This window comes from Amycolatopsis sp. NPDC059657 (assembly GCF_042734395.1).
GTDB lineage: Bacteria > Actinomycetota > Actinomycetes > Mycobacteriales > Pseudonocardiaceae > Amycolatopsis.
The window spans coordinates 1-57,362 of sequence record NZ_JBHWEB010000059.1 but is presented as its reverse complement, the minus strand read 5'-3'; the positions used below and the strand labels follow the sequence as shown (position 1 = coordinate 57,362).

The 57,362-nt window shown below is 68.9% G+C and carries 47 protein-coding genes (1 of these 47 running past the window's edge); 32 read left to right on the top strand and 15 right to left on the bottom strand.

Translation table 11 applies throughout. The features are described 5' to 3' along the window. Window positions 1-877, bottom strand: the 5' end (the start) of a protein-coding gene (locus ACFV15_RS28380; RefSeq protein WP_378353818.1) for a M1 family metallopeptidase. 935 nt of this gene lie to the left of the window's left edge; the window shows 877 of its 1,812 coding nt (coding positions 1-877); it begins with the start codon at window positions 875-877; the stop codon falls past the left edge of the window. Between the two features lie 105 nt (window positions 878-982). After that, entirely contained in the window at window positions 983-1,573 is a 591-nt protein-coding gene (locus tag ACFV15_RS28375) for a TetR/AcrR family transcriptional regulator (RefSeq protein ID WP_378353816.1), read from the bottom strand. A gap of 74 nt (window positions 1,574-1,647) precedes the next feature. Here ACFV15_RS28375 and ACFV15_RS28370 point away from each other — a divergent pair, with 74 nt between their 5' ends. The 3 genes from ACFV15_RS28370 (at window position 1,648) to ACFV15_RS28360 (ending at window position 4,924) form a co-directional block, all read left to right on the top strand. Then, window positions 1,648-2,538 carry an oxygenase MpaB family protein gene (locus ACFV15_RS28370; RefSeq protein WP_378353814.1) on the top strand — a complete coding sequence of 297 codons (891 nt, stop codon included), beginning with the start codon at window positions 1,648-1,650 and terminating at the stop codon, window positions 2,536-2,538. Between the two features lie 223 nt (window positions 2,539-2,761). Beyond that, a complete protein-coding gene (locus ACFV15_RS28365; RefSeq protein ID WP_378353813.1) occupies window positions 2,762-3,946 on the top strand; it encodes a hypothetical protein in 1,185 nt (394 codons plus the stop codon). Between the two features lie 147 nt (window positions 3,947-4,093). Further along, window positions 4,094-4,924: a cyclase family protein gene (locus ACFV15_RS28360; protein ID WP_378353811.1), complete on the top strand. Its 831-nt coding sequence runs from the start codon at window positions 4,094-4,096 to the stop codon at window positions 4,922-4,924. Between the two features lie 144 nt (window positions 4,925-5,068). Here ACFV15_RS28360 and ACFV15_RS28355 read toward each other — a convergent pair whose 3' ends face one another. Then, window positions 5,069-7,378 carry a putative bifunctional diguanylate cyclase/phosphodiesterase gene (locus ACFV15_RS28355; protein ID WP_378353809.1) on the bottom strand — a complete coding sequence of 770 codons (2,310 nt, stop codon included), beginning with the start codon at window positions 7,376-7,378 and terminating at the stop codon, window positions 5,069-5,071. Between the two features lie 122 nt (window positions 7,379-7,500). Then, the gene (locus tag ACFV15_RS28350) at window positions 7,501-8,664 is read right to left on the bottom strand and encodes a monodechloroaminopyrrolnitrin synthase PrnB family protein (protein ID WP_378353807.1); all 1,164 of its coding nucleotides are present in this window, start codon (window positions 8,662-8,664) and stop codon (window positions 7,501-7,503) included. Window positions 8,665-8,751: 87 nt separating this feature from the next. Between ACFV15_RS28350 and ACFV15_RS28345 the strand changes: the two genes are divergently transcribed. From ACFV15_RS28345 to ACFV15_RS28315, 7 genes are all read left to right on the top strand, one after another. Then, on the top strand, window positions 8,752-9,150 hold the full coding sequence (locus ACFV15_RS28345; protein WP_378353805.1) for a DUF4440 domain-containing protein: 399 nt from the start codon (window positions 8,752-8,754) through the stop codon (window positions 9,148-9,150). Between the two features lie 15 nt (window positions 9,151-9,165). After that, window positions 9,166-9,906: an EI24 domain-containing protein gene (locus ACFV15_RS28340; RefSeq protein WP_378353804.1), complete on the top strand. Its 741-nt coding sequence runs from the start codon at window positions 9,166-9,168 to the stop codon at window positions 9,904-9,906. Between the two features lie 143 nt (window positions 9,907-10,049). Further along, a complete protein-coding gene (locus ACFV15_RS28335; protein ID WP_378353802.1) occupies window positions 10,050-10,547 on the top strand; it encodes a hypothetical protein in 498 nt (165 codons plus the stop codon). Further along, window positions 10,547-11,920, top strand: a complete 1,374-nt coding sequence (locus ACFV15_RS28330; RefSeq protein WP_378353800.1) for a hypothetical protein — start codon at window positions 10,547-10,549, stop codon at window positions 11,918-11,920. Before ACFV15_RS28335 ends, ACFV15_RS28330 begins: the two co-directional genes overlap by 1 nt. Further along, on the top strand, window positions 11,917-13,254 hold the full coding sequence (locus tag ACFV15_RS28325; protein WP_378353799.1) for a VWA domain-containing protein: 1,338 nt from the start codon (window positions 11,917-11,919) through the stop codon (window positions 13,252-13,254). The genes ACFV15_RS28330 and ACFV15_RS28325 overlap by 4 nt, the downstream gene beginning before the upstream one ends. A 10-nt stretch (window positions 13,255-13,264) precedes the next feature. Then, on the top strand, window positions 13,265-14,377 hold the full coding sequence (locus ACFV15_RS28320; RefSeq protein WP_378353797.1) for an AAA family ATPase: 1,113 nt from the start codon (window positions 13,265-13,267) through the stop codon (window positions 14,375-14,377). After that, on the top strand, window positions 14,374-17,121 hold the full coding sequence (locus ACFV15_RS28315; RefSeq protein ID WP_378353796.1) for a DUF5682 family protein: 2,748 nt from the start codon (window positions 14,374-14,376) through the stop codon (window positions 17,119-17,121). The genes ACFV15_RS28320 and ACFV15_RS28315 overlap by 4 nt, the downstream gene beginning before the upstream one ends. A gap of 2 nt (window positions 17,122-17,123) precedes the next feature. On the opposite strand, the gene ACFV15_RS28310 is transcribed toward ACFV15_RS28315, so the two are convergent. Next, window positions 17,124-17,699 carry a dihydrofolate reductase family protein gene (locus ACFV15_RS28310; RefSeq protein WP_378353794.1) on the bottom strand — a complete coding sequence of 192 codons (576 nt, stop codon included), beginning with the start codon at window positions 17,697-17,699 and terminating at the stop codon, window positions 17,124-17,126. 122 nt (window positions 17,700-17,821) lie between these two features. Here ACFV15_RS28310 and ACFV15_RS28305 point away from each other — a divergent pair, with 122 nt between their 5' ends. Next, a complete protein-coding gene (locus tag ACFV15_RS28305; protein WP_378353792.1) occupies window positions 17,822-18,412 on the top strand; it encodes a hypothetical protein in 591 nt (196 codons plus the stop codon). An 18-nt stretch (window positions 18,413-18,430) separates the two neighbouring features. On the opposite strand, the gene ACFV15_RS28300 is transcribed toward ACFV15_RS28305, so the two are convergent. Next, the gene (locus ACFV15_RS28300) at window positions 18,431-19,438 is read right to left on the bottom strand and encodes an isopenicillin N synthase family dioxygenase (protein WP_378353791.1); all 1,008 of its coding nucleotides are present in this window, start codon (window positions 19,436-19,438) and stop codon (window positions 18,431-18,433) included. An 88-nt stretch (window positions 19,439-19,526) separates the two neighbouring features. Continuing rightward, window positions 19,527-20,579: an LLM class flavin-dependent oxidoreductase gene (locus tag ACFV15_RS28295; RefSeq protein WP_378353789.1), complete on the bottom strand. Its 1,053-nt coding sequence runs from the start codon at window positions 20,577-20,579 to the stop codon at window positions 19,527-19,529. Between the two features lie 169 nt (window positions 20,580-20,748). Here ACFV15_RS28295 and ACFV15_RS28290 point away from each other — a divergent pair, with 169 nt between their 5' ends. The 5 genes from ACFV15_RS28290 to ACFV15_RS28270 all read left to right on the top strand — a co-directional run bounded on the left by ACFV15_RS28290 (window position 20,749) and on the right by ACFV15_RS28270 (window position 26,297). Continuing rightward, a complete protein-coding gene (locus ACFV15_RS28290; RefSeq protein ID WP_378353788.1) occupies window positions 20,749-22,317 on the top strand; it encodes a sigma-70 family RNA polymerase sigma factor in 1,569 nt (522 codons plus the stop codon). A gap of 292 nt (window positions 22,318-22,609) precedes the next feature. Then, window positions 22,610-23,143, top strand: coding sequence for a MarR family winged helix-turn-helix transcriptional regulator (locus ACFV15_RS28285; RefSeq protein WP_378353786.1), 534 nt, complete (start codon window positions 22,610-22,612; stop codon window positions 23,141-23,143). Window positions 23,144-23,202: 59 nt separating this feature from the next. Next, complete coding sequence (locus ACFV15_RS28280) at window positions 23,203-24,006, top strand: hypothetical protein (protein ID WP_378353784.1); 804 nt, start codon at window positions 23,203-23,205, stop codon at window positions 24,004-24,006. After that, window positions 24,003-25,175: a fumarylacetoacetase gene (gene fahA / locus ACFV15_RS28275; RefSeq protein ID WP_378353782.1), complete on the top strand. Its 1,173-nt coding sequence runs from the start codon at window positions 24,003-24,005 to the stop codon at window positions 25,173-25,175. Before ACFV15_RS28280 ends, fahA begins: the two co-directional genes overlap by 4 nt. A gap of 36 nt (window positions 25,176-25,211) precedes the next feature. Further along, window positions 25,212-26,297, top strand: coding sequence for an ADP-ribosylglycohydrolase family protein (locus ACFV15_RS28270; RefSeq protein ID WP_378353780.1), 1,086 nt, complete (start codon window positions 25,212-25,214; stop codon window positions 26,295-26,297). Window positions 26,298-26,349: 52 nt separating this feature from the next. Here the strand turns inward: ACFV15_RS28270 and ACFV15_RS28265 are convergent, their stop codons facing one another. Then, window positions 26,350-27,012 carry a polysaccharide lyase family 7 protein gene (locus ACFV15_RS28265; protein WP_378353779.1) on the bottom strand — a complete coding sequence of 221 codons (663 nt, stop codon included), beginning with the start codon at window positions 27,010-27,012 and terminating at the stop codon, window positions 26,350-26,352. A 99-nt stretch (window positions 27,013-27,111) separates the two neighbouring features. On the opposite strand from ACFV15_RS28265, the gene ACFV15_RS28260 reads away from it, so the two are divergent. From ACFV15_RS28260 to yicI, 6 genes are all read left to right on the top strand, one after another. Beyond that, window positions 27,112-27,597, top strand: coding sequence for a MarR family winged helix-turn-helix transcriptional regulator (locus ACFV15_RS28260; RefSeq protein ID WP_378353777.1), 486 nt, complete (start codon window positions 27,112-27,114; stop codon window positions 27,595-27,597). 3 nt (window positions 27,598-27,600) lie between these two features. Then, complete coding sequence (locus tag ACFV15_RS28255; protein WP_378353775.1) at window positions 27,601-28,053, top strand: hypothetical protein; 453 nt, start codon at window positions 27,601-27,603, stop codon at window positions 28,051-28,053. Window positions 28,054-28,271: 218 nt separating this feature from the next. Further along, window positions 28,272-29,552 (top strand): ABC transporter substrate-binding protein, encoded by a 1,281-nt coding sequence (locus tag ACFV15_RS28250; protein ID WP_378353774.1) that lies wholly within the window; start codon window positions 28,272-28,274, stop codon window positions 29,550-29,552. Beyond that, on the top strand, window positions 29,549-30,433 hold the full coding sequence (locus tag ACFV15_RS28245; RefSeq protein WP_378353772.1) for a carbohydrate ABC transporter permease: 885 nt from the start codon (window positions 29,549-29,551) through the stop codon (window positions 30,431-30,433). Before ACFV15_RS28250 ends, ACFV15_RS28245 begins: the two co-directional genes overlap by 4 nt. After that, window positions 30,430-31,242: a carbohydrate ABC transporter permease gene (locus ACFV15_RS28240; protein ID WP_378353770.1), complete on the top strand. Its 813-nt coding sequence runs from the start codon at window positions 30,430-30,432 to the stop codon at window positions 31,240-31,242. The genes ACFV15_RS28245 and ACFV15_RS28240 overlap by 4 nt, the downstream gene beginning before the upstream one ends. Beyond that, window positions 31,239-33,479: an alpha-xylosidase gene (gene yicI / locus ACFV15_RS28235; protein WP_378353768.1), complete on the top strand. Its 2,241-nt coding sequence runs from the start codon at window positions 31,239-31,241 to the stop codon at window positions 33,477-33,479. The genes ACFV15_RS28240 and yicI overlap by 4 nt, the downstream gene beginning before the upstream one ends. 42 nt (window positions 33,480-33,521) lie before the next feature. Here the strand turns inward: yicI and ACFV15_RS28230 are convergent, their stop codons facing one another. Further along, entirely contained in the window at window positions 33,522-34,532 is a 1,011-nt protein-coding gene (locus tag ACFV15_RS28230; protein WP_378353766.1) for a LacI family DNA-binding transcriptional regulator, read from the bottom strand. 110 nt (window positions 34,533-34,642) lie between these two features. Between ACFV15_RS28230 and ACFV15_RS28225 the strand changes: the two genes are divergently transcribed. From ACFV15_RS28225 to ACFV15_RS28215, 3 genes are read left to right on the top strand one after another with little or no spacing between them, the layout of a single operon-like run. Further along, the gene (locus ACFV15_RS28225; protein WP_378353764.1) at window positions 34,643-35,839 is read left to right on the top strand and encodes an MDR family MFS transporter; all 1,197 of its coding nucleotides are present in this window, start codon (window positions 34,643-34,645) and stop codon (window positions 35,837-35,839) included. 14 nt (window positions 35,840-35,853) lie between these two features. Then, window positions 35,854-37,329, top strand: a complete 1,476-nt coding sequence (locus ACFV15_RS28220) for an ABC transporter substrate-binding protein (RefSeq protein WP_378353762.1) — start codon at window positions 35,854-35,856, stop codon at window positions 37,327-37,329. Then, a complete protein-coding gene (locus ACFV15_RS28215; RefSeq protein WP_378353760.1) occupies window positions 37,326-38,975 on the top strand; it encodes an ABC transporter permease subunit in 1,650 nt (549 codons plus the stop codon). The genes ACFV15_RS28220 and ACFV15_RS28215 overlap by 4 nt, the downstream gene beginning before the upstream one ends. 14 nt (window positions 38,976-38,989) lie before the next feature. Here the strand turns inward: ACFV15_RS28215 and ACFV15_RS28210 are convergent, their stop codons facing one another. Both ACFV15_RS28210 and ACFV15_RS28205 read right to left on the bottom strand, forming a co-directional pair. Beyond that, window positions 38,990-41,269: a beta-glucosidase gene (locus tag ACFV15_RS28210; protein WP_378353758.1), complete on the bottom strand. Its 2,280-nt coding sequence runs from the start codon at window positions 41,267-41,269 to the stop codon at window positions 38,990-38,992. Further along, a complete protein-coding gene (locus ACFV15_RS28205; RefSeq protein WP_378353756.1) occupies window positions 41,266-42,297 on the bottom strand; it encodes a LacI family DNA-binding transcriptional regulator in 1,032 nt (343 codons plus the stop codon). The genes ACFV15_RS28210 and ACFV15_RS28205 overlap by 4 nt, the downstream gene beginning before the upstream one ends. Window positions 42,298-42,430: 133 nt before the next feature. Here ACFV15_RS28205 and ACFV15_RS28200 point away from each other — a divergent pair, with 133 nt between their 5' ends. Genes ACFV15_RS28200 through ACFV15_RS28190 form a run of 3 tightly spaced genes read left to right on the top strand, consistent with a single transcriptional unit; the run spans window position 42,431 to window position 45,512 of the window. Next, entirely contained in the window at window positions 42,431-43,723 is a 1,293-nt protein-coding gene (locus ACFV15_RS28200) for an ABC transporter substrate-binding protein (RefSeq protein ID WP_378353754.1), read from the top strand. Continuing rightward, the gene (locus tag ACFV15_RS28195; protein WP_378353752.1) at window positions 43,720-44,685 is read left to right on the top strand and encodes a carbohydrate ABC transporter permease; all 966 of its coding nucleotides are present in this window, start codon (window positions 43,720-43,722) and stop codon (window positions 44,683-44,685) included. The genes ACFV15_RS28200 and ACFV15_RS28195 overlap by 4 nt, the downstream gene beginning before the upstream one ends. Beyond that, window positions 44,685-45,512, top strand: coding sequence for a carbohydrate ABC transporter permease (locus ACFV15_RS28190; RefSeq protein WP_378353751.1), 828 nt, complete (start codon window positions 44,685-44,687; stop codon window positions 45,510-45,512). The genes ACFV15_RS28195 and ACFV15_RS28190 overlap by 1 nt, the downstream gene beginning before the upstream one ends. 49 nt (window positions 45,513-45,561) lie before the next feature. On the opposite strand, the gene ACFV15_RS28185 is transcribed toward ACFV15_RS28190, so the two are convergent. Continuing rightward, window positions 45,562-46,092, bottom strand: coding sequence for a hypothetical protein (locus ACFV15_RS28185; protein ID WP_378353749.1), 531 nt, complete (start codon window positions 46,090-46,092; stop codon window positions 45,562-45,564). Between the two features lie 132 nt (window positions 46,093-46,224). Here ACFV15_RS28185 and ACFV15_RS28180 point away from each other — a divergent pair, with 132 nt between their 5' ends. The 3 genes from ACFV15_RS28180 to ACFV15_RS28170 all read left to right on the top strand — a co-directional run bounded on the left by ACFV15_RS28180 (window position 46,225) and on the right by ACFV15_RS28170 (window position 52,089). Then, the gene (locus tag ACFV15_RS28180; protein WP_378353747.1) at window positions 46,225-47,262 is read left to right on the top strand and encodes a lytic polysaccharide monooxygenase; all 1,038 of its coding nucleotides are present in this window, start codon (window positions 46,225-46,227) and stop codon (window positions 47,260-47,262) included. A gap of 274 nt (window positions 47,263-47,536) precedes the next feature. Further along, complete coding sequence (locus ACFV15_RS28175; RefSeq protein WP_378353745.1) at window positions 47,537-50,161, top strand: glycoside hydrolase family 2 TIM barrel-domain containing protein; 2,625 nt, start codon at window positions 47,537-47,539, stop codon at window positions 50,159-50,161. A 506-nt stretch (window positions 50,162-50,667) separates the two neighbouring features. Then, window positions 50,668-52,089, top strand: a complete 1,422-nt coding sequence (locus tag ACFV15_RS28170) for an RICIN domain-containing protein (protein WP_378353743.1) — start codon at window positions 50,668-50,670, stop codon at window positions 52,087-52,089. An 80-nt stretch (window positions 52,090-52,169) separates the two neighbouring features. Here ACFV15_RS28170 and ACFV15_RS28165 read toward each other — a convergent pair whose 3' ends face one another. The 3 genes from ACFV15_RS28165 to ACFV15_RS28155 all read right to left on the bottom strand — a co-directional run bounded on the left by ACFV15_RS28165 (window position 52,170) and on the right by ACFV15_RS28155 (window position 55,859). Then, window positions 52,170-53,198: a LacI family DNA-binding transcriptional regulator gene (locus ACFV15_RS28165; protein WP_378353742.1), complete on the bottom strand. Its 1,029-nt coding sequence runs from the start codon at window positions 53,196-53,198 to the stop codon at window positions 52,170-52,172. A gap of 231 nt (window positions 53,199-53,429) precedes the next feature. Continuing rightward, complete coding sequence (locus ACFV15_RS28160) at window positions 53,430-54,809, bottom strand: glycoside hydrolase family 43 protein (RefSeq protein ID WP_378353740.1); 1,380 nt, start codon at window positions 54,807-54,809, stop codon at window positions 53,430-53,432. A 12-nt stretch (window positions 54,810-54,821) separates the two neighbouring features. Further along, on the bottom strand, window positions 54,822-55,859 hold the full coding sequence (locus ACFV15_RS28155; protein WP_378353738.1) for an endo-1,4-beta-xylanase: 1,038 nt from the start codon (window positions 55,857-55,859) through the stop codon (window positions 54,822-54,824). A gap of 272 nt (window positions 55,860-56,131) precedes the next feature. Here ACFV15_RS28155 and ACFV15_RS28150 point away from each other — a divergent pair, with 272 nt between their 5' ends. After that, a complete protein-coding gene (locus ACFV15_RS28150) occupies window positions 56,132-57,232 on the top strand; it encodes a non-reducing end alpha-L-arabinofuranosidase family hydrolase (protein ID WP_378353737.1) in 1,101 nt (366 codons plus the stop codon). The last annotated feature ends 130 nt before the right edge of the window (window positions 57,233-57,362 follow it).

The window sequence follows — 57,362 nt, the reverse complement described above, 5'->3', positions numbered from 1 at the left end:
CGCTGGGCACCACGATGCCCAGGTCGAAGCCGATCGTGGCGGACTGGTTCTGCGCCAGCGGAGCGGGCAGCGTGATCTTCAAGGCGGTGCAGTCGACGCTCAGCGGGGACGCCGTGCCGCCGGTGACGTTGGTGACCGTGATCGGCGTCGCCGGGCAGCTGCCGTGGTAGTTGTCCCACAGCCGGAGGTAGACCTCGGGCAGTGGCGTCGCGGAACCGTTGGTGAAGCTCGCCGTCTGGTGCCCGGTCCAGGTGTCGCCCGCGGTGTTCGAGGTCAGATTCACCGTGTACGCCGGATTGATCGGGGTGCGCGTGGTGTCAGGGGGAGTGCCGGTGCCGGTGGTGAGCGAGAAGTCGTCGAGTACGAAGTTGGTCACCAGGCTGGAATCTTCGGAGCCGGTGACCTTCAGCGTCACGGTCTGCCCGAGGTAGCGCGTCATGTCGACGGTGCGCAGCGCGTAGCCGGTGTTCTTGTCCAGATTGGAGTAACTGGCCAGAGTGTCCGATCCGGCCTGTACGACCAAAGTGTCGTATTTGGTGCTGGTGGTCGTTTCCTTGGTGTCGATATGCGCCCAATAGGTGAGCGTCGCCGAGGAACATCCGGTCGGCAGCGTGACCGACTGCGAGAGGGTGTCGGTGTGCGTGGTGCCACGGCCGCCGAGTTTCGCTTCCATGGTGCCGCCATGGGCCGGTTCGGCCGTCGTACCAGCGGTGATGACACCGGTGGTCTGCGTCCACGGCGCTGTGCCGCTTTCGAATCCGCCATTGCCGACGAGCTGGTCACCGCAGGCCGCCGCGTGGGCCGATGGCGTCAAGGCCGCTGCTCCCACCAGGCTCATGGCCAGTGTGAGCGCAGCAGAAAGTACCCTCGATCTCATGGGGTTGTCCTTCCTGGGCCCCGCGCCTCGGAGCCACGGACAGCGTCCCCTTTGCACGGGGGCCCAACAACCCGCCATGAGTATTGTTCCGGCGGCGCACCGTCCTCAGTGGACTCGCGGAGCGGTCAGCGCGGTCAGCGCGGCGACGAACCGGTCCGGCCGGAACCGGGCAGGGTCGGTGAGGACGAGCCGCGCGGCCATTTCGGCGAGTGTGACCATCGTGTGCGCGGCGATTTCGGGATCGAGCCAGTGCAACGTCGCGCGGGCGAAGTCTTCCGCGCGCGCGAGGGTGAGCGCGCGTGCCGACTCGCGCGCGGCGTGGAACTGCGCGGGCAGATCCGGCATCGGCATCACGACACAACGCCAGCGGTCGGGCGATTTCGCGACCACGTCGAGGAAATCGCGCAACAGCTGCGGCAGCAGGTTCGGCGCGGCGAGGTCACTCGGCATTATTTCGAGCACTTGGCGTAACGCCTGTTCCTGCTCTCGGCGCAATAGCGCGCTCAGTAAGGCGGCCCGGTTCTCGAAAACGCCGTAGACGACCGGCTTCGTGACGCCCGCGCGTTCGGCGACGGCCTCCATCGTCGCCGCGCTGTGCCCGGCCGTGACCACCAGTGCCAGCGCGGCGTCGAGCAGCTCGGTCCGGCGTTGCCCGGCCGGGATCCGAGCGGCGTAGGCCCGTCTTTTCGCGGTCAATCTCGCCTCCCTCTGGACAAAGCTACTCCACCGTAGCATATTACTACTCCTCGGTAGTAATTAGAGGAGACGCGATGACGCGCCAGGACTACGGCTTCTTCGGACCGGACTCGCCGACATGGAAGGTATGGACGGCACCCACCGCGCTGATCGGCTTCCAGCGGGCGGTGGTGCTCGAGCACTTCGACCCGTTCCTCACCGCCGCCGTCGCCGACCTGCGCGGGATCTACACCGACCCGGTCGGGCGGCTCGACCGCACACTCGCTTATTTCCTCACCGTCGCGGTCGCCGACAGCCCCACCGCGCTCGCGCTGTCCGAGCACCTGATGAAGGTGCACGCGGAAGCGACCGGCGTCGAACCGATCACCGGCAAGCGCTACAGCGCCAACAACCCGAAATCCCAGCTGTGGATCCATGTGACCGGCTGGCACTCGGTCCTCAAGTGCTACGAGCTGTACGGCCCCGGCCCGCTGTCACCCGAGGAGGAGGCCCGCTACTGGGCGGACTGCGTCCTCGCCGCGGAACTCCAGACCTGCAAGCCGCCGGACGTCCCGGCGTCCCGCGAAGCGGTGCGCGAGTACTTCGCGGCCGTCCGCCCGACGCTGTGCGTGACCGAACGCGCCCACGAGGGCATGCACTACCTGCTGCGCACCCCGCGTGCGCGGGGCAAGCTGCGGTTGTGGGCGATGAGCAGGCTGATGGCCCCGCTCACGATCGCCAGCCTGCCGAAGTGGATGCGCGTGCTCGGCGGCTTCGACCAGTTCGGTGTGGTCGACGTGGCCGTCCGTCCGGCCGCGCGTCTCGCGGTGTTCGCCGCCGGCCCGCCACGGGCCAGGCTCGCCGTCATCTCGGGCACTCTCCCGATGACCCATCGGGCACTACGCGAACACCTGCGTGACGAAACACCGGTGCGGCCCGAGGTCGTGACACCCTCGCAGGCCCGTTACCTCACCGAGGCGAGCTGAGCACACGCAGGCCGCTGCGGAGCACCGGGTGCTCGTCGGCCGGCACGACGGTCACGGTGTCGCGGGCAGGGCTCTGGATCATGTTCAGCACTTGAACACCATGCACCGGCGGGTGCCGGTCGCCGCGGCGTCACTCACACGACGTACATGCCGCGCAGTGGCCCCGCGGTGCGGGTAATAGTCGACCTTGATCGAATAGCCCCGCGTCGAGGGAGGTCCGGCCGTGACCAGGTCGGCAAGGAAGCTCGTGGTCATCGGCCTGTCCTGTCTGCTGTGGACGGTCGCGCCGCCTGCGCACGCCGGCGGGACCGCCCTGCTGCGGTTGAGCACGGCGCAGCGCGAGGTGCACGGCACCGGCGTGGACACGGTCGTCGACCTGAGCCTGCGCAACGACGGGCCCGCGACGGCCACCGACGTCCAGGTGACCGGGACGGTCAACGGCGAGCTGGCCTCGCTGGCCGCCGCGTCGGATCGATGGACCTGCACCGCCGAACTCACCCTGCAGGGCGGCAAGTTCTCCTGCCAGATCAAGGAGATCCCCGCCGACGTGACCGAAAACCTGGCCGTGCGCCTGCGGCCTGGCTCGCCGCGGCTGCCCAGGATCACGCTGGAGCCGGCACTCACCGCCACGAACCTCGACCCCGCCTCGGTGGTGCCGCCCGGCCGGATCCCGGTGCCGGTCCGCGGCACGCCCGGCGGGCTCGCCGGCACACAGAGCTCGCTGGTCAGCACGGCGACCCCGCAGGTGGCAGGCTGGCGGTCGATGACGCTGCCGATCACGCTGACCCAGTTCCCGGCGGCCGGCGGCTACCGGTTCGCGAGGCACTTCGGCTTCCTCGCCCGTGACGACTGGGCGTACCTGGCGGTGCAGCCGTACCCGGACGGCACGATGCACGCGCTGTTCTCCATTTTCGGTCCCGGCGTGGAACCGGCCGCTCCGGAGACCTGCCGGACCGGCACCGACGGTGTGGAAGGCGCGACCTGCGAGCTCGCCGGGTTACCCGCCGAGCGCGGGCATCGCTACGAGCTGACCGTCTCGCGCGGCGAGCCCGTCGACGGCAAGACGACCTGGCGTGGCTCCTTCCGTGACGCTTCGGCCGAGCCGGTGCGGGATCCGATCGCGATCGGCGCGTGGACGATCGACGCGGCGTCCGGCGATCTCAACAACACGCCAGGCTCGTTCATCGGGTACTACACCGACGGCGTGCTCTGCGCCGACCTGCCGCCGATCGACGTCACCTTCGGTGCGCCGCAAGCGGAATCGGCCACCGCGCGGACCATCGCGTCGGACGCGGGCGGCGCCTGCGAGCGGGACGACCGGTTCTGGGCGGAGACCTACGAAGACGGCGGCGCCCGCGTCAAACTCGGTCACGCGGCACCGGAGGTGGTCCCGGTTCCGGCCCGGTAGGAGGCCCCTTCGCAGATGGGGCAGTGCGCTACTCCGAATCGCCGCGTCTCGCCGTGTGATCCCCCGCAAAGCCTTGGGCAAGAGGGCAGCCGGGTGATATCACCGTCCAAGCCCGCCGCGCGGCGGGCTTGCTTGAAAGGTGATCGCATGCCGATGAGGCGAAGAGTGCTGGCCGCCGGGGTGGCGGGGTTGTTCGGCGCGTTGACGACCGGGCGTACCGCCGAGGCCACGGAGACCACGGCCCCGCCCGTCCGGCTTGACCAGCTCAACCTGGTCAACCTGTCGCACGTCAACGACCCGGCCACGACGAACGTGTTCCCAGGGGACCCGGCGTTCACGCTGGAGACCATCGCCACGATCCCGCGTGATGGCTACTACCTGCAGTTCGTCCGCGAAGGCGAGCACACCGGGACGCACTGGGGCGCGCCGGGCCACTTCAACACCGGCGAGCCGCTCGCCGACGAGATGGACCCCGCCGACCTGTTCCTGCCGGCCGTCAAGATCGACATCCGCGCCAAGGCCGCGCAGAACGCCGACTACGCGGTGACCATCGACGACCTGAAGGCATGGGAACGCAGCCACGGCCGCATCCCGGACGGCTCGATGGTCATCCTGTGGACCGGCTGGGACGCCAAGTGGGGCACGCCCGCGTTCCCCAACCTCGACGCGGACGGCGGCATCCACCAGCCCGGCTTCTCGATCCCGGCGGTCAAGTGGCTCATCGACACCGGCCGCATCGGCCGCCGCGGCGGCACGGGCACGGACACGTTCAGCCCTGACGTCGGCACCGACGAGACGTACACGGTGTCCAAGCTCGTCTACCAGCGGCACCGGATCAGCTTGGAGATACTGGCGAACCTGCGCGCGCTGCCGACCACCGGCGCCTGGGTACTCGCGGGCGGCCCGATCCATCGCCGCGGTGCCGGCTCGACCGCGACCATCTTCGGCGTGCTCCCACCCGGCCTCCAAGCCGAATGACCAGAGCTTTGTGAAGGCTCCCTTCACAAACCCAGGTTGTGAAGGGAGCCTTCATCCACTCAGGTTGGGTGAAGGCTCCCTTCACAGGGACCGGGCTGTGTGAAGGGAGCCTTCACACAGCCAGGGTCGGGTGAGAGGAGCCCTTTACCCAGGAAGGCTCGCCCGGGAAAGCCCCAGGTCGGCCAAGGGCGCCGGCCTCCCGAAGCGATACCCCTGCGCCATCGTGCAACCCGCGCGCGCGATCAGCTCGGCCTGCTCGGCCGTCTCGATGCCCTCCGCGACCACGGCGAGCTCCAGGTCCGCGCACAGCTCGACCAGCGAGCGGCACAAAGCCGCGTCGCGGGCCGGCTGGATGCCCGTCGTCAGCGCCCGGTCCAGCTTGATCAGGTCGACGGGCAGCGCGTGCAGCCAGGTCAGCGAGCTGTAGCCGGCTCCGAAATCGTCCAGCGCGACGCGGACGCCGAGTGCGCGCAGGCGCCGGATCGCTTCGGCGGCCGAGGTCAGGTCGAGGATCGGGATCGTCTCGGTGATCTCGACGACGAGCCGATACGCCGGGAGCCGGTAGCGGTGCAACGTGTCGCGGATGCTCTGTTCGAGCGAGGCCGTGCCGAGCCTGCTCGCGCCGACGTTGACGTGCACCGACAGGCCTGGTTCGAGTGCGGTGATCTCGCGGCAGGCGAGGTCGAGGACGAGTGTGTCCAGCTCGGCGCCGAGACCGGCGGCTTCGGCGGCGCGGACGAAGGTTTCCGGCGAGATCTCGGTGCCGTCAGGGGCGGTCCAGCGCGCGAGTGCCTCGACGGCCACCGGTGCCTCGTCCGCCAGCAGCACGATCGGCTGGAACGCGAGGCTGAAGCCCGCCGGGGTGCCGCCGCGTGCCTGCCGCAGCGCGGACGGGAAGTCGGGGGGACCGTCGTGGGAGGGGCGGTAGACGACGGTCGTGTCCTTGCCGAGCCGCTTGCCCGCGTACATCGAGGTGTCCGCGCGGCCGAGCAGCACGTCGGAGGTGATCAGCGGCTCGCCGGGGTCGGGCACGACCAGTCCCATGCTCGCGCGGACCGCGACCAGGGTTCCGTGCACCGCGAACGGACGGCGCAGCGCACCGCGGATCCGCTCCCCGACGGCCTCCGGCGCGTCGACCTCGCCTTCGAGCAGTATCGCGAACTCGTCGCCGCCGAGCCGGGCCACCGTGTCGGTCGACCGGACGCAGCCGAGCAGCCGCTGGCCGACCTCATGCAGCAGGATGTCGCCGCCCGCGTGCCCGAACCGGTCGTTGACCTCCTTGAAGTCGTCGAGGTCGACGAAGATCAGCACCAGTGCGCCTTCGCTGCGCGGCTCCTCGGCGACGGCCCGGTCGAGGCGGTCGGCGAACAGCGCCCGGTTGGCGAGCCCGGTCAACGGGTCGTGGAACGCCTGGTGCGCGAGCTGGCGCTGGCCTTCGTAAACGCGCACGAGCAATAGCCGGTTATCAAGCAGTGAAAGCAGCTGCCGGGCCAGCACCAGGAAGACGATCAGGAGCCCGACGCACACCTCGACCGCGTCCGGCCCGTCGCCGAACACCAGCTGCCCGGTGATCAGCAGCGCGACCGCCGTCACCGGCAGATAGGGCAGCGCGACCTGCCACCAGTCGACGCCGCTCTCCCCGTCCTCCTCACCGCGACGGCGGCCTGGCGACGCGAGCACCGCGTACGCGATGAACAGCGGTCCGAGCACGAACCCCGCGTCCGACCACGGCTTCATGCTCTGCGCGCCGATGCTGACGAGATACGCGAAGACGGCGTCCGAGCACGCCAGCGCGACGATGCCCGCCGCGAGCAGCAGCAGGTTCGCGCGGTAGGGCCGGTCCACCCGGTCGAACACCACCAGCAGCACCGCGATGACGACCACGACCAGGTCGGAGAGCGGGTACGAGATGGCCACCGCCCACGCCAGCGCGTCCGGCCCGGTGGAATGGACCAGCTGGCCGAGCGCCGCCGTCCAGATCAGCACGAACAGCGAGCCGGTCACCACGAGCCCGTCGAGCACCACGGTCATCCCGAAATGCGCGGTCCACTGTGACAGCTGACGGCGTTCGGAATGCGGCCGTTCCTTCGATCTCGCGAGCACGAACAGCGCCGCGATGGCGAACACCGGGAAGGTCAGATAGCCGACGTCGGCCGCCGACGGCGACGGCAGGCCCCGGCCGTCGACGAGCTGGTACCACGACCAGATGAACTGGCCGACCGACCAGCCCGCCATGCCGAACACGATCAGCAGCCGCCACCACCGCTGCGTCCCGCCGACCCGCCGTGCCACGATCCAGCCGCAGACCACCGCGGACAGCCCGGTGCCCAGCTGCAGCGCGTCGTCGACCCACTGCGCGAAGGTGTCGCCCCAGAACGCGAACCCGTTCAGGACCACCAGGCACGCCAAGACCACGATCAGCCCGATCGCCACCCGATACCGCCGGACAGTCATGGCACCTCACGTGGTCAAATTCGCCGGTCGGACTGAGGCACATTACCCCAAGCGGCGTTCGGCAACGTGAACGAAGCGAGCCGGTTCACCGGCTTCGGTGGCGGGTGTGGGTATAAGTACGGTCAGCTCGCGGACTGGAGCAGGGCTCGGACGCGGTCGAGCGTGGGCCGGGCCGTCGCGACGCCGGGGCGTTCGTGCGCCGCGCGCAGGTCACGCAGCCGCGCGAGCGTCTCGATGACCGCTTCCAGTGGTGGTCCGCTGGTCGTCATGTCGGCCTGGTGTTCCGGTGGGGCGTAGCCGGCGGGCTCCCGTAAGAACGGGGCGACGAGCTGGTTGTGGTGGAACACGGTCGCGGCGGCGTGTCCTCGGCAGGCGTCGAGCAGCAGCTCGGCGTTCTCCCGCAGCGGTGCCGATGGCGGACCGGCTTCGAGTTCTCGCACGACCATGTCCAATAAGGACTCGGTGGTCGCCAGGGAACGCAGGAGTTTCTGGTCTTTCGGTGCGACGTAAGGGTATTTCTCGGTGATCACCCCTTGATAGAAGGGATCGTGCGGTGAACACAGGCCGAGCAGCACGTCGATGGCGTTGATCGCGGCGAAGTCGCCCGCGTTCACGCCGCGGAACTCCCGCGAGCCGACACGATGGCTCTTGAAGTAAGGCCGGATGTTGTAGAAGAACCGGTCGCGGTCGAGTTCGCCCGCGAGTGCCTGGCTGAAGCGCAGTACATCGCGTAGCGCGGCCACGGCGTCCGTGAGGTGATAGGTCGCGAGCGGGCTCGACACACCCAGCGCGGGCACGCTGAGCAGCGCGTGCGCGGCGCGGCGGTACGCCATCACGGAAAGTCCGTTGTACAGCAGGAAAACGCGTTCGCTGTCCAGGGTGGTGAAGGTGGTGAGCGAGCCGCCGACGGACCGGTTGTGGATGTTCTGATGGGATGAGGCGAACCGCGGCGCCACCCCGAGCGGCGCGGCCAACGCCAGCGCGAGCGATGCGAACTGAGCCTGGTCGGGCTCGACCTCGTGGCGGCGGCAGGCGGCGAGGTAGAAGCCGACCATGCCCAGCAGCTCGTAGCGCGCGTCAGCGTTCTCGGGCAGCACCTTGCGCTCGGACACCTTGCTGATCAGCGATCCGCCGTCGCGCACGAGCACGGCGGTCAGCTCGTCCACCTCCGCACTGCCGCGCAGCACGAGTGCCTTCTCGGCGAAGTAGATCTCCTCGAGCTTGGTGTTGAGGTCGGTGAACTCGCCGCGGATCCACCGGTCCAGATCGTCGATCGCCTGTGTCATGGCTCCAGCTTGGGCCACCTATGGTCCACTCGCCAGTACCATTGGTGCCCCGCTTCGTTGGACCAAATGGTGGCCTAATCTCGGGGTATGGATGATCCGATCGCGGCCGAGGTGGTCCGCCAGCACGACCTGCTCGCCGCCTGGCTCGGCTCGCGAGCCGAGGAGACCGTGCTGGCCGACCTGCGCGCCGCCCACACGGACGACTTCACGCTGGTCACTGTCTCCGGTGAGGTGCTCGACCGCGAAACGCTGCTGACGGCGTTGGCGGGCGCGGCCTGCGCTCAGCCTGGACTGCGCATCGAGATCACCGAAGTCACCGTCGTCGCCCGGCTCGACGACGCCGTGCTGGTGCGCTTCCTCGAGTCGCACGTGCTGGGGGAGCAGCGGACGGCACGCCGGGTCAGCGCCTTGCTGCGCCCCGACGGCGACGCGCTGCGGTGGGCGTTTGTGCACGAGACCGCGGTGGGCCGAGTCCCGGAGCGCTGAGATAGAAATAGCCGCATGCGCGACTTCGCCAAGGGCCTGCGGATGTTCGGTCAAGGCCTGGGCATTCTGCTGCGGTCACCCCGGTTGCTGCTGATCGGCGCGCTGCCCGCGGTGCTGACGACGCTGCTCCTGCTCGGCGGCCTGGTCGCGCTGGCCTATTCGATCGACGACCTGGCCGCTTGGGCCACCCCGTTCGCGGACAGCTGGTCGGTGGGCTGGCAGACGACGATGAGGGTCGCGGTCGGTGTCGCGGTCTTCGCGGCGGCGCTCGCCATCGGCGTGATCGGCTTCTCCGCCCTCACCCTCGCCGTCGGCGGGCCGTTCTACGAGCACATCGCGGAGCGGGTCGAGGACGACCTCGGCGGCGTGCCCGGCGCGGTGGAGCTGTCCTGGTGGCGGCTGCTGGGGATGGGCCTGCGCGACGGCCTGCTCCTGGTGCTGCGGTCGCTGCTGTTCACCATCCCGCTCCTGCTCGCCGGGTTCATCCCGGTGGTGGGCCAGACCGTCGTCCCGGTGCTGCTCGCGCTGGTGACCTCCTGGTTCCTGGCACTGGAATTGATCGCCGTGCCGTTCTACCGGCGCGGGATGGACCTGAAGCAGCGCACGGCCCTGCTGCGCGAACGCCGCGCGCTCGCACTCGGCCTCGGCCTGCCCGCTTCGCTGCTGTGCGCGATCCCGCTCGCGGCGATCATCGTGATGCCGGTGGCGTTCGTCGGCGGAGTGCTCGTCGCCCGCGAAACCCTCGCCGACTCGTGAGTGGTACGGCCGGTTAGAACCGGCCGTACCACTCACGACCCCCTTTCCGGCGGCGTCCGACGTGCGGTGATCCGAAACTGTCGGTGGTTGCCGATAGGTTCTGTGGTGTCCCCGCCGAGGTGTCGCCGCAAGGAGAAAGTACGTTGTCTGACTGGGAAAGTTCGAGCTTGGCACGGGTGCTGCCGCCCGCGTGCCCGCGCAAGCTCGCCAAGGTCCCGTTCGTCGAGCTGGCCGACGGGCGGGTGCAGGGTGTGGTGTCCAGCGGGTCCGACATCGGGCGGGTGTACGTCTCGTCGGTCTTGGCAGGAACGTACGAGTTCGCCTGTAGTACCAACAACAATCGGCCGTGCGGTGGCGCGCGCGGTTCGTTCTGCAACCATATTCTCGCGCTGATCACCGAGGCGGTGCTGCAATACGGCGCCGAGCGGGTCGCGCGCTATCTGCGCGTGGAGCCGGATGAGCCGAGTGCGCAGGCCATCGCCGACGCCATGATCGGCACGCGTCCATCCCAAGGGGACAGAGGTGCCGCCGCGGCCGTGTTCAGCCGTTTTCTCCGGCACCTGGCCTATTTGGAACTGGCTCCGTCGACGGCGCCGGTGCCGGAAATGCAGTGGTTCCCGCCGACCAGGGCGGTGGTCTGATGCTGGCCGATCTCTTCACCGAACCCGTTGCGGGGATCGACGAGGCGCTGGCCGCCGTCGACGCCGTCGACCGCGCGCTGGTGTCCGGGCTGCTCCGGCCTCAGCCCGCGCAGGTCGCCTGCCTGACCGAGCTGGCCGGCGCCATGGCCGGTTCGCCGTTGGCAGGGCGAGTCGCCGAGGCGGCTGAGAAGGCCGCGGCCGGAGTCGCGGGCGAGGAACATCTGCTCGCGCTCGCGGCCGCCCGTGTCGCGTTGGCAGGCTCGGTTCACGACGCACTGATCGTGAGGGTCGCCGAGGCGATCGGACGGCCGCTCGGCGAGGAGACCGCCACGGTCACCGCGTCGGGTGAATCGCCGAATCTGCTTGCGGCCGCCCGATCCTGGCTGGCCGATCTGGCGCGCGCCGGGTGGCAGGGCATCGACCATGACCTGGTTTCCGGTGCGGCGCCGGTGGTTTCGGCGTTGCTTCCGGAACCGGGGCTGCGCAGGCTGGCGGCTTTGCTCGACGGGTTCGCCGCCGAACTCGCCGCGTCGTGTCCCGGTGCGCGGCTCGAGCGCTTCCCGGCGCGGCGCTGGGGTGATCTGTGGTCGCGCGCGATGGTGCTGACGCTTTCGGGTGGGGCCACGTCGGCGGGTGCCGTGACGGGCCGTCTTTTGCCGCTGGGCGTTGACCTGCAAGAGCATTCGACCGCCGCGCAGGCCCAAGTGCACGCCGTGTTCGAGCCGTCGGACGGCACCACGCCGCGGGTCGTGCGGGCCAGCGTGTCCGCGCCGAAGCCGGACACGATCATCGGCGCCGGGATCTGGCAACTGCTGCGCCCCCATCTGTCGCTGCTCGAAGCCGTCAGCGCGGGTCGGTCGATGGATCTCACCGACATGCCGATCACCCTGGAAGGCGATCTCCTCTGGGACGGCGCGCAGGCCCGGATGGGCGAGCCCGCCGACGCTTTCGCCACCGCGCGGGTCGCGCTGGCGACGGCGAGCATGTCGGCGACCGCGCCGCTGGACCGGCATCCTGCGAGCATCGCCGTCCCGGTTTTCCTTGAGGGATACGACATCGAGGACGATGCGGTGTTCATGGTCGCCGGGCATCGGCTGCCGGTGGACGTCGACCGGGTCCCGGCCGCCGGTCCGCTCACGCCGGAGGCGGTCGCGAAATCCGGCGCGTGCATCGGCCTGCTCCGGTGGGACGCCGGCACGTTTCGTCTCCAGCCGCTGGCCGTCGAAACCTTGGTGCGCAAGAAGATCACCGCCGTGCATGCCGGGGCGTGGGCGGGTGGCACGACCGACAAGAACGGGGTCAAGGCGGAGAAGGCCGCCACCGACGCCGCGGCCGTGTTGCGCGAACGAGCCGGGAAGTTGTTGCGGACATGAGCGAATCGCACGACAACCGCCGCCAGGTGCTGTACTGGCGCCTCCTGTCCCGGCTGTTCGACGACGACGAGCAGGCCGCGCTCGAATCGGCGAGCCTGGCGGTGGTCGAGGACATCGGCCTGCCCTCCGCGGTGCTCGATCCGTACGCCGGCGTCGACTCCATCGTGCAGCGGCATCCCGAGTTGGCCGCCGAATTGGAGGGCCTGATGGTCCCGGAGCCCGAAGACGAGCGGGACCGAGCCGCCGAGGTGCGGCGCGCCGCGCTGGTTTCGAAGGTGCTGCTCAATGTCTTCGCCACCGGCCGCGGCACGGTCACCGCCGGGCAGCTCTCGCGCTGGCAGGCCGACGCGACCTGGCTCAAGCGCGCGCTCGGTTGTGAGGCGGGCGTTCCCAAGCCCAGCGCGCACGGCACCGCCGCCGGGCATCCGGCGCCGGACCTCGGCACGCTGATCCCGAAGATCAGCGCGATCGAGGCCGACCTCGTCAAGCGGATGCACCTGCGCGAGGTGCTCGCCGACCCGGCGCTCGCCGCGCGGCTCAGCCCCAGCATGTCGCTGATCGAGCAGTTGCTGCGCGACAAGGACAATCTGTCCGGGGTGGCGCTGGCCAACGCGAAGTCCCTGATCCGCCGCTATGTCGACGAGGTCGCCGAGGTGCTGCGCACCCAGGTGGAGAAGGCGACGGTCGGCGCGCCGGACCGCTCGGTCCCGCCCAAGCGGGTGTTCCGCAACCTCGACCTCGACCGCACGATCTGGAAGAACCTCACCAACTGGAGCCCGGACGAGGAGCGGCTGTACGTCGACCGCCTCTACTACCGGCACACCGCGCGCAAGACCACGCCGCAGCGGCTGATCGCGGTGATCGACCAGTCCGGCTCGATGGTCGATTCGATGGTCAACTGCGCCATCCTCGCCTCGATCTTCGCCGGACTGCCCAAAGTGGACGTTCACCTGATCGCCTACGACACCCAGGCGCTCGACCTCACGCCCTGGGTGCACGATCCCTTCGAGACGTTGCTGCGCACCAATCTCGGCGGTGGCAACGACGGCATGGTCGCCATGGGGCTGACCCAGCCGAAGATCGCCGAGCCGCGCGACACCGTCGTGGTGTGGATCTCGGACTTCTACGAGACCAGGGTGGAGCAGCTGTTCGAGAGCATGGCGGCCATCCACCGGTCCGGCGCGAAGTTCATCCCGGTCGGCTCGGTCACCAGCTCCGGGCGCGGCAGCGTCAACCCGTGGTTCCGCGAGCGGTTCAAAGACCTCGGCACCCCGGTGATCTCCGGCCACATCACCAAGCTCGTCCACGAACTCAAGACCTTCCTGACTTCCTGAGAGGCACGACATGTCCGACCTGTTGCGCGCACCCGCCGAGCTCAAGTACGCCGAAGAGCTGGACTGGCTCGAGTCCGTCGACGACGGGCCCAAGCCGTTCGCCTGGCGCCTGTCCCCGAAGATGCTGCGCCTGTTCATCCTCGGCTCCGAGCGGGCCGACGGTCTCGACCGCGAGATCGCGCAGAAGTGGTTCGGCGAGCGCAGCATCGTCGAGCGGGCGATCGTCACGCTCGCCTCCGACCGCGGCCTGCTGCTGATCGGCGATCCCGGCACCGGCAAGAGCTGGCTCGCCGAGCTGCTCGCCGCCGCGATCTCGCGGAACTCCACGCTGGTCGTGCAGGGCACGGCGGGCACCACCGAGGACCACATCAAGTACTCGTGGAACGTGTCGATGGTCATCGCCAAGGGCCAGTCCCGCGAGTCGATGATCCCGTCGCCGATCATGACCGCGATGGAGACGGGCTCGATCGGGCGCTTCGAGGAGCTGACCCGCTCCACCAGCGACGTGCAGGACGCGCTGATCTCGATCCTGTCCGAGAAGTACATCTCGGTGCCGGAGCTGGACAGCGACGCCATCGTCTTCGCGAAGCCGGGTTTCTCGATCATCGCGACCGCCAACAGCCGCGACCGCGGCGTCAACGACCTCTCGTCCGCGCTCAAGCGGCGCTTCAACTTCGTCCGCATCCCGGTGGTGACGAACAAGAAGAGCGAGACCGAGATCGTCCGCTTCCGCACCGAGGAACTGCTGCGCCGCCACCAGATCGAGTTGGACGTGCCGCCGACATTGCTCGACGTGCTGCTGCGCAGCTTTGGCGACCTGCGTGCCGCCGCGGTCTCGGCGGGCAGCGACGACGAGAAACTGGAGTCCGCGTTGTCCACCGCGGAGCAGATCGGCGTGCTCGAAGACGCGATCCTGCACAGCAACTTCTTCGGCGAGCGCGCGCTGACCGCCCGCACGCTCGCCTCCTCGCTCGTCGGTTCGCTGGCCCGGCGTGAACCGGAAGATCTGGCCATCTTCAACAAGTACCTGCACGGCGTGGTCGAGCCGCGCAGCAAGGACGAGGGCGGGGACTGGCCGGAGTTCCTGGAGGGTGGTCGCGACGCGATCGCCACCCTGTCATGAGCGGCGCCTTCGAGGCGTTGCGCGGCGAGTTGCGCGAGGCCGCCGCCGTCTTCGCCGACGGGCCCAGGGCGCTGGAAGGCATCCTGCTCGGCCTTGTCGACGACGTCGACCGCGCCGTACGGGAGCCGCTGGAGATCTTCCCGGTCTGCCATCACTCGCCGGCCTCGGCCATCGCGATGGCCAGGCGGCTGCGGGAGAAACAGCCGAAGGTGGTCTACCTGGAGCTGTGCGAGGACATGGCACCGCTGTTGACCGAGCTGCGCAATTGCCGGCTTCCGGTCGCGGTGCAGGCCTTCGCGACCGAGGTCGACGGGTTCCCCGCCGAGTGGGCGCCGCTGTCGGTGGTCGCGCCGATCACCGAGGCCTCGGCGGAGTACCAGGCGATCGCGTACGCGCTGGACACCCCTGGCGTCGAGCTGGTGCTCGTCGACCGGTCGGCCGACCACGTCTTCCAATGGGACCGTCCCGAGACGCCGGACACGCCGCCCGAGGACGAGGAAGCCGCGCTGCACGGCGACGCGATCGGGGTCGAGATCGGCGACCTGCGCCCGCGGTTCGCCGAGCTGGAGGAGCACCTGCTGCGGCACGGCAAGGTGCGGCACTGGTCGGAGTGGTGGCATCAGTACGTCGAACTCCCACTCGGCGACAGCGATCACGACACCTACCGCCAGGTCATGTTCCTGATCGGCAGCCTGTTCCGCCGCCTCGCGCCCGGTGACACGCGCCGGGTGCGGGTGGACGAGGACCGCGAGCGCTACATGTGGACCAGAATGCGCGAGCACCTGGCAGCTTCGGGCGCCGATCCCGCCGAGTGCCTGTACATCTGCGGCGCGTTCCACGCGGCCAGCCGGGTCGCGGAGTTCGGCGTCGGCGGCACGGCCGGGTTCGCGATCAGCCCGCGCACCGCGAGCTCGTGGCAGTACGGGCTGATCCCGTCGAGCCACGCGGCGATCGAGGCGCAGTTCGGCCTGGCGGCGGGCTCGGTCTCGATCGCGGCGACCGAGTGGGCGAAGAACCTCAAGCGCACCAAGGTGAAACCGTTCCAGCTGACGAATCAGACGGGCGCGAAGAAGCGCAAGCCGCCGGCGGAACTGCCCGATCCCGTTGCCGCGCTGGTGGCTTCCGACCACCTCTCCGGGTTCCTGCAACGACCGCCCACTTTGGACACACTGGACCAGGCCGAGCTGCTCCGCTGGTCGGTCGACGTCGTCAGGGCCGCCCGCCGCAACGGATACCTGGCGTCGACCGCCGACGCCATCGCGGTGTTCGAGACCTCGATCCTGCTCGCGGGCATGCGCGACAGAGCGAAGCCGACGCCGTACGACTTCCAGGACGCGGCGGTCACGTGCATCGAGAAGGATGTCGTGCCGGGCAGGCGCGACGTCCGCCGCATCGTCGAGATCATGATGGGCGGCGACCGGATCGGCCAGGTCGGCTACGACGCGCTGCCGCCGCTGGCACGCGACGTGCACGATCGGCTCGCCCCGCTGAACCTCAAGCTCCAGCAACGAGGGGTGCAGCGCGCGTTGCTCGACATCGCTTCCCGGCCGGAGCTCGGGCGCTGCTCCGACGTGCTGTGGATGCTGAGGTACCTGATGCCGCACGGCGCGGCACGGCCGATCATGGGCGAGCGGCGGCTCGGCGAGCGGCCGATCCAGGAGTCGTGGGACCTGGCTCTGGGCACCCACCAGCGGTCCCTGATCGAGCTGGGCTACGAGGGTGTCAGCATCGAACAGGTGCTGGAGCAACGACTCCGCAAGGCCGCGTACCACCCGCAGGCCACGGCGGCGAAGGCACTCGAAGCCGTCGAGGACGCCACGCTCTACCTGCGCGGTGCCCGGCTGGCGGACGAGCTGGGCACCCGCGCGCTGGAGGTGCTGTCGACCGAACGGACCGTCGACGGCGCGCCGGAAGTACTGCACCGCGTGCGACGGCTACTCGCGCACTACCGGACCAGCGAGCCGGTGCTGCCCGCCTGGATCGAGGCGTTCGTCAAGACCGGGTACGCGCATTACTGCACGCTGCTGCCCACGGCGTTCACCGACGAGGACGCGACCGTGGACCAGGTCGCGGCGATGCTGGGCTTCCTGTTCAGCATGGAGACACTCGCGCTTTCGCTGGGGTGCGACCGGACCCAGCTGGAGCTGGCCATCGCCGGATCGCACCCGGCCGAGCCGTCGAAGGTGGCTTTGCTATGGGCCGCGCAGGTCCAGCTCGGGATCCTCTCGCGCGCGGAGCTGCGCGCGCGGTGCGCCGATCTGCTGGCGAATCCCTTGGTGCTGCCCGCTTATCCGCGCTACCTGAGCGGCTTCGTCCACGCGCTGGAACCGGCGCCGGGCTTGGCCGACTTCGTCGTCGAGGCGGTGTCGAACGCCTTCGCCCAGCTCCCGGACCCGGTGCTGCTGCCATGGTTGCCGACGCTGATCACCACCTTGCGCGAACGCGGCGCCGAGCTCGTGCCGCTGCTCATCCGCGAGGCAGGCCGGCTGTTCCCCGGCCGCCTCGCGGCGCTCGACGAGTGGGTGCCACCGTGGCGGGCCGAACAGGCGGCCCCGAAGTCCGAGCCACGGCGCGGCGGCACGGGCGGCGTCGCCTTGCTGGCCGCGCATCCGGCGACCACCGACGCGGTGGCGAACCTGCTCGGGTGCGAGGGCGGCTGGGAAACGGCCAAGCCAGGGGTGGCGCTGCTGGGCCGGTTCCCTGGCACGGCGTCGGCGTTGGAGGTGATGCTGGCAGGCAGCTGAGATCAGCGGATCACGTCGTAGACCAGCTTCTGGACGCCGTTGGAGTACGACTCGCTCTCGACGAGCTTGAGGTTCTGCTTGGCCTTGTCGGTCTCGCTGAACAGCCGCTTGCCCGCGCCGAGCAGCACCGGGAACACCAGCAGGTGGTACCGGTCGATCAGGCCGGCGTCGGACAGGTTGCGGTTGAGCGTGGCGCTGCCGTGCATGCTGAGCGGCCCGCCCTCGGTCTCCTTGAGCGCGGCGACGTCGTCCAGCGAGCGCAGGATGGTGGTCTCACCCCAGTTGGACACCAGGTCCTCCTCGGTGAGCGTGGTCGACACGACGTACTTCGGCATCGCGTTGTAGCCGGGGAACTCCTCGGTCATGGTCGGCCACACCGGCGAAAACGCCTGGTAGCTGACGCGGCCCAGCAGCATGGCCGTGGCCTCACCCTGCTCGCGGCCTTTGAGTTCGTAGGCGGCGGGGTCGAACTCGATGTCCTGGAAGGTCCAGCCCGCGTTGCGGTAACCCGGCTCTCCGCCCGGTGCCTCGATGACGCCGTCGAGCGAGACGAACGTGGTGGAAATCAGGGTGCGCATCTGGTGCTCCTCGGGGTGCTCTGACCTGCTGTCACTGACTCGTCGAACGACCACCGCCGAAATCGACAGCACGCGGGGATCTTTCCCGCGAGCCTACTGAGCAGGCACGCCATACTGTGCTCGTGGCGCTTTCCGATGACCTGCTCGCACGGCAGGACGAACTCCAGGCCGAAGCCGACGAGGTCACCGCCGCTCTGGGCCTTGGCGAAGCACTCGCCGCGCTGGGGGACCCCATCCGCGTGGGCAGTTCGGCGCTGCAGCTGATGGTCCGCCGCGACATCGACCTCACGGTGGTCTGCCCCGCGCTCGACGAACCCACCCACGAGGCGGTGTGGCGGATCGGCGCGGACCTGGTCGCGCAGCCGAGGGTGCGGCAGGTGACCATGCGCGACGACACCGGCCACTGGAACGTCGACCCGGCGTATCCGGACGGGCTCTACCTCAAGGTCGAGTACCGCACACTGGCCGCGCAAACCTGGAACCTGGACATCTGGTTCGTCGACGATCCGAGTCGCCAGCCCGATTTGGCGCACCTCAAGACCTTCCCCGAGCGGCTGACCGATGACCTCAGGCTGGCGATACTGCGGATCAAGCACGCGTGGGCGCGGAACCCGGGCTACGGCTCGATCATCAGCAGCTACGACGTCTACCGGTCAGTGCTGGACGACGGTGTCCGCACGCCTGAGCAGTTCGAGGAATGGCGCAAGCGCTGACACAAGCGGGCTCGTGCCCTACCCGCGGTCCGCCGCCGTGTTCATGGCCGTCGCGGGCTCCAGGACGCGGCCGCCCGTGACCTTCGCGTGGAGGTGCTCGCCGCCCAGCACCGGCGGGTACTTGGGCGGGTTCTCGGCGGACTGGCAGGTCGGCAGGCACTCGAAGCGCGCGTCGTAATCGCCGTCGAAGAAGAACGCGACGCTTTGGCGCCGGGCCGGGCCGGGGCCCGACGGGGGCACGACCCGGTGCAGGGTCGAGCGCCAGCGGTCGTTGGTCCACTGGGCCGTCAGGTCGCCGAGGTTGATCACCAGCGCACCCTCGGCAGGGATGACGTCGTGCCAGGCGCCGTCCGGGCCGAAGATCTGGAGGCCGGGCACCGAGTCGGCGCAGAGCACGGTCACGATGCCGTAGTCGGTGTGCGCGCCGAGGCGCATCTGGCCCGGCAGCGGCTGCGGCGCACCGGCGCGACGCTCGTAGTGGTTGACGCGCAAGGTCCGCGTCGGATGGCGGGTGTACGCGTCGAGGTGGCCGCGGGGGAGTCCGAGCGCCTGCTCGAAGATCTCCAGCAGCACCCGCGCGACACGGTGCGCTTCGGTCGCGTAGGCGGTGAGCGCCGGCCGCAGGTCCGCCGGGATGGCAGGCCAGATGTTCGGTGCGAAGAAACCGTACGGCTCGGCCGCGATCGCCGGGTCCGAGGTGTCGACGTCCTCGGCGCCGATGACGAACGACTCCGACAGGTCGGGCGGTGTCGACTTGCCGAGACTGTATGCGAGGCCTTCCGTGCCCTGTGCGGCGTAGCCACGATCCGAAGCCCGGTCGGCAGGGGCCGAGCGCAGCTTCTCCTCGGTCGGGAGCGCGAAGAACGCCGTGGTGGCCTCGCGCATGGTGTCGATCGTCCGCCGCGGGATGCCGTGGCCGGTGAGCTGGAGGAAGCCGACGCGCGTCAACGCGTCGTCGACGGCCGACACCAGGTCGGCCTGTTCTCCGGTCCAGCCGCTGATGTCGATCGTCGGTACGAGGGTCATGACGCGAAGGTAATCACCGCGCCCCCGCCAGTGTCCGCCTAACGGCCGTCCGATCGGGCGGCCCGTGCCGCCCGATCGGGTACCGGGGTCAGAGCAGTTCCTTGACGCGCGGGATGACCTGCTCGCCGTAGAGCCGGATCGACTCCAGCCGCTGCTCGTGCGGAAGCGCGCCCGCGCCGTACTTGAGCTGGAACCGCGAGAGGCCGAGCGTGCGCACCGCCCAGGCGATCTTCTGCGCGACGGTCTCCGGCGAGCCGACGAACAGCGCGCCGCGCGGACCGGCCATGGCGTCGTAGTCGGCGCGGGACATCGGGCCCCAGCCGCGCTCGGCGCCGATCTTCGCGAAGGCGGCCTGGTGATGCGGGAAGTGCTGGGCCATCGCGAGTTCGTCGGTCTCGGCGATGTGGCCTGGGCTGTGCATGCCGATCGGCAGTTCCCCGCGCCCGGCCTCCTGCAAGGCCCGGCGGTACAGGTCGGCCAGCGGGGTGAACCGCTCCGGCGAGCCGCCGATCACGGCCATCACCAGCGGCAGGCCGTACGCGGCCGCCCTGACCACCGACTGCGGCGTGCCGCCGACGCCGACCCACGCGGGCAGGCCGCCGGACTCGGTGACCGGGTAGGCCTGCGCGCGGTCCAGCGCGGGACGCACAGTGCCGGTCCAGGTGACCGGCTTCTCCTCCTGCAGCTTCGTGAACAGGTCCAGCTTCTCGGCGAACAGCACCTCGTAGTCCGACAGCGAGTAGCCGAACAGGGGGAACGACTCGGTGAACGAGCCTCGCCCGAGCGTGACCTCGGCGCGCCCGTTGGACAGGGCGTCCAGCGTGGCGAACCGCTCGTAGACGCGGACCGGGTCGTCCGAGCTGAGCACCGTGACGCCCGTGCCCAGCCGGATCCGCTCGGTCTGCCCGGCGATCGAAGCGAGCACGACGTCCGGCGACGACACCGCCATCTCCGTGCGGTGGTGCTCGCCGACGCCGAAGTAGTCGACGCCGACCCGGTCGGCCAGCACGCCCTCCGCGACGACCTGCCGGATCGCCTCGGCCTGGGTCACCGGCTGCCCGTCCTGGCCGTTCTCCACGTCACCGAAGGTGTCCAGGCCGAAGGTCGGCTCTTGCCGCGTGCCCAGGATCTCGTAAGCCATATCCACTCCCCTAAAGTAGTTGAACGCTCAAACACATGCGCGAGCGGGGCTATTCCCTGACCTCTTCGTGTGAGCTGGGTCACTTGCGTGCGGGGTTTCTGTGACTTGGTCCGGCGCTGCCCAGTCTCCTGTGCGTACGGCAAACAGTCGCTGAAGTAAGGGTGCGGACGTGAACGGTCGAGAGCGGCACGCGCAGGTGGACATGACCCAGGTGACGGCCGCGAAGGCAGGCGATCGCCAGGCGATGGACGCGCTGGTCGCCGAGCACCTCCAGCTCGTGTACAGCATCGCGGGCCACGCGCTGTCCTCGGCGGCCGACGTCGACGACGTGGTCCAGGAGACCATGCTCCGCGTGGTCCGCGACCTCGACCGGCTGCGCGACCCGGACCGGTTCCGCTCGTGGCTGGTCGCGGTCACCCTCAACCAGATCCGCGACCACTACCGCCGCCGCAACGCCGCGCCCGCGCCGCTGGACGGGTACGAGGAGCGCCCGGACCCCGAGGCCGAGTTCGTCGAGGTCGCGTTGTCCCGGCTGCACGTCGCCGAGCAGCGGCGCGAGGTCGACGAGGCCGCGCGCTGGCTCGCGCCGGCGGACCGCGAGCTGCTCGCGCTGTGGACCCTGGAGCGTGCTGGTCACCTCACCCGTACCGAGGTCGCCGAGGCGCTGCAACTGGAAGCGCACGTCGTCACGGTCCGGATCAGCAGGCTCAAGACCCGGCTGGAGGCCGTCCGCCCGCTGGTGCGCGCGCTGGCCGCCGAGCCACGCTGCGCCGGCCTCGAGCAGGCGGCCGAAGGCTGGTCCGGCGAGCCGGGATCGTTGTGGCGCAAGCGTTTCCTGCGCCATCTCGAAGAGTGCCCTCGCTGCAGGCGCGGCACCTCCGACGCGTTGCCGATCGAGCGGATCCTGATCGGCGCGGCACTGCTGGTGATCCCGGTCGGCTACCTGCCGCGGCTGCTGTCGAACCTGCACGAGACCGCCGCCCAAGCCGCCGGCGTGCCGCTGGCTTCGGTGTCGCCGTTGCGTCGAGTCGCGCAGCTCGCCAGCGCGAAACCGGCGCTCATCGCGACCGGCGCGGCCGTCGTCTGCGCACTCGGTGTGGTGGGCGTCCTGACGCTCACGCCGGCCGACCGGCCCCCGGTCGCCCAGGCCGCGGACGCGTTCGTGGCGCCTTCGGTCTCGCTGACCTCGGAGCCCTCGCCGGAACCGACCGCCACCTCAACGCCTGCCGAAACCGAGACGAGCGAGTCGAGTGAACCGCCGCCGTCGACCACGACCACCAAGTCCACGACCACGACGAGCGCGAAGCCCCGTGCCTCGACGGCCGCCGAAAAGGTGCTCGCGCTGATCAACGACACCCGCGCCGACGCCGGCTTGCCCGCACTCCGGGTGGACCCTGCACTGGTGACCGCCGCTGGCAAGCACAACCAGGCGATGGCCGACGGCTGCGGCCTGTCCCACCAATGCCCGGGCGAACCCGGTCTCGGCGACCGCGAGACGGCCGCGGGCGTCAAGTGGAGCACGTGCGGCGAGAACGTCGGCACCGGCGGTCCTGTCGCCGACTCGAACGACGCGATCACCCGCATGGCACTCGGCCTGACGCAGAGCATGATCGACGAGAAGCCGCCGAACGACGGCCACCGCAAGAACATCCTCAGCTCCTCGTTCACCAGGATCGGCATCGTGGTCACCCGTGACGCGCGCGGCACCGTCTGGCTCACCCACGATTTCGCGGGCTAGCGGAAGAACCCGGGCAGCCGGGGTCGTGAACGTTGCGAGCGGTTATTGCAAAGGACTCGCGCTGGCGATTTTTGTCCCACGTTGTCGCTTTTGTGCGCATTGTGGAGCGAGCTGGACGACATGAACGGGGCGTTTGTGTCGCTCAGCGTTGTGAACGTGGCATTCATTCCTTCAAGCGATCCGGGGGCGACCCTGACGCATGGCTGGGTGAAGGCTCACGAGCCCTGGGTGGGGCTTGCTGGAGATAGTTTCGAGTTTGACTACCTTGCGGAGGGGTGGTTAGGCTGACGCCGTGCAGGACGTGGACGCGGCCGAGCTGGATTTCTGGTCGTTCGTGGCGCTGGCCAACCGGCGGCTCGCCGACGAATACGGCTTCAAGCACCAGTCGGCCACCGAGGTGCTGCTGACCCTCAATCGCGCCTCCGACCTTGTCACCTATGACCTCGAAGCGGCCGTTCACCGGCCGCGCGGCCGGTCGTGGTCGGCTTTCCGGCTGCTCTTCGTGGTCTGGCTGGCCGGGCCGCTGGAACCGAAGAGTGCCGCCAGGCTGACCGGGATGAGCCGGGCCGCGGTGTCGAACCTGGTCAAGGTGCTGGTCGCGGACGGCCTGCTCGACCGGACCCCGGATGAGCGCGATGGCCGTTCCGTGCGGCTGTCGCTGACCGGGGCGGGGCACGAGGAGATGGTCTCGGTGTTCCGGGAGCACAACGAGCGCGAGTTCGGCTGGACGGACGCGCTCACCGAGACCGAGCAACGCATCCTGGTGATGTTGCTCGGAAAACTGATCACCAGCCGCGCCGAGTTCGACACGCGGAGCCGGAACTGAGTGTGGATAGTTAACATGTGAACTAACTGGTCGAGCATGTACTACGAGGAGCTGATGGCATGATCCCCGCAGTCTTCGCGGGCCTGTGTGACGATGCCGCCGTATTCCCGCCCGGCTTGGCGCCACTGCCGGACGCGATCGCCGCGCACGACATGTACCGGAAGGCCTGGTACACCGACCTCGTCGGCCCGTTGGTGCTCGCCGCGCCGTCGCTCGGCGGATTGGGAGAACTGCTCACGCCGAGGGAAAGCCCGCTCCCGATCGCGGTGACCTTGCCCGGCGGGCCCGCTCAGCTGGCCGGTGTGCTCGACAACGCCAAGGCGCTGCCGGTGGAACTGCGGGCGCTGGAAATCGCCGTGCCGGACGGTATGGGGCCGGACGAGGTGCTCGAAGCGGTGACGGCCGCGACCGCTCCGGTGTACCTCGAGATCCCGCGCGACCACCGCCGTTTCCCGCTGCTGCGCGCACTCGCGGGCACGGGGCACCGTGCCAAGTTCCGTACCGGCGGTGTCCGCGCCGACCTGTACCCCGACGAGGCCGAGCTGGCCGCCGCGATCCGTGCGGCCGTCGACGCGGGCGTCCCGTTCAAGGCCACCGCCGGGTTGCACCACGCGGTGCGCAACACCGACCCGGAAACCGGATTCGAGCAGCACGGTTTCCTCAACCTGCTGCTCGCGGCCGGCGACCCCGCCCGTGCCGAAGAGCTGCTCGCCGAGCGCGACGGCGACGTGGTCGCGGCCAGGGTGAGCGAGCTGGACCCCGGCCTCGTCCGTGCGCGGTTCACCTCGTTCGGCACGTGCAGCGTCAATGACCCACTGACCGAGCTGGCCGGTCTCGGCCTGCTGCCACGAGGAGAGGCATGACCACGATCGACATCCCGCCGGGCTCGGTGTTCGGGACCGACAATCTGCCCTACGGCGTGTTCTCCGTCGGCGGCGGCACCCCGCGTGTCGGCGTACGCGCCGGGGACTGCGTGCTCGACCTCGCCGCGGCGCTCGGCGACGACGTGTTCGCCGCGCCGACGCTGAACCCGTTCATGGCGCAGGGCTACGACCGCTGGGTGGCGGTACGGGAACGGATCATCGCGCTCGTCGGTGGTGAGCTGCCGGACGGGGCCGTGCGCGCGGTCACCGATGTCACGATGCACCTGCCGGTCGAGGTCGCGGACTACGTCGACTTCTACGCCTCCGAGCACCACGCGTCGAACGTCGGGCGGCTGTTCCGGCCGGACGCGGAACCGTTGCTGCCCAACTGGAAGCATCTGCCGGTCGGCTACCACGGCCGGGCCGGGACCGTGCTGGTCTCCGGCACGGACATCGTCCGCCCGAGCGGGCAGCGCAAGGGCCCGAACGACCCGGCGCCGGTGTTCGGCCCGAGCGCACGGCTCGACATCGAGGCGGAGCTGGGCTTCGTCGTGGGCACGGGCACGCCGCTGAACACCCCGATCACCACGGACGACTTCGCCAGGCACGTGTTCGGCGCGGTGCTGCTCAACGACTGGTCGGCCAGGGACATCCAGGCATGGGAGTACGTGCCGCTGGGGCCGAACCTGGGCAAGAGCTTCGCGACCTCGATCTCGCCGTGGGTGGTGCCGTTGCTGGCGCTGGAAGCCGCGCGGATCCCGCTGCCGGGACAGGACCCCGAGCCGCTGCCGTACCTGCGGGAAAGCAGCCCGTGGGGTCTCGACATCGAGCTGGTCGTGGAATGGAACGGCGAAGAGGTCAGCCGCCCGCCCTACCGCGAGATGTACTGGTCACCCGCGCAGATGCTGGCGCACATGACGGTCAACGGCGCGTCGTCGCGCACCGGCGACCTGTACGGCTCCGGCACTATCTCCGGTACGGAGAAACGTCAGCGTGGCGCGTTCCTCGAGCTCAGCTGGGGTGGCAAGGAGCCACTCACGGTGAAGGGCGAGGAGCGTACCTTCCTGCTCGACGGCGACGAAGTGGTGATCACTGGCACCGCGCCCGGTGCGCACGGCGGCCGCATCGGTTTCGGCGAAGTCCGGGGACGCGTGCTGCCGGCGGAATAGACCAGCGCCGGAGTGTACTGACCTAGGGGGACGAAGTTGGCAGGCGAATACCCGACGACCGCGAGCCTGCTGGGTCTCGCGGTGGGCGACGCGTTCGGTTCGAGCATTCTGCTGCCTGGTGATCACCCGTCGATCCGCGATCGTGAACTCCCCTCGGCGCCGTGGTCATGGAGCGACGACACGGAGATGGCCTGTTCGATCTACGAGATCTTGGGCAGGCACGGCGAAATCGACCAGGACGCACTGGCCGCGTCATTCGCCGTGCGCTTCGATGCCGGCCGTGGCTACGGTTCGGGTGCCGAACGGATGCTGTTGCGCTATCAGGCGGGGGAGTCGTGGCGCGACGTGGCGCCGTCCGTGTTCGGCGGCGGGTCATGGGGCAATGGCGGGGCGATGCGTGTCGCCCCGCTGGGCGCCTGGTTCTGCACCGACCTGAACCAGGTGGTGGCCGAGGCGGAGAAGTCCGCGGTGGTCACCCACGCGCATCCAGAGGGTGTCGCCGGGACGATCGCGGTGGCCGTCGCCGCCGCGTTGACGGCGGCCTGGCCCGCGCTCACCCCGCTTCAGCTGCTGGAAACCGTGGCCTCCTGGGTTCCCTCCAGCGACGTCCGCCGTCGGATCGAGGCCGCGATCCCGCTTTCCCCGTCAACGCCGATCCGGGAGGCCGCCGCTCTGCTCGGCACCGGCCGCGAGGTCAGCGCCGTGGACACCGTCCCGCTGGCATTGTGGATCGCGGCGTATCACCTCGATTCCTATGTGGACGCGCTGTGGACCGCCGCGGAGGTCGCCGAGGATCTCGACACCGTCTGCGCGATCGTCGGCGGGGTCATCGCAGCCCGGACGGGCAGCGCGGGAATTCCGCCCGAGTGGCGTGCCGCGTGCGAACCCCTGCCGTCCTGGCTCCCCGCCATCGGTTCTCCCGCGCCCGATCCCACGGCGCCACAGGTTTTCGTCTACAAAGGATGGGAGTTCCACCACCCTCCCGAGGGGGTGTGGTCGGGCGGGATGACTCTCGTCTCCGGTGCGACCAGTTGCACGTTGCCGAACTGGATGGACCTGGACGAAGCGGTACGCCACGCCGAGGCGGCCCGCCGCGGCAGGCGGCCTCGGCCGCGCTGGTAGTGGTGCGGGATTTTCGGCTGCTGAATGGCCGAAAACCCCGCAGAACGAGCCGCTACTTCCGGTAGAAATGCACGTTACGCCACTGGTGTTCGGCGCCGCTCGTCTGCAAAGTGCCGTACACCCCGTATTTGAAGTAGTGGTCGCCCTTGGGGCCGTTGGCGGTGTGCACGAGCTTGCCGTTGATGTAGATCGAGTAGCCGCCGCCGGTGGCGGTGGCGTTGTGGGTGACGTTGATGTGCACCCACTTCCCGTAGATATCGCTGATCAGATCCTTGCCGCCGCCACGCAGTGTGCCGCCGTTCTTCGCGTAGGACCTGATCATCAGCGTGGTGGCGCCGTCGCCGTCATTGCCGAAGATCTGCATGGCGCTTTCGTCGTCGGTGCCCGCGGTGACCTTGACCTCGCCCTCGAATTGCCGCTGACCGGTGCGGTAATTGTCCTGGACGCGGACCTCGACCCGGTTCGACCCGTTGTTGAAGAGCTTGAAGGTCTGCACCCCGGCGGCCCGCGCATACGAGCCGCCAGGCCCTGAGGCGTTGGTGGTGCTGCTCGGGTAGGACGTGATCACGCCCTTGCTCTGGATCTGCACGTTCCAGGCGGGGCTGTGTTCGGTCCAGCCACTGCCGACCGGCCCGGCGAAGGCGGCAGGCTGGATCAGGACGACTCCGGCCACGGTCACCACGGCGACGGCGGCGAACTTTCGAGTGAGGCGCATCGTGCTCCTTATGCGACATTGCAGGGGGATACACGGCGGAGACGTCAGTGTGGACTAGACCTATTCGCCGAGGCAACCCAAGCCTGCTATTTTCGTTTCATGACGCAACGAAATGACCTCGCGCTCGCGGTCATGGAGCTCATCGACCAGGGACACCGCCGGATTTCCCGGCACCTGGACCTCACCCGCGTCCGCGTGCTCGGGACGGTGGCCGCGCTCGGCCCCGTCCGCCCGAGCACGATCGCCGCCGAACTCGGCCTCACGGCCTCGGCGACCAGCAGGCACCTCACCGCGCTGGAACGAGCGGGCCAGCTCATCGTCGAGCCCGACCCCTACGACTCCCGCACCTTCCTCGTGCGGCAGACCGAAGACGGCCGCGCCGAGATCGAGGCCACGGTCCAGGCCGGAACCACCGTGTTCACCGAGGTCATCGCCGATTGGCCGGACGCGGACGTGGCCACCGCGCTGGCGCTGATCACCCGGCTCAACCAGGCATGGGCACAACGCGGTGACACCCCGCGGACCGCCGGAACTACCGGCCCCCGATGGCGCCGCACGCGAGGTTCCCTGGAAAAGGAGGCCTAGAGCATGGAGTCACCCACGCCGGCCTCGCGGATACCCGCACCGATCCAGTCGGCCAGGGGGTTGCTGGTGGCCGTCGCGATCAGTCACCTGGTCGTACCCGCGGTGATGGCGGCCAAGCCGGACGCACTGCGCGCCCAGATCGCGGCGCGGCACCCTGGCTTCCCCGCGGCCGAGGTCGCACGGTCGGCGGACATCGCCGTGGCCTCCGGAGCGGTCTTCCACGGCGTGCTGCTGGTGCTGTGCGCGCTGCTGGCATGGAAACTGGCCACCGGCCGGCCGTGGACCCGTCGGCTGGCCACGGTCTCCCAACTGCTTTCGGTCGTGTTCAGTGCGGTTTCCTGGTCGACCTCGCCGATGTTCCACGCCGTGATCCCGGCCGTCGGTGCCGCGCAGATCCTCCTTGTCGCCCTGCTCTGGGCACCCCGGACGGCGCGGGACTTCTTCGCCGGGCGCTGATCCGCGGTCCATTGTGGAGTCCGCACGTGCGGCGCGGAAAACATCGCCGGACACAATCGGCCATTGTGTTCCGCGCGCGCTCGTCCTATCGTGAGCCATCGAATCGCTTCGACGATCGCCGAGGATGCGAAGGAGGCCGTCATGGCCAACGATCATCTCCGGTGGGCACCACGCCGTCGTGTGGCCGGCCGAGGCGTCATCGAACTGGAGGAAAACTGATGTCCAAGCGATTACTGGCGGCCGTCGTGACCGTCATGCTGGCGGCCACCGGCTGTGGGGCCGGGCAGGATTCCGCCGATGGGCCGAAAACGCTGAAGCTGTGGCACTACGAGCCGCCGGAGAGCGCCATGGGCGTGGCGTGGGCCGAGGCGATCAAGCAGTTCGAGGCGAGCCATCCCGGGGTGAAGGTCGCGTTCGAGGAAAAGGGTTTCGAGCAGATCCAGAAGACGGCGCCGATGGTGCTGAACTCGAAGGACGCTCCCGACATCCTCGAGTACAACAAGGGGAACGCGACCGCAGGGCTGCTGTCCAAGCAGGGACTGCTGACCGACCTGACCGATGAGGTTGCCAAGCGCGGCTGGGACAAGGTGCTCGGTCCGTCGATCCAGAACACCGCGCGGTACGACGAGAGCGGCGTGATGGGCTCCGGCAAGTGGTTCGGGGTGCCGAACTACGCCGAGTACGTGAAGGTGTTCTACAACAAGGACATGTTCGCCCAGCGGGGTATCGAGCCGCCAGCGACGATCGAGCAGCTGACCGCGGCGATGGACAAGTTCGTCGCCGCCGGCGTCACGCCGCTCGCCGTCGCGGGCGCCGAGTATCCGGCGCACCAGCTGATGTACCAGCTCGCGCTGACCAAGGCCGACCGTGGCTGGGTCGACCGCTACCAGCGCTACACCGGCAAGGTGGACTTCCACGACGCCGCGTGGACCTACGGCGCCACCACCTTCGCCGACTGGGTCGCGAAGGGCTACCTCGGCAAGGACACGGCCGGGCTGAAGGCCGAGGACATGGGCACCTCGTTCATCCAGGGCAAGTACCCGATCATGGTCAGCGGCAGCTGGTGGTACGGCAGGCTGGCCTCCGGCGTCAAGAACTTCCAGTGGGGTTCGGTGCCGTGGCCGGGGATGACCTCGGGGTCGGCAGGCAACATGTGGGTGGTGCCGAAGGGTGCCAAGAACAAGGACCTCGCGGCCGATTTCATCGCGATCACGCTGTCCCAGCCGATCCAGGACAAGCTGCGCGACGCCGGTGGCGTGCCCGTGGTGACCGGTGCGACCCCGCCCGCGGATCCGCGGCTCAAGGACCTGGTGGACAACTTCACCACGCTGTCCAATGAGGACAAACTGGCCTTCTACCCCGACTGGCCTGCGCCCGGGTACTACGACGTGCTGGTCTCCGCGGTGCAGAAGCTGATCACGGGCACCGCCACGCCGTCGCAGGCTCTCGACGAACTCGTCAAGCCCTACGCGGAGAATTTGGCGAACCTGGGCAAATGAGCAAAGGACGCGGGTCCTACCTGCTTTTCCTGATCCCCGGCGCGCTGCTGCTGATCGCGGTGATCCTGGTGCCGTTCGGCATGAACATCGGCATCAGCTTCACCAAGTGGTCGGGCGCCGGAGATCCGGAATGGACCGGGCTGGACAACTACCGGAAACTTTTCGCGGACGAGACGTTCTGGTCCTCGTTCGAGCACAACCTCGGCCTCGTGGTGGCGATGGCCATCATCCCCACCTTGCTGGGACTGGTCATCGCGGCCGCGTTGTTCGACTTCGTCGCCAAGCGGTTCGGGACGAGGGCGGCCGCCATCCTGCGCGCGTGCGTCTACCTGCCGCAGGTGCTGCCGATCGCGGTCGCGGGCATCGTGTGGAGCTGGATACTCGCGCCGAAGGGCGCGGTCAACGAGCTGCTCACGGATGTCGGGCTGGGCTCGCTCGCCCGGAACTGGCTGGGTGATCCCGACTTCGCGCTGTGGAGCGTGATGGGTGTGCTGGTGTGGATCCAGCTCGGCTATCCGGTGGTGATCTTCATGGCCGGGATGCAGCGCGCGGACCCGTCGCTGCACGAGGCCGCCGAACTCGACGGCGCGTCGTGGTGGGGCCGGTTCCGGCACGTGACCGTGCCGCAGCTGCGACCCGAGGTCTTCGTCGTGCTGCTGACCTGCACGATCGCCGCGTTGAAGGTGTTCGGGCCGATCTACGTGCTCACCAGGGGCGGGCCTGGCGGGTCGACCAACGTGCCTTCGTACTTCTCGTTCCAGAACTTCTTCGAGAAGACCCAGGTCGGGTACGGCGCGGCGATCGCGACCGTGCTCACGGTCCTGATCCTGGTGCTCACCACGGTGTTCCTTCGAGTGCAGAATCGTGGTGAGCGTGCGTGAAACGTCATGCGACGTTGTGGTCGCTGATCGCGCTGGCGGCGGTGATGCTCGCGCCGTTCCTCATCGTGGTGCTGAACGCGCTGAAGTCACCGGCGGAGTACGCGGCCGACGGGCCACTGTCCTTTCCGGACGGTGTGTACCTGCAGGGGCTCATCGACTTCTGGGAACGCGTCGACTTCGGGAAGAAGCTGCTCAACAGCTTCGTCATCAGCGGATCGGTGGCGGTGCTCGCGGTGGTGATCTCCGTGCTGAACGCGTACGCGCTCGGTATCGGCCGGGTGCGCGGGCGCCGGTGGATCATGGTCGCCTTCCTGCTCGCGAACACGCTGCCGCAGGAGGCTTTGGTCTACCCGTTGTACTTCCTGGCCAACGAGACCGGGCTGTACGACACCCAGCTTTCGGTGATCATCATCTTCACGATCATCCAGGCGGCGTTCGGCACCTACCTGCTGTCGTCGACGTTCGTCGGGTTCCCGCACGAACTGCTCGAGGCGGCACGCCTCGACGGCGCGAACAAGTGGCAGACGCTGGTGCGGATCGTGGTGCCGATCAGCAGGCCGACGCTGGGCGTGCTGTTCGTCTTCTTCTTCATCTGGACGTGGAACGAGTTCTTCCTGCCGCTGGTGCTGCTGGTCTCCAACGACACGCAGACCGTTCCCGTCGCGCTCGGCGTGCTGCAGGGCCAGCGGATGATGGACGCGACCATGACCAGCGCCTCGGCGTTGCTCGGTGTGATCCCGGCGATCGCCTTCTTCCTCATCTTCCAGCGCACGTTGACACGTGGCATCACAGCGGGGGCGGTCAAATGAAGTTCAGCAACGGGTACTGGCTCTTGCGTGACGGGGTGCGGGCGGCGCATCCGGTCGAGGTGTACGACCTCACCGCGGAGCCGGACCGGGTCGTGGTGCACGCGCCGACCCATCGCATCCGCCATCGCGGCGACCTGCTGAAAGGTCCCGTGGCGACGGTCGAGTTCTCCTCGCCGATGGCGGACGTGATCGGCGTCAGCGTGACGCATTTCGAGGGCGGGCTCCCGCGTGAGCCGCAGTTCGCGCTGACCACCACCGACGACGAGGCGCAGGTGTCCGACTCCGGCAGCACGCTGACCTCCGGCGCGTTGTCCGTCCGCTTGCACCGCGGCGACACCTGGCAGATCGACTTCGTCGTCGGCGGCGAGGTGCTGACCACCAGCGGGCCCAAGGGCATGGGTTTCATGAGCCTGGACGGCAAGCACCATGTCCGGGAGCAGCTGGATCTGGGCGTGGGGAGCCTGGTGTACGGGCTCGGCGAGCGGTTCGGGCCGCTGGTCCGCAACGGCCAGGTCGTCGACATCTGGAACGCCGACGCGGGCACGAGCAGTGAGCAGGCCTACAAGAACGTCCCGTTCTATCTGACCAACTCCGGCTACGGCGTGTTCGTCAACCATCCGGGGCAGGTGTCCTTCGAGGTCGCCTCGGAATCGGTCTCGCGGGTGCAGTTCAGCGTCGAAGGCCAGACGATGGAGTACTTCGTCATCTACGGCCCGACGCCCAAGGAGATCATCCGCAAGTACACGGCGCTGACCGGCAAGCCCGCGCTGCCACCAGCCTGGTCATTCGGGCTGTGGCTGTCGACGTCCTTCACCACCGACTACGACGAGAAGACGGTCTCGGAATTCGTCGACGGCATGATCGAGCGGGACCTGCCGCTGAGCGTCTTCCATTTCGACTGCTTCTGGATGCGCGAGTTCAACTGGTGCGACTTCGAGTGGGATCCGCGGACCTTCCCGGACCCGGAGGGCATGCTCGAGCGTTTGAAGGCGCGTGACCTGCACATCTCGGTGTGGATCAATCCCTATGTGGCGCAACGGTCCCCGCTGTTCGCGGAGGGTGTCGAAGGCGGCTTCCTGCTGAAGAAGCCGAACGGCGACGTGTGGCAGTGGGACCTGTGGCAACCGGGCATGGCGCTGGTCGACTTCACCAACCCGGCAGCCCGCGCCTGGTACGCGTCCAAATTGGACGCTCTGCTCGAGCAGGGAGTGGACTGCTTCAAGACCGACTTCGGCGAGCGGGTGCCGACCGACGTCGCCTACTTCGACGGGTCCGATCCCGAGCGGATGCACAACTACTACACCTATCTCTACAACCAGACCGTCTTCGACGTGCTGCGCAAACGGCGCGGTGATGGTGAAGCGGTGGTGTTCGCCCGCTCGGCGACCACGGGCTCGCAGCAGTTCCCGGTGCACTGGGGCGGCGACTGTGAGTCGACCTACGAGTCGATGGCGGAGAGCCTGCGCGGCGGCCTTTCACTGGGCCTGTCCGGTTTCGGCTACTGGAGCCACGATATCGGCGGCTTCGAGGGCACCCCTGATCCAGCCCTGTTCAAGCGCTGGATCGCGTTCGGGATGCTGTCCTCGCACAGCAGGCTGCACGGCAGCTCGTCGTATCGCGTGCCGTGGCTGTTCGACGAGGAAGCGGTCGACGTGCTGCGGGTGTTCTCCAAGCTCAAAGCCCGCCTGATGCCGTACCTGTGGAACGCCGCGCTGCAAGCGAGCACCGACGGCACGCCGATGATGCGCGCGATGGCGCTGGAGTTCCCCGACGATCCGGCCTGCACGCACCTGGAGCGCCAGTACATGCTCGGAGACTCGCTGCTGGTCGCACCGGTGTTCTCCGATGACGGCGAGGTGTCGTACTACGTTCCGGAAGGCGTGTGGACCGACTTCTTCACCGGCGAGGAGATCCACGGGCCCCGGTGGGTGAAGACGACCTGCGATTTCCTCACTGTCCCGTTGCTGGTGCGGCCGAACACGGTGCTGCCGCTCGGTGCCGTCGACGACCGCCCGGACTACGCCTACGCCGACGGGGTCACGCTGCAGATGTACGGGCTGGCCGACGGTGCGCGGGTCACCACTGTGGTTGGCGGGTCGACGTTCCACACGCGCAGGGATGGCGACAACGTGCATGTCGACGTCGAGTCGCCACCGGCGAGCTGGCAGGTCGCGTTCGCGGACGGCGAGGAGCCGGTGAAGGCGACCGGGGCCGCGCTGACGGTTGGCGGGGTTTAAGGACTCGTGAGTGGTATGGCCGGTTCTAACCGGCCATACCACTCACGACCTCTGCGCTGGGCCGGTGCTGCTTCGTTGGGTCAGGCGAGGTGAGAGCAGCCGGATCTCGGGCTGGCCGTCGTCGTCGAGCTGGCGCATCGCCATTTCGACGGCGAGGCTGCCGACTTCGTCCGCCGGGATGGCGATCGAGGTGAGCGGCGTCGAGTGGCCCTCCGCCATGTCCTCCGGACAGATCGCGAGTACCGAGATGTCGCCGGGCACGCTCTTGCCGCGGCGGCTCAGTTCCGCGAGCAGCGGGCCCAGTATCGCTTCGTTGTGGACGACCAGCCCGGTCAAGGCGGGGTGTTTGGCGAAGATGTCGTCGAGGCAGTCGCGGAGCGCGTCGTAGGAGGGAGCGCAGGGGAAGGACCCGGCGCGCACCTTGCGTTTGGTGGCGGCCTTGCGGAAACCGCGCAGGAAACGTCCGGCGTAGCTCGTGCCTCGCCGGTAGACGGCGGGGGAGGGGCCGATCAGGACGATCTCGGAGTGCCCGAGGTCGGCGAGGTGGTTGACGGCCGCCGAACCGGCCGCGGTGAAGTCGAGGTCGACGCAGGTGAGGTCGCCGGGCTTGGCGGGTACGCCGACGAGTACCACCGGCCGGTTCAGCGAGCGCAGCACCGGCAGCCGGGGCTCGGTGTTCTCCACGTCCATCACGATCAGCGCGTCCGCGAGTGACGACGCGGCCACCCGGTGCAGGCCGTCCGGGCCCTCGTCCTTGGTCAGCAGCAGCACGTCGTTGTCGTATTTGCGAGCTTCGGTGACCGTGGCCGCGACGAACTGCATGACGACAGGGACGTTCAGGTCCGTCCGCAGTGGAATGACCAGCGCGAGGACATTGGTGCGGTTGCTGGCCAGCGCCCGCGCGCCCGCGTTCGGGACGTAGCCCAGTTCGCTGATGCTGCGCTGGACACGCCGTTGCGTGTCCTCGGAGATCGCGCGCCTGCCGGAGAGCACATAAGACACCGTGCTCGGCGCGACCCCGGCCGCTCTGGCGACATCTGCGATGGTGACCATGCGCCGATGATAGTGCGAGCTCGAATCGATTCGACCGCTTTTCGACGCCGACGCGTGTGTTCGATCACTGAACCGAGTAGTCGACAATGAAAACCATTAATGTCTGTCCGGTGAACGAAGCTGTCACGCGCCGTCAGACGGTGGCGCGGTTCGGGGAACTGCCGCCGATGGTACGGCTTCTGATTTCCACCCAGCTGCTGTTCAACATCGGGTTCTTCATGGTCTTGCCCTACCTGGCAGGGCACCTTGTCGACGACCTCGCGCTGGCAGGCTGGCTGGTCGGGCTGGTGCTGGGGCTGAGGACGTTCAGCCAGCAGGGGATGTTCCTGGTGGGCGGCCTGCTCACCGACCGGCTCGGCGCGAAGCCGGTGATCCTCGCGGGCATCGGGGTGCGGGTGGCCGGCTTCGTGCTGCTGGGCGCGTCGCCGGACCTGGCTTGGGTGGTCGTGGGCGCGGTGCTCACCGGCGCCGGCGGCGCGCTGTTCTCGCCGGCGGTCGAGGCTTCGGTCGCCCGCGAAGCGGGGCCGGAGCAGCGGACCACGGCTTTCGCGCTGCTCGCTGTCTGCGGCGAGGTCGGCGCGGTGACCGGCCCCTTGCTGGGCGCTCTGGTGCTCAAGGACTTCGAGGTCGCCTGCCTGTCCGCGGCGGGGCTGTTCGCGTTGATCGGAGCCGGGCACGCCCGGTTCCTGCCGAGGCTGCCGGGCGAACACAGGTCCGAACCACTGCTCGACGGCTGGCTCGAGGTGCTCCGGAACCGCGTGTTCCTGGTCTTCGCCGTCGCGTACTCCGGCTATCTCGTGTCGTACAACCAGCTCTACCTCGCACTGCCCACCGAATTGCGGGCGGCGACCGGGAACGAGGCCGCGCTCGGCTGGTTGTTCGCGCTGGCCTCGGTGATCGTCGTGTTCGGCCAGGTGCCGGTCACGGTGCTCGCCCGCCGCCTGCTGGGCCCGGCCAAGTCGGTGGTGGCGGGGTTCGGCCTGATGGCCGCGGCCTTCGCGGTCGTCGCGTTGCCACTGCCGGGGCTGGTGCCCGCGGTGTCGATGGTCGTGCTGCTGACGCTCGGGCAGATGCTCGCCGTCCCCTCCGCGCAGGAACTGCTGCCCAGGCTGGCGGGTGAGCGCAGGCTGGGCGCCTATTTCGGCTTCCTGGCGTCGGTCGGCGGGGTCGCGGTGCTGGTCTGCAGTACCGCGGGCGGCGCCGTACTCGGCCTCGGACCGGTGGCGTGGCTCTTGCTCGCCCTTGCTCCACTCGGCGGCGCTGTCGTGCTCGCCGTGCTCGTGACCCGCGGTGCGTTCGCCCGCTGATGGAAAGGCATGTCATGCTCCGAGTGCTCAAACCGGGAGTGCTTCTGCTCGTCGTCGCGATGGTCACCGGCGGCTGTTTCGCGGGTGCTGCGGCGGGTGGTGACACTGGCGGAAGGCTGCGGGTGGTACTGCCCGTCCCGCCTGCCAAGGCACTGTCGCCGTGGGGTGACGACGCGCTGCTGCTGACCCGACTGGGCATCGCCGAGCCGCTGGTCGAACTCGACTCCGCCGGTGTACCGGCCGCCGGGCTCGCCGAGAGCTGGACCAGGACGGGGGACACGAGCTGGCGGTTCCGTCTCCGCGCCGGGGTCAAGTTCCACAACGGCGCCGCGCTGACCGCGCCGGACGCGGCGAACGCGCTCACCAAGGCCACCACCGCGAGCCCGCTTCCCCGTGCGCTCAAGGGCGTCGGGCTGACCGCGAGCGCCGAGGGCGAGCGCGATCTCGTCATCACGACCGCCAAAGCGGATCCGGTGCTGCCGCAACGCCTTTCGTCCCCGAACCTCGTCATCCTCGCGCCGTCGGCGTACCAGCCGGATCGCGTCGACCCCGCGGGCACCGCGACCGGGCCGTTCGTGCTGAAGTCCTTGGTGGGCAAGGACACCGCGACACTCGACGCCTTCGCGGGCTACTGGGCGGGTGCGCCCCGGTCGCCCGGTGTGGACGTCAGGTTCGTCCCCGACGCCACCGCACGCGCCGGCGCGTTGCGTGCCGGTGAGGCCGACATCGTCCAGTCGCTGCCCGTCGCGGCGAGCGTCGACCCGAAGCAACTGCTCGAAGTTCCGTTGCCGCGTACGGTCTTCCTGCACCTCAACGCCGCCGGCGGGCCGTTCGCCGACGCTGGTCTGCGCGCGGCCGTCCGAGCGGCCGTCGATCCGGCCGCACTGGCGCGAGGCGTTTACGAAGGACAAGCCGAAGCCGCTCGCGGGATCTACGGCCCCGCCAGCCCGTGGGCGCCGACGCAGCGTGAGTTCGCGCCGGTTCCCGTCCCGTCCGTCCCGAATGGACAGAAGATCGTGCTCGCCACCCACAGCGACAGGGCCGAACTGCCCGAGGTCGCCTCGGTCGTCGCCGAAGCGTTGCGCGCCAAGGGGTTCGTCGTCGAACAGGTGGTACGCGAGTACAGCCTGCTCGAACCGGACCTGCTCGCGGGCAAATTCGACGCGGTCATCTCGAGCCGGTCCTACCTGCTCGACACCGGCGACCCCTTCGCCTTCCTCTCCACGGATCTGACCTGCAAGGGCGGCTACAACCTGTCCCGGCTGTGCGATCCCGCGATCGACACCACGGTCGCCGCGTCGGGCGTACTGGGCGAGCCGAAGGCACGCGAGGCGGCGGCGCTGAAGGTCGAAGCCGAGGTGCTCGCCACCGGCGCGCTGATCCCGCTGGTGCACGAACGCGCTCACCTCGGGGTCGCTTCCGGCGTCGAAGACGTCGCAGCGGACTCGTTCGAGCGCCACCTGGTCACCAAGGGGACGCACCGATCGTGACCGTGCTGCGCCGGTGCGCACTGCTGCTGGCGGTCACGGTCACCGTCGGCCTGCTGCCGATGCTCGCCGGCCGGGATCCGGCGCTCACGGTGCTGCGAGCCCGTTTCGCCGACCGCGAAGCCGACGCGGCCGCGCTCGCCTCGATCCGGGCCGAGCTCGGCCTCGGCGCGGGGCCGTTCGGGTTGCTTCGTGACTGGCTCGCGGGGCTGCCGCGCGGGGACTTCGGCCGGTCGTGGGTCTCCGGCGAGCCGGTCGGCCCCGAACTGCTCCGCGCGCTGCTGGTGTCGCTGAGCCTGGCCGGGTTCGCCGCGGCGGTGGCGGGTGGCGTCGCGGCCTTGCTGGTCTTGGTCAAGAGCGGCCGGACCGCGGCCGCGCTCGCGGCGTTGCCGGAGTTCCTGATCGGCACGGGGCTGCTGCTGGTGTTCGCCGTCCGGCTGGGGATACTGCCGACCTCGGGCTGGGAAGACGCCCGGTACGCGGTGCTGCCGTCGATCGCGCTGGGTGTGCCGGCGGGCGCGTTGCTCGGCACCGTGGCGAGCGATGCGGTGCGGTGCGCGCTGGCCGAGCCATGGGTACGCACCTGGCGCGCGGCGGGGTTCAACCGCCGCGCCTTGGTCACGGCGGTCGCCAGGCGAGCGGCCTCGGTGGTCGGTGCTCAGCTTTCGCTGATCGTGGCCGGGTTACTCGGCGGCGCGGTAGCCGTCGAAGTCGTGTTCGCGGTGCCCGGCATCGGCAGGCTGGCCGTGGCGGGCGCGCTCGCGCAGGACATGCCCGTGGTCCAAGGCTGTGTGCTGGTGGTACTGGTCGTGGGAACGGCCGCGGGCGCACTCGCGGCTTGGACGCAACGGGCGCTGCTCGGCCCCGCTTTCGCGGAACGGGGGCTGCAGGCTCCGCCGAGCCACGCTTCGCGGCGGCCTGGCTGGCTGTCGCTCACGCCCGTTTTCCTGATACTGGCCGTGCTCCCTGCCGGTCTGCCGAGGGATCCGCTCGCCGTCGACCTCACGGCTCGGCTGCTGCCGCCTTCCGCGCGGCATCCGTTCGGAACGGATTCACTCGGCCGGGACCTGCTCGCCAGGATCGGGCACGGCGCGCTGAGCACCGTCGGCCTCGCCGTGCTGGTGACCGTCGCGGCGCTGCTGATCGGCCTCGCCTGGGGTTTGACGGTTCGCGGCTCCGGCGCCATCGACGTCGCCAACGCCTTGCCGCCGACGGTCGCCGCACTGCTGGTGGCCACCGTGGCCGGGCCGGGTGTCTTCGGCGCGGCGGTGGCCGTCGCCTGTGTGTTCTGGGCGCCGCTGGCCGCGCACACCCGATCGCTGACGCTGGAACAACAAGCCGCACAACACCTCGACGCGGTGCGTGCCATCGGCGCGGGCCGGTTCTGGATCCTCACCAGGCACGTGCTGCCCGCCGTGGTCCCCGCGGTCACCCGCAACGCCGTCGTCCGGCTACCGGGGGTGGCGCTCGCCTTGGCCTCGCTGGGATTCCTCGGCCTCGGCGCGGGGCCGCCGCGCCCGGAGTGGGGACTGCTGCTCGCGGAAGGCATGCCCTTCGCGGAACGAGCGCCGTGGGTGGTGCTCTTCCCCGTCGCGATGCTGGTGCTGCTCGGCGTTTCCGCGCTCACCCTGGCTTCGCGCATCCGCTGAGGCGACCGGCCGGTTCACTCCAGGCTGCCGAAGACCCGGTCGAAGCCGACCTCGCGGCGCGGGCCGGTCAGCGCGCACGGCAGTTTCGCGATGATCTCCGCGCTCGAGGTGCCTACCCAGAGTTCGACGTCGCCGGGTTCCACGATCCGTTTGCCCGCACGGCCGGTGTAGGAGGTCAGGTCCGCGTGCAGGCCGATCTCGACGACCTCGGTGCGGCCGGGCGCCAGGTCCACCCGGCGCGCGGCGATGAGCTGCTGGACCGGCCGTGCCACCTCGGCGACCGGGTCGTGCAGATAGACCTGGACGACTTCGGTGGTGTCCCGGTCGGTGTCGTTGCGCAGGGTGACCACGACCCGGCACTCACCGTCTGTCGGCCACGACGGGCCGGCCGCGCTGACGCTCTCCCACGTGGCCTGCGCGTAGGAAAGCCCGTGGCCGAAGGGGAACAACGGCGTCGGGTCGACGGTGCTGACCTCGCTGCGCTGGCCGAGCCGCGCGGAAAGGTAGGTCGACGGCTGGGCCGCGCCGGCGCCGGGGAAGCCGACGGGCAGGCGGCCGGACGGGTTGATCCGTCCACTGAGGACACCGGCGAGCGCGGCGGCGCCCTCCTCACCGGGGTAGAAACCGCACACGATCGCGGCCAGCCGGTCGGCCTGCCTGGACAGTTCGTACGGGCGGCCGGACAGCAGCACCAGCACCACGGGTGTGCCGGTCGCGAGCAGTGCTTCGAGCAGCTCCTCCTGACGTCCCGGCAGCCGGAGGCCGGCGACGTCGCACCCTTCACCGGAGGTGCCGCGGCCGAACAGGCCCGCGTGATCGCCGAGCACGGCGACGCAGATATCGGCGTCGCGAGCCGTAGCGGAGGCCGCGGCGATGCCGGCGTCGTCGCCACCCAGCACCGGACAGCCGAGCGCGTACGTGACGTCGTGATCTTCGCTCAGCGCGTCGCGCACGGTCGGGACCTCCACGCCGAACGGCACGTCGGGGTGGTGCACGCCGACGTGCAGCGGGAACGAGTAGCAGCCGAGCATCGCGCTCGCTTCGTCGGCACGCGGCCCGACGACGGCGATCCGGTGTCCCGGTGCGAGTGGCAGCGCTCCTTCGTTGCGCAGCAGCACGATCGAGCGCTCGGCGAGTTCGGCCGCCACCGCACGGGACTCCGCGTCGTCGAGGTCGATCTCGTCGGGGACCTCGTGCGCCCAGTCCGCGTCGAGCAGGCCGAGCTCGCATTTCTGCCGCAGCACCCGTTCGAGTGCGCGGTCGATGGCGGCGGCGTCGGCCACCGCGGCGAGCAGCGGCTCGCCGTAGCAGTCCATGGTGGGCAGTTCCACGTCGATGCCCGCGGCCAGCGCCTGCGCGGCCGCGTCACCGCGGTCTTCGGCCACACCGTGCAGCTTGTACAGGAACGCCACCGAGAAATAGTCCGCGACCACGGTCCCGGTGAAACCGTAGGTGTCACGCAACAATCCCGTCAGCAGCGCGGCGTCGGCCGCGACGGGGACACCGTCGTTGTCGGTGTAGGCGTTCATCACCGAACGGGCACCCGCGCGCAGCGCCATTTCGAACGGCGGCAGCACCACGTCGGCGAGCTCGCGCGGGCCGATCGGGACCGGAGCGAGGTTGCGCCCGGCCCGCGAAGCCGAATATCCGGCGAAGTGCTTGAGTGTCGCGACCACGCCTGCCGATTCCAGCCCGGCGACGTAGGCGCTGCCGATCGCGCCGACCAGCAGCGGATCTTCGCCGATCGTCTCCTCGATGCGGCCCCAGCGCAGGTCTCGCGCGACATCCAGCACCGGCGCGAGTCCCTGGTGCACGCCGAGCCGCCGCATCGCCGCGCCGATCCGCTCACCCATCCGCCGGACCAGCGCCGGGTCGAAGGTCGCGCCCCAGCACAGCGGGGACGGATAGATGGTCGCCCGCCAGGCGGCCAGGCCGGTCAGGCACTCTTCGTGCACCATCGCCGGAATGCCGAACCGGCCGCTCGCCACGATCTGCCGCTGCGTGCGCGCGAGGCTGCGCGCGCCGACGGCCGGGTCGACCGGCCGGGTGCCGAAGACACGGGTCAGCTGGCCGACGCCGTGGCCGACCAGTTCGTCCCAGTCGAGCTTCGCGTCGGCGAAGTCGTGCTGATGCGGCGCCATCTCGCCGCCGGAGTCGATGCCGACCCAGATGCCGTAGAGCTGCGCGATCTTCTCGCGCGGGGTCATCCGCGCCATCAGCGCGCGGACCCGCTCGCCGGGATCGGCCGCCGGATCCTGCCAAGGCGGGCTGGGCGTGGCTGGCTCGGTGGTCAACGCTGTCGGCCTTTCGTCGATGCGGGTGCGCCGGTCGAGCCGCGCACCACCATGCCGGTATCCAGGGTGACGTGGGTTTCGGCGAGCTCGTCGCCGTTGATGAGCGCGACGAGCATGGTGATCGCCCGGTGGCCCATTTCGCGGATCGGCTGGTCCACTGTGGTCAGTGGGGGAGTGCAGAGCGCGGACTCCGGCACGTTGTCGAAACCGACCACCGAAAGGTCGTCCGGCACGCGCAGGCCGATCTCCAGCGCGGTGCCCACGGTCGCGATCGCCGAGATGTCGTTGGCCGCGAACACGGCTGTCGGCCTGTCGGCCATGGTCAGCAGGTCGCGTGCCGAGGCCGCGGCGACGGCGGGGTCGTAGGCGCCGATGCGGACGAGGGTCTCGTCAGCGGGCACACCGGCGGCCGCGAGTGCTTGCAGGTAACCGGTTTTGCGTAGTTCCGCCGACTGCAGGTCCGGGCGTCCGGCGAGGAAGGCGATCCGCCGGTGCCCGAGTTCCAGCAGGTGCTCGGTGGCCAGTTGCGCGCCCCGCAGGCTGTCGGCGTCGATCGTGGGCAGCGTGGACGGGCCGGTGTGCGGGTCGACCGCGACGACGGGGGTGCCGGGCACGGCAGCGAGCGACACCGTCGGCGTGACCAGGATGGCACCGTCGACCAATGTGCCGCTCAGCCTTGACAGATAACGCTTTTCCCAGCCTGCGGGGTCGCCGGAACGTCCGCCCGCGGAGTACACGACCAGCTCGAAGCCGCTGCCGCGGATCGCGTCGGCGGCACCCTTGAGCAGCTCGGTGCTGAACGGTTCGAGGTCGGCGACCAGGATGCCGATCACGTTCGTCCGCTGGTTGCGCAGGCTCTGCGCGACCAGGCTCGCTTCGTAGCCGAGCTCGTCGATCACCGCGCGGACGCGGGCGAGCGTGGTGGCGGCGACGCCGTACCGCTCGTTGAGCACCTTGGACACCGTCGCCACCGAGACGCCGGCGCGGGCCGCGACATCACGGATAGTGACCCTTGAGCTGGGCTGCATCCACTCAGCCTAGCCATGTAAAACGTTATCGACAACGATTGACATTCGTTTTTCGGGCGCGCAAACTCGTCGCCAGCCCGGGCGTCGTCACGCCCCGTCCAACTCGGCCGAAGTCGTCAGGAGTGGACCAACGATGCTTTCGTTCCGCCGAATCCGTGTTCTCGCAGCGTTCGCGGCCGTCGTCCCGCTGGTGGTGACCGCCTGCGGCGGGGGAGCCGATACGAGCGCCCAGCCGAGCGGGCCGGTCACGCTCACCTGGTGGCACAACGGCACCACCGACCCGATCAAGACGATCTGGGAGGAGACGCTCGCCGAGTACCGGCAGGCCCATCCGGACGTCACGATCAAGGCCCAGCCGCTGCAGAACGAGGAGTTCACCACCAAGGTGCCCCTGGCACTGCAGTCGAGTGAGCCGCCGGAGATCTACCAGTCGTGGGGCGGCGGCGAACTGGGTTCCCAGGTCACTTCCGGCAAGGTCGCCGACCTCACCGAGACGACCAAGGGCTGGATCTCGTCGATCGGCAAGTTCGCCGAAGGCTGGCAGGTCGGCGGCAAGCAGTACGGCGTCCCGTTCGAACAGCACATCGTCGGCTTCTGGTATCGCAAGGATCTGTTCGCACAGGCGGGAATCACCACCCCACCGTCTACTTTGGACGAACTGAACGCCGCCGTCGCCAAGCTGAAGGCCGCTGGTGTGGCACCGGTGGCGGTCGGCGGCAAGGACCGCTGGCCGGACGCGTTCTACTGGAACTACTTCGCGCTGCGCGCCTGCTCGGCGGACACGCTCAAGCAGGCGGTCAAGGCGGTCAAGCTGGAAGACCCCTGCTGGACGAAGGCGGGCGAGCTACTCAAGGCCTTCCTGGCGACGCAGCCCTTCCAGCCCGGATTCGCGGGCACTCCCGCCCAGCAGGGTGCGGGCAGCTCGGCCGGTCTGCTCGCGAACGGCAAGGCGGCGATGGAACTGCAGGGCGATTGGGAGCCGGGCACGATGTCCTCGCTGACCGAGGACAAGGACCTCGAGTCGAAGGTCGGCTGGTTCCCGTTCCCGTCGGTGCCCGGTGGCGCCGGTGACCCGGCCGCCGTGCTCGGCGGCGGCGACGGCTTCTCGTGCACCCTGCGTGCGCCCAAGGCGTGCGCGGACTTCCTGCGGTACCTCGGCAGCGAGCCGGTGCAGACCAAGATCGCGGCGAAGGGCGCCGGGCTGCCGGTGAACCCGGCGGCCGCGAAGGCATTGAAGACCGAGACGCTCAAGAGCGTCTTCGACTACGGCCAGCGGGCGCCTTACCTGCAGATGTACTTCGACAAGGCGTTCCCGACCGCGGTCGGCGCCGCGCTCAACGACGCCGTCGCCAACTTCTTCGCCGGTCAGGGCACGCCAGAGGGCATCGTGTCCGCGGTGAACCAGGCCGCTGCAGGCGGGAAGTGACGACGACGGCGGCCCCGGTGCGGACAGTGCCGTCCGCACCGGCGGCCCGGCACCGCGAGCGGCGGCCCCGGCTGCGCACCAAGCTGGAACTCGCGTTCCTGCTGGGGCCCGCGCTGCTGCTGTTCACCGCGTTCGTGCTGGTACCGATCGGGATAGCCGGGTTCTACAGCCTGTTCGAGTGGAACGGCTTCGGCCCGCTCGACGATTTCGTCGGCTTCGACAACTACAAAGCCGCCTTCACCGGCGATGTGTTCCGCGGCGCCATCGGGCACAACCTGCTGATCGCCGCACTGTCCATTGTGGTCCAGTTGCCGTTGTCGATCGCACTGGCGCTGCTGCTGAACCGGAAGTTGCGTGGCCGGGCGGTGGTTCGTGCACTGGTGTTCGCGCCGTACGTGCTGTCGGAGGCGATCACCGCGGTGATCTGGCTGCTCATGCTGCAGCCGGGCGGCTTCGTCGACCAGCTGCTCCGCAGTGCCGGGCTCGGCGGCCTGGTCCAGCAGTGGCTGGCCGATCCGGCGCTGGTGCTCTACACGCTGTTCGGCGTGATCACCTGGAAGTACATCGGTTTCGGCATCATTCTCCTGCTCGCCGGCCTGCAGGCCGTGCCAGCCGAGCTGCGGGAGGCGGCCGCGCTCGACGGCGCCTCGGCGTGGCAGACCACCCGGCACGTGGTGCTGCCGCTGCTCGGCCCGACCATCCGGATCTGGATCTTCCTCTCGGTCATCGGTTCGCTGCAGCTGTTCGACCTGGTGTGGATCATGACGCTCGGCGGCCCGGCCAACGCCTCGGCCACGATGGCGACCTACCTGGTCGACCACGGCTTCAAGCGCTATGAGTTCGGCTTCGGCAGCGCGGTCGCGGTGATCCTGTTCGCCATTTGTTTCGTGTTCGCCTTGCTGTACCAGCGGTTCGCGCTGCGCCGCGACACCGAAGGCGCGCTCACCAGGATGGCGGGCTGATGCCGGGCCCGCGCAGGTTCGGCCTGTCGATGGGGTACCTCGCGGCGATCGCCGTACTCGGGGTCACCGTTGTCCCGCTGTTGTTCGTGGTGCTCGGCGGGTTCCGCACCACCGCGCAGATCAACGCCGAGCCCGCCGGGCTGCCCCGGCCGTGGGTGTGGGACAACTACCGCGCGATCCTCGGTTCGAGCGCGTTCTGGACGTTCCTCGGCAACAGCGCGCTGATCGCCGTCATCGCCACCACGCTGGCCGTCGGCTTCGGCTCGATGGCGGGATTTGCGCTCTCGCGGTACATGTTCAAGGGGCGTGAGGCGCTCTACACGGTGTTCACGCTCGGCCTGCTGTTTCCGCTGGGTGTGGCGACTTTGCCGCTGTACCTGTGGTTGCGGCAGCTCGGCATGCTGGAGAGCTTCTGGGGCGTGGCGATTCCGGAGGCCGCGTTCTCGTTGCCGGTGACGATCGTGATCCTGCGCCCGTTCATGCGCGCGGTACCCGGCGAGCTCGAGGACGCGGCCGTGCTCGACGGGCTGACCAGGCTCGGCTTCTTCTGGCGGATACTGCTGCCGCTGTCCGCGCCCGCGCTGACCACCGTCGCCGTCCTCGCATTCGTCACCAGCTGGAACGCGTATCTGCTGCCACTGCTCGTCTTCAACGATTCCGCGCATTTCACGCTGCCGCTGGGGGTGGCGACGTTCCAGTCCCAGTATTCGCAGGACACCGCACGGGTGCTCGCGTTCACCGCGTTGTCGATGATCCCGGCACTGGCCTTTTTCGTACTCGCCGAACGCCGCATCGTCGGCGGCTTGACCGGTTCCGTCAAAGGCTGACGGTTGCCGGACGACACGGCAGCACCGGGCTCGCCGCGGGATCGCGCGGTCAGTGGTGGTGCTCGGGGTTGGCGAAAACGCAGCCTTCGACGTCCGCGGGAATCCGATGCACCTGCGGATCGTCGTAGTGGCACCGCAAGTAGTAGAGCCCTAGCCGGGACGTCGCAAGAAACCCTTGTGTCACCGCGAAACCATTGCCGAAACCGAAGGCGGGGCCGTCGTTGACCCGCCCCGAGGCCATGGCCTCGCGCCAGTGCGCCTGGAACTCGGGAAACCGTCCATCCCGGAACACCAGCAGGCCGACCTTCGGGAAGTTCGGCGGTACCGAGCAGGTTGCCCATTCGGCGACGAACGGTTGATACAGTGTCGTCCACTGTGGACCGATGAACCGCGCGAAGTCCTCGCGGCTCGGCGTCGTCACGTCGCGGCAGGCGCCGGTGCGCTCGCCGACCCAGGCGGCGAGCGTCGTCGTGGACGCCATTGGGGGTGACAACGCGGCGGAACCGTGCGGCGGCGGCGGGTCGGCGGAGCAGGCCGTCAGCGTCAGCAGGATGGCGGGGAGCAGACAGCGCGGTCTCATGCGTCGCCTCCTCGTCACCAGACCGGTCTGAGAGCGTTCTCATAAGCGTAGCCGGGATATTCCGCTCTTGACAAGGAATGCGGATAGTCAGAGTCTGGAATCGCTCCCAGAGAAGTGAGCGGAAGGACCGCGATGAGGAGAACCCGAAGACTAGCCCTGCTCTCCGCACTGGCTCTCGCACTGTCCACAATGGCCGGAATAGCGATCGGCAACACGCCGGCGTCGGCGCACGGCGCACTGATGAAACCGGGTAGCCGCACGTTCTTCTGCTGGAAGGACGGCCTCACCCCGCAAGGGAACCTGATACCCCAGAACCCGGCCTGCGCCGCGGCCGCCGCGGCGAGCGGCACGAACCCGCTGTACAACTGGTTCAGCGTGCTGAGATCCGACGGCGATGGCCGGACCAGAGGGTTCATCCCGGATGGCCAGCTGTGCAGTGGCGGCAACCAGACCTTCGACGGCTGGAACCTGCCTCGCGACGACTGGCCGCAAACCCACCTCACGGCCGGCTCGGACTTCAAGTGGGCCTACAACGCCTGGGCGGCCCACCCCGGCTGGTTCTACCTGTACGTCACCAAGGACACCTGGAGCCCGACCAGGGCCCTGACCTGGAACGATCTCGAGGACCAGCCGTTCCTCTCCGTCGACCACCCGCCGCTGACCGGCCCGGTCGGCAGTGTGGACGGTCAGTACAACTGGGCGGGCAAGCTGCCTGCCGGGAAGATCGGCAAGCACATCATCTACTCGGTGTGGAAACGCTCTGACAGCAAGGAAACCTTCTACGGCTGTTCGGACGTGACCTTCGACGGCGGCAACGGTGAAGTCACCGGTGTCGGCGAGCCGGGCACACCGACACCGGTGCCCGGCGCGTGCAACGCCGAGTACAAGGTCTCCGGCACCTGGTCCGGTGGTTTCCAAGCGGAGGTGGTCGTCCGCAACCCTGGCACGACCGCGTTGAACGGCTGGACGGCGTCGTGGACTCCCGCGGCAGGCCAGCAGGTGCTGAGCGTGTGGAACGGTGTCCGGCTCAGCGCGGGATCACTGGTCGCGGTGCGCAACGCCGACTGGAATCGCGTCATCCAGCCGGGCGGTCAGGCGACCTTCGGCCTCACCGGCAGTTCCAGTGGCAGCAATGTGCCCGACGGCCAGGTTTCCTGTTCGAGTCCGTAGCTTCGCGTGTTGACGGCAGCCAGCCGGTCTCGGTCGGCTGCCATCAGCCGTTTACGGCATGCCGCACAGCATCGGCTCTGGACTCCCTCTCGCGCATCCTCTATACATACAAGCGTTGTCCGCACCGAAAACTCCGAGTGAATCGATCGCGTCGACCACGCACAGAAATGTTAGCGCTAACACAGACCTGGTGATGGGTGCGTGGCGCGGCCTGCGGTCGTGTGCGTCCATAAAGGACAGTTCGTTGCCCGTCAATGACGAGAGGGCTACTCCCATGCAGCACACTCCGACGTTCCGTCGTCGGCGCTTCACGCCGCTTCTGCCGGCAGCCACGGTGTTTCTCGCCTTGGTGACAGGCGTGGCACCGGCCGCGGCGAAGCCAGTGGCCACGGCGTCACCCGGCTTGGACGGCGTGACCGCAGGCACTGCCGCGATCGCTTCCGTCGACCTGGCCGGCCGCTGGGCTTTCACCCCGGCGGGGCGGGGCGCGACGTCGATCGCCGTGCCGGGCGGCGGCTGGTACAAGCAGGGCTTCACCGACGTTTCCGAGGCGGTGTACTCGCGCACGATCACGGTGCCGGACCAGGGACGCCCGCAGTCGACGTGGATCGAGTTCGGTGCGGTGAACCACGAGGCGACGCTGTCGGTGGACGGCAACAAGGTCGCGACGCGGACCACCGCGTTCACCCCGCAGAACTTCGACATCAGCGCCTATGCCGCGCCGGGCACCACACACACGATCAGTGTCGCGGTGAAAGGCCGCAACGCGATGAAGAACCCGGCGAACGGCAAGTACGTGGTCCCTGACGCCGCGGAGTGGTCGGAAGCGGTACCTCAGGGCATCTACCGCTCGGCGTTCCTGCGCGTGTATCCGGCCGTGTACGTCAGCGACACGTTCATCCGCACCTCGGTGACCGACAAGACGCTCAGCTACGACGTTTCGGTGACCAACACTTCCGGGAGCGCACGGTCGGTGACGCTCTCCGGCGGGCTTTCGTCAGCGACCGGCGCGTCGTTCGGCTACCCGGCGCTGCCCGGCCGCACGGCAACGGTGGCCGCGCACTCGACGGTGACCGTGCGAGTCGGCCCGGTGGCGTGGACCCCCGGTTCCACCTCGTACTGGTGGCCGAATGTGCCCTATCGGCCGGGCTACCGGGCCCAGCTGCACAAGCTGGCGGTGCACGTGGTGACCGACGACGGCCGCAGCAGTGACGCCGCCTACCGGTTCGGATTCCGGGAGAGCGCCCAGAACGGGGAGTACTACACGGTCAACGGCGTGCGCGTGAACCTGCGCGGTGACAACCTGCAGGGCGCGGATTTCGACCGGATCGACAACGGCGGCAAGGGCGACGCCTACGACACGCTGCCCGGTTTCCTGCCGCCATCGGCAGGCAACGGTGGCTGGCCACAGGCCGTCGACAACTACCAGCGCCTCAACTTCAACGTGGTCCGCGTCCACCAGGAGCCTGCCAGCCCGTACATGCTCGACGTGGCCGACGAGCTGGGCCTGATGATCATCGACGAAACCGGCATCCGCGGCTCGAACGGACTGCAGGACTTCGTCGCCGGGCACGACTACATGGTCGAGCACGCACGGGCGCTGACCCTGCGCGACCGCAACCATCCCGCGATCGTCCGCTGGAGCCAGTCCAACGAACCCGACCTGTCCGGCTTCGACTCGGAGAAGTTCGAAAAGGACCTCTACGCGGCGATGAACGGCGCCGACGGCACCCGGCCGATCAGCGTCGACTCGGGACCAGGCCAGCCCGCGAATCCGTACCCTGGCATCAGCTACCCCAATTTCGCCACGTTCGGGCACTATCTGGACGGCCTCGGCAAGTACGGCGAGCGGCTCCAGCCCGTGGCAGGCAGGCCCGACGGCGAGGGCGAGTACATCTGGCCCGCGTGCAACACCAAGCGGGGCTTCGAGTGGTTCGCCACGGCCACGGCGGCCAAGCGTGGCAAGGACGCCGCCGACCTGCGGCCCTACACCCTGCTGTCGGGCTGGGCCGGCGTCGTGCCAGGGGTGCGCACCACCGACTTCACCCCGGAAGAGGGCGGGCATCCCATCTACGGTGCCGACAACCTGGCAGACCCTTGGGGCAACCCGCAGCTCCAGCGGATCCAAGCCGCGTTCAACCCGGTCGCCGCGATCGACCTGCCCTACTGGTCGGCGTCGGGCGTGTCGGACTCGAACGGCGCCTTCCCGCTGCCGGGATCGGTGGACACCTATCGGCACGGCAGTGCGGTGACGCGGAACATCACCGTCTTCAACGACGACCTCAGTGGCGGTGCCGTCGGCTTCTCGTGGACGGCGCGGCTCGACCGGCCGGACGGCCCCGTCGTCGCCTCCGGGGGCGAGACGCTGTCCATCCCGCTCGGCACCAGGGTCACGAGGCCGGTTTCGTTCACCACGCCTGCCGGCGGCAGCCGGGTCTACCTCGTGCTGTCGACCACGAAATCCGGCAACACGGTCTTCCGTGACGCCGTCGAGTACTTCGGCCTCGGCACCCCGAAGTCCACAGTGGACGACGCGAACCCGTCGGTGACCTACACCGGCACCTGGGGCCACGCCGCCGACGAGCCTGGCATCTTCGCCGGAACCAACTCCTACAGTGACGTCGCGGGCGACACGGCGACGTTGAGCTTCGCCGGCACCGGCGTCACGCTGCGCGGTGTCACCGCACCCGGCCACGGCATCGCGGCGATCTCCGTCGACGGCGGCGCCGAGACGCTCGTCGACGAGTACGCGGCCGAGCGCACCGGAGACGTCGCGGTGTGGACGAGCCCGCGGCTGACGTCCGGCCCGCACACGATCCGCGTGCGGGTCACCGGCACCCAGCGGCCCGCGGCGACGGACAACTGGGTCACCGTCGACCGGTTCGAGATCGTCGACTGATACGGGGTCGTGAGTGTTCCCGCCGAGTTATTGCCCGGAAACCCAAACGTGGCGTCGTGAGTGGTACGGCCGGTTCTAACCGGTCTAAACACTCACGACCCCTGGTCTCGCGTGGCCAGGCCGTGGGCGAGGGGTTCCACCGCTGCACCGAACGCAGCAGGGGAACCCCTCGTTCAAGAGCGAAAGGGCATGCGCGAGTGGTAACTCTGCTCCGTTGGACGCAGCAGAGTCACCACTCGCGACCTGTCCGAGCCTCGCGAAGTGACGGCCCCGCCGGCCTGCCCGGAGCACGCCACATTTGCCCTTCCCCTCAATAGAACCGGTCGGAACACTCACGACCCCGGTCGGCATTTCGGTGAATAGGCCGTTCGAACGTGAACGTAGTTGAGCGTTTCGGTTCGCTTTGTTGCGCACGGTCGGCGATTTCCTTGATATTAATTTCGCCACTACCGATCTTGCCACACTGCTGTGGTCGAGGCGAGCGGCTGGTCAGAAGGGAAGAGTCGATGAGATCGCCGAAATTGTTGGCGGTATTCGCGCTGATCGTCGGAATGCTGGCCGGTGCGCCCATGCAGGCGCACGCGTCCACTTCCCAGTTCCGGGGGGTGAACTGGGCGGACCAGCGCGACAATTTCGTCAACGGCGTGTTGTACGTCTCCGGGCTGGGCGCGTCGGACACCTACGCGTCGGCCGCCACCGTCGCCGACCAGGTGGTCGGCCAGATGTATGCCATCACCGGCGCGAACACGGTCCGGATGCCGATCAACGAGCCCACCGTCGCGAACTACTGGACGACCTACACCGGTGCGATCGACAAAGCGCTCAGCAAAGGGAAAGTGATTCTGGCCTACTGGGCGTACACCGGTGGAAAACCGCAGAGTTCGACCGCGTTCGACCAGATGTGGGATCGGGTCGTCGGCAAGTACGGCAGTAACCCGAACGCCTACTTCGAGGTCATCAACGAACCGGCCGGTTACGACATCACCAGTCTGAACAATATGTACAACGGCTGGCTGAACAGGTATCCCAGCGTGCCGCGTGGCCGGGTGATACTCGACGGTGGCGGCCTGGCGCAGAATGTCGCCGGTGTCGGCGGTGACAGCCGACTCAACAACACGCTGCTCGCGGTCCACGACTATTCGTTCTTCGCCGGTTACGAAAGCGAAAACGAATGGGCCAACCACATCGCCGGCTATATCGGCGCGTACGCCGACCGCACGATCGCCACCGAATGGGGCGGGCCGATGGGGCCAGGCAGCAAGAACGGCGTCAGCTACGACAAGATCGACTACAGCATCCCGAGCGGGTCGTTCTTCGCCGACTACAACCGGGGTGTCAGCAGCAAGCTGCGCAGCCTCGGGATGGGCAGCGTGTACTGGCCGGGCCTGCGTGACGGCGATTGGTACAGCCTGACCACCAAGACCGGGACCGGCGCGAACATCAAGCTCTCACTGGTGAACGCGTCAGGCCTGACCCGGCTGCGGTACGCGTGGGGGATCGGGGACGGCGGCGGCACTTACGCGAGGATCGTCAACGCGGCCACCGGTCTCTACGCCGACGGCCTCGGAAGCACGTCCGCCGGCGGCGACGCTGGCCAATGGGGAGACAGCGCGAGCCGCGCCGAGCAGCAGTGGGTCGTCGAGAACTACGGGAACTACGTCCGCGTCAAGAACCGTGCCACCGGCCTCTACCTCGACGGCGCGGGCCGCACGGCCAACGGCGCCGCGGTGGCTCAGTACGCCGCGAGCACCGCCACCAGCCAGCAGTGGTCGGTGGTGACCGACGCCAACACCGTGCGCATCAAAAACCGGGCGACCGGCAAGTACATCGACGGAATGGGGAGCGCGGGCAACGGCGCCGATCTGGGCCAGTACAGCGACAGCACCAGCAAAAACCAGCGCTGGCGCATAGTCGCGGCCCCCGGCTGACCCCGGAGCGCGCGACGCCGGCCATCAATCCAAGGGCGCCATCTGCCGGCAGATGGCGCCCTTGGCGCGAGAAGGGGAGGTCAGGCTGACTCGCGCACGACCAGCTCGGTGTCGAAGACCAGGCTGGGGTGCGTGGCGGGTTCTTCGATCATCGCGAGGAGTTCGCGGGCCATCCGGGCGCCCATCTCCTCGATCGGCTGGCGCACCGTGGTCAGCGGTGGCTCGGTGCGGCGGCCGATCGGGAGGTCGTCGAAGCCGATCACGGCGACGTCGTCGGGCACACGCCGCCTGGCACGGCGCAACGCGCGGAGCGCGCCTGCCGCCATCAGGTCGGAGGCGGCGAAGATGGCGTCGACGTCCGGCCTGCGCTCGAGCAGCCGTGCCGTGGCGTGTTCGCCGGAGGCCAGCCCGAAGTCGCCGAAGACCACCAGGCCGTCATCGGTGCCGTCGGCCTCGCGGATGACCTTCCGGTAGCCGAGCAGCCGATCGGCGCCCGCGGTCATGTCCTGTGGCCCCGCGATCGTCGCGATGGTGCGCCGCCCGGACGCGATCAGGTACCGGACGGCCTGCTCCGCGCCACCCCGGTTGTCAGCGTCCACATAGGAGTATCGGCCGGAATCCCTGTCGCACGCCGGTCGCCCGCCGAACACCACCGGGATACCGAGCAAGGCGAGGTCGAGCGGGTACCGGCCGTGCATGCCGACCACCAGCGCTCCGTCGACGTGCCCGTCGGCGAGATAGTGCGCGATCGAGGCCGGATAGTCCTCCGCGGCCGACATGGGGATCAGCACGAGCTGCGATCCCGCCGCGGTCAGCTCCTTGTTCATCCCGGCCGCAACCCTTGCCACATAAGGGTCCGCGAACAGCTGCAGCATCGTTTCGCAGACCACCAGCGCGACCGAACCGGTGCGCCGCAGGTCTTTCAGGCTCGCGGCCCGCCTGCGGGCGTAACCGAGCGTGGCCATGGCGGATTTGACCTGGTTTCGTGTCTCCGGCCGCACCCTGGCGAAACCGTTGAGCACGCGGGACGCTGTCGCCGTCGACACGCCGGCGACCCTGGCCACATCGGCCAGCGTGGGACGGATATCGGACAACTCGACTGAGGACACAATCCACCTTCCCAAGACAACTCTGTCCAGTGGGCGGCGCTTGCCCAAAACTGTGTTGATTCCTGTCGTCGCCCGTTTCAGGATTCTTCCAGGAATAGGGCCAGGCTGGCGATTTTCATCCATTCAGACCACATGTGCGAACTCTGCGTGAATGGGTACGACCCCGGCGAAGGGGCCGGACGCGCCGCGGCGCCCGCCCCCTCGGAAACGGGACGGGCGCCGCGGTCCGGCTCAGCGCGCGCCGAACTGCCACCAGTTCAGGTTGAACAGGAACCCGCCTCCGCCGGTGAACCGGAGGTACAGGTCATGGGTGCCGGACGCGCCGGTGACCGGGCACGAGACCGTGGCCCAGTTCTGCCAGCCGCCGGTGCCACGGACGCCGCACTTGCCCACCAGCGTGCCGGTGGGGCCGTCGAGACGGAGTTCGACGTCGCCGCCGCCGGTCGCCGAAGCCACCCTGGTGGTGAAGGAAACCGCGCCGGCACCGAACGCGACGCCCTTCACCTTGATCCAGTCGCCGTTCTCGATGTGCGAGACGTTCATACCGCCTTCGCTGGAGACCTCCGTCTCGATGCCGGAGCCCCATGCGATGGTTTCGGCCTCCTGACGGGTATACGGATCCAGAGCGGCGACCTGCGGCGCTCCCGTGCTGGACATCGTGATCGTCGGGAGTGTGCCGTCAGCCCGGTAGCCGAACTTCTCGACGGCGACAGACCGGGTGAAGCCACCGCCGCCCGGCAACGCGCCGTTGTGGTAGAAGAAATACGAGCCGCCCTGGAAATCGACGATGCCGGGATGGTTGGTGAAGCTGCTGCCCTGGGTCGGCATGACCGTGCCGCGGTAGGTCCACGGGCCGGTCGGGCCGGGCGCCGTCGAATAGCCGATGAACTCCGAGCAGCACTTGGCCGCGAAAACGTTGTAGTACAACCCGTTTCGCTTGTAGACCCAGGGGCCCTCCTCGAACAGGGTCGGCCGGTTGCCGCCGTCCGGCCGGGTGCCGAACCCCGCGGTGGTGAGCGGGATCTTGGCCGGGCTGCCCGTGAACGAGATCATGTCGGGGTTCAGCTTGACGTACCACAGGTTCGGGTTGCCCCAGTAGAGATACGCCTGGCCGTTGTCGTCGATGAAGACCGTCGGGTCGATCTCGCCGTTCTCCGCCAGCGGGTGGCCGAGCGCGTCCTTGAACGGGCCGGTGGGGCTGTCGGACACCGCGACCCCGATGGCGTAGCGCCCGGTGGCCCTGTTGGTCGTCGGCACGTACCAGTAGAACTTGCCGTTGCGCTCGATGGCCTGGCCAGCCCACGCGTTGGCGCTCGCCCACGTGAAGGTGGCCAGGTTCATCGGGGAGCCGTGGTCGGTCCAGTTCACCATGTCGGCGGACGACCACACCCGCCATTCCTTCATGGTGAACCAGGTGGAGTTGTCCTCGTCGTGTCCGGTGTAGAGGTAGACCCGGCCGTTGTGCACCAGCGGGGCTGGGTCGGCCGTGTGGATGTGCTGGATGATCGGGTTGTCGGCGGCGGCCGCCGCCGGGAGCAGCGTGGCGGCGCAGATCATGGTGGCCAGCCAGGCGAGTCCACGCCTGAGCCGGGCGTGCCGGGACGGTCGCATCGGTACCTCCGGTCAGTGTGCCGATGCCGCGGTGTGCGGAACCACCGAGCCGCTGTTGAGCGCGTTCAGCACGGAGGTGTACGCGGCCTTCTTGTTGCCGGCACCGTCGAAGAGCAGCGGGGTGTCGCGCGAGCGCCAGGAATCGGTGTCGCGGATACCCCACACGGTGATGCCGCCGCAGCGCGCGACGCTGAAGCAGGCCTGCGTGACCCGGCGATAGTTGTCGGCCTGCTGCGCGCCCGATCCGGCGATGTCGAGCTCGGTGATCTGCACCTCGACGCCGAGTTCACCGAAGCGCTGGATGGTGGTCTGGTAGTCACCGGGGATGCCGGTGCCGAAGTGAGACTGGAGCCCGACGCAGTCGATCGGGACGCCGCGCGCCTTGAAGTCCTTCACCATCCGGTAGACGCCTTGCGTCTTCGCGGCGGACCAGCTGTCGATGTTGTAGTCGTTGTAGCAGAGCTTGGCTCCGGGATCGGCGGCGCGCGCGGTGCGGAAGGCGACCTCGATCCAGTCGTTGCCGGTGCGCTGGAGGTTGGAGTCGCGGCGGCCACCCGAGCCGCCGTCGGCGAACGCCTCGTTCACCACGTCCCAGGCGTAGAGCTGGCCACGGTAGTGGCCCGCGACCTTGGTGATGTGGTTGACGAGCGCGGAACGCAGCGCCGGGCCCTCCATCCGCTGCATCCAGCCGGGTTGCTGGCCGTGCCAGGCGAGCGTGTGACCCCGTACGCGTTTGCCCTGGCCGCGTGCCTGGTTCAGGATCCGGTCACCGTTGCCGAAGGTGAACTGGTTCGGATTCGGTTCGGTGGCGTCCATCTTCATCTCGTTCTCGGCGGTGACCATGGAGAACTCCCGGTTGAGAATTCCGACGTAGGTCCCGTCGCCGAGCCTGCCGGCGGCGACGGCGGTGCCGAAGTAGCGGCCGCTCTGCGCGGCGGACGCGCCGAGCGTCGAGGCGGCGCCCGCCGGGCCTGCCGCCAGTAGCGTGGCGCTCGTGATCAAGGTGGTCACGAGTGCCGCTCGCGACACCGACTTCGCTGTCAATTTCATATTTGGCACCTTCTCGAGGGGATATCCGGAAACCCGGGTTCACGCGGTGGGAGTTTTCGCAGTGTGGCATCGCTATGTTCACGCTCACAAGAGTGCCGCGATAATTGCGTTGAGTGCGTTGCCCTGAATGGAGCATCTGCCGTGAAAGTTACATCTGGAAAATGTTCGTTTGTTTCGAAACATTGACGCCCGCGAGGCCTGCTGCTTTCATTGCTCGAAAGTTCCTTCATGGCGGCGAAAACGTCGATGACGACATCCGGAAAGAGCGAACCATGATCAAGAAGCTGTCCGCCAAGCCGTCGTCCTCACGCCGGGCCAGGCTGGCCGCGGCCGCCACGGCGGTCGTGGCGGCGCTGTCGGCGTTCACCATGGCGCCCGCGCCGTCTTCGGCCACGACGGCGGAGACGGCCGCAGGCGATCTCCCCACCAGCTTCCGCTGGTCGTCCAGCGGAACCCTGATCAGCCCGAAGCCGGACTCGTCGCATCAGACGGTGTCGGTGAAGGACCCGAGCGTCATTTACCACAACGGCAAGTACCACGTGTTCGCGTCGGTGTACACCAACGGATACAACCTGATGTACACCAGCTTCTCCGACTGGTCGCAGGCGGCTTCGGCGCCGCACTACTACCTCGACCGCGGCAAGATCGGCCCCGGCTACCGTGCCGCGCCGCAGGTGTTCTACTTCGCGCCGCAGCGGCTTTGGTACCTCGTCTACCAGACCGGCGCGGGCGGGTCGTACTCCACCACCACCGACATCAGCCGCCCGGAGACGTGGTCGGCGCCGAAGAACTTCTACTCCTCGATGCCGTCGATCATCAGGGACAACATCGGCAACGGCTACTGGGTCGACTTCTGGAACGTGTGCGACTCCGCCAAGTGCTACCTGTTCTCCTCGGACGACAACGGTCACCTCTACCGCTCCGAGACCACGCTGGCGAACTTCCCCAACGGTTTCGGCAACACGGTGATCGCGATGCGGGACGCCAATCGCAACAGGCTGTTCGAGGCGTCGAACCTCTACAAGATCCAGGGCAAGAACCAGTACCTGCTGGTGCACGAGGCCATCGGCTCCGACGGCCGCCGCTGGTTCCGCTCCTGGACCGCGCCCGCGATCACCGGTCCGTTCACCGCGCTCGCCGACAGCGAGTCGAACCCGTTCGCCCGCGCCAACAACGTGACGTTCCCGAATGGACAGTGGACTAAGGACATCAGCCACGGCGAGATGGTGCGCACCAACGTCGACCAGACGATGGAGATCAGTCCCTGCAAGATGACTTACCTCTACCAGGGCATGAACCCGAGCTCAGGCGGCGACTACAACCGCCTCCCATGGCGGCTCGGCCTGCTCACCCAGACCAACTCCACCTGTTGAGCCGCGGGGGGGGGGCCGCGGGGGCCCCCCCCCGGCCGGGGCGCCCCGCCGCGCGGGGGTGGGGGATAGCCGGTGTTGTTGAGACAAGGAACAAAAAAAAAACTTGGGGGGGGGGGGGGCGGGGACGGCC

What these genes read in the sequence shown, in the direction of transcription:
- ACFV15_RS28260 (WP_378353777.1), top strand. Translation starts at nt 27,112, where the DNA reads ATGACGCAACGAAATGACCTCGCGCTCGCGGTCATGGAGCTCATCGAC.
- ACFV15_RS28325 (WP_378353799.1), top strand. Translation starts at nt 11,917, where the DNA reads ATGAGCGAATCGCACGACAACCGCCGCCAGGTGCTGTACTGGCGCCTC.
- ACFV15_RS28155 (WP_378353738.1), bottom strand. Translation starts at nt 55,859, where the DNA reads ATGAAATTGACAGCGAAGTCGGTGTCGCGAGCGGCACTCGTGACCACC.
- ACFV15_RS28265 (WP_378353779.1), bottom strand. Translation starts at nt 27,012, where the DNA reads ATGCGCCTCACTCGAAAGTTCGCCGCCGTCGCCGTGGTGACCGTGGCC.
- ACFV15_RS28295 (WP_378353789.1), bottom strand. Translation starts at nt 20,579, where the DNA reads ATGGCTTACGAGATCCTGGGCACGCGGCAAGAGCCGACCTTCGGCCTG.
- ACFV15_RS28330 (WP_378353800.1), top strand. Translation starts at nt 10,547, where the DNA reads ATGCTGGCCGATCTCTTCACCGAACCCGTTGCGGGGATCGACGAGGCG.
- ACFV15_RS28230 (WP_378353766.1), bottom strand. Translation starts at nt 34,532, where the DNA reads ATGGTCACCATCGCAGATGTCGCCAGAGCGGCCGGGGTCGCGCCGAGC.
- ACFV15_RS28310 (WP_378353794.1), bottom strand. Translation starts at nt 17,699, where the DNA reads ATGCGCACCCTGATTTCCACCACGTTCGTCTCGCTCGACGGCGTCATC.
- ACFV15_RS28360 (WP_378353811.1), top strand. Translation starts at nt 4,094, where the DNA reads ATGCCGATGAGGCGAAGAGTGCTGGCCGCCGGGGTGGCGGGGTTGTTC.
- ACFV15_RS28280 (WP_378353784.1), top strand. Translation starts at nt 23,203, where the DNA reads ATGATCCCCGCAGTCTTCGCGGGCCTGTGTGACGATGCCGCCGTATTC.
- ACFV15_RS28175 (WP_378353745.1), top strand. Translation starts at nt 47,537, where the DNA reads ATGCAGCACACTCCGACGTTCCGTCGTCGGCGCTTCACGCCGCTTCTG.
- ACFV15_RS28170 (WP_378353743.1), top strand. Translation starts at nt 50,668, where the DNA reads ATGAGATCGCCGAAATTGTTGGCGGTATTCGCGCTGATCGTCGGAATG.
- ACFV15_RS28300 (WP_378353791.1), bottom strand. Translation starts at nt 19,438, where the DNA reads ATGACCCTCGTACCGACGATCGACATCAGCGGCTGGACCGGAGAACAG.
- fahA (WP_378353782.1), top strand. Translation starts at nt 24,003, where the DNA reads ATGACCACGATCGACATCCCGCCGGGCTCGGTGTTCGGGACCGACAAT.
- ACFV15_RS28245 (WP_378353772.1), top strand. Translation starts at nt 29,549, where the DNA reads ATGAGCAAAGGACGCGGGTCCTACCTGCTTTTCCTGATCCCCGGCGCG.
- yicI (WP_378353768.1), top strand. Translation starts at nt 31,239, where the DNA reads ATGAAGTTCAGCAACGGGTACTGGCTCTTGCGTGACGGGGTGCGGGCG.
- ACFV15_RS28355 (WP_378353809.1), bottom strand. Translation starts at nt 7,378, where the DNA reads ATGACTGTCCGGCGGTATCGGGTGGCGATCGGGCTGATCGTGGTCTTG.
- ACFV15_RS28160 (WP_378353740.1), bottom strand. Translation starts at nt 54,809, where the DNA reads ATGCGACCGTCCCGGCACGCCCGGCTCAGGCGTGGACTCGCCTGGCTG.
- ACFV15_RS28315 (WP_378353796.1), top strand. Translation starts at nt 14,374, where the DNA reads ATGAGCGGCGCCTTCGAGGCGTTGCGCGGCGAGTTGCGCGAGGCCGCC.
- ACFV15_RS28320 (WP_378353797.1), top strand. Translation starts at nt 13,265, where the DNA reads ATGTCCGACCTGTTGCGCGCACCCGCCGAGCTCAAGTACGCCGAAGAG.
- ACFV15_RS28370 (WP_378353814.1), top strand. Translation starts at nt 1,648, where the DNA reads ATGACGCGCCAGGACTACGGCTTCTTCGGACCGGACTCGCCGACATGG.
- ACFV15_RS28150 (WP_378353737.1), top strand. Translation starts at nt 56,132, where the DNA reads ATGATCAAGAAGCTGTCCGCCAAGCCGTCGTCCTCACGCCGGGCCAGG.
- ACFV15_RS28190 (WP_378353751.1), top strand. Translation starts at nt 44,685, where the DNA reads ATGCCGGGCCCGCGCAGGTTCGGCCTGTCGATGGGGTACCTCGCGGCG.
- ACFV15_RS28255 (WP_378353775.1), top strand. Translation starts at nt 27,601, where the DNA reads ATGGAGTCACCCACGCCGGCCTCGCGGATACCCGCACCGATCCAGTCG.
- ACFV15_RS28180 (WP_378353747.1), top strand. Translation starts at nt 46,225, where the DNA reads ATGAGGAGAACCCGAAGACTAGCCCTGCTCTCCGCACTGGCTCTCGCA.
- ACFV15_RS28250 (WP_378353774.1), top strand. Translation starts at nt 28,272, where the DNA reads ATGTCCAAGCGATTACTGGCGGCCGTCGTGACCGTCATGCTGGCGGCC.
- ACFV15_RS28185 (WP_378353749.1), bottom strand. Translation starts at nt 46,092, where the DNA reads ATGAGACCGCGCTGTCTGCTCCCCGCCATCCTGCTGACGCTGACGGCC.
- ACFV15_RS28205 (WP_378353756.1), bottom strand. Translation starts at nt 42,297, where the DNA reads ATGCAGCCCAGCTCAAGGGTCACTATCCGTGATGTCGCGGCCCGCGCC.
- ACFV15_RS28220 (WP_378353762.1), top strand. Translation starts at nt 35,854, where the DNA reads ATGCTCCGAGTGCTCAAACCGGGAGTGCTTCTGCTCGTCGTCGCGATG.
- ACFV15_RS28340 (WP_378353804.1), top strand. Translation starts at nt 9,166, where the DNA reads ATGCGCGACTTCGCCAAGGGCCTGCGGATGTTCGGTCAAGGCCTGGGC.
- ACFV15_RS28200 (WP_378353754.1), top strand. Translation starts at nt 42,431, where the DNA reads ATGCTTTCGTTCCGCCGAATCCGTGTTCTCGCAGCGTTCGCGGCCGTC.
- ACFV15_RS28345 (WP_378353805.1), top strand. Translation starts at nt 8,752, where the DNA reads ATGGATGATCCGATCGCGGCCGAGGTGGTCCGCCAGCACGACCTGCTC.
- ACFV15_RS28350 (WP_378353807.1), bottom strand. Translation starts at nt 8,664, where the DNA reads ATGACACAGGCGATCGACGATCTGGACCGGTGGATCCGCGGCGAGTTC.